Origin of the sequence: Microbacterium testaceum StLB037, from assembly GCF_008763945.1 — a bacterium.
Classification (GTDB): domain Bacteria; phylum Actinomycetota; class Actinomycetes; order Actinomycetales; family Microbacteriaceae; genus Microbacterium; species Microbacterium testaceum_G.
This window is the reverse complement of the sequence record NZ_VTQH01000003.1, coordinates 1-56,011: the sequence shown is the minus strand read 5'-3', so window position 1 is coordinate 56,011 and position 56,011 is coordinate 1. Positions and strand designations below refer to the sequence as shown.

The following is a 56,011-nucleotide window of genomic DNA, read 5'->3' as shown; positions in this document are numbered from 1 at the left end:
CCTCACGACCCCCGAGATCATCGAGCGCCTCGGCCACGCGTGGACCGTCTGGGACGGCACGCCCGCTGGCGAGACACCCGGTGAGAGCGTCGCCGAGGTCACGGCGCGGGCGGAGTCGCTGCTCGACGAGCTGCGCCCCCGCGTGCGCTCCGGCCAGCAGGTCCTGCTGTTCTCGCACGGTCATTTCCTGCGCGCGCTCGCGGGCACTTGGCTCGGCCTCACCGCCGCCGGCGGACGCTACTTCGTGCTCGGCACCTCCGCCGTCAGCGAGCTCGGCTTCGAGCACGGCGCCGAGGTCATCACGCAATGGAATCACGTGCGCGGTCGCTGACGAGGATCACCCCCGCACGCGTCCGTCGTGGATCTCGACCACCCGGTCCGCGCGTTCCGCGACGGTGACATCGTGCGAAGCGACGAGCGCGGCCATCCCGTCGCGGCGCACGTGCTCGACGATGAGCGAGATGACGGATGCCGCGGTGCCGCTGTCGAGTTGGGCCGTGGGTTCGTCGGCGAGCAGAACCCGCGGGCGATGGATGAGCGCCCGCGCCACCGCCACGCGCTGCTGCTGACCGCCGGACATCTCGTCGGGGCGCTGCGCCGCGTGATCGCCGAGGCCCACCGCGCCGATCATCTCGCTCACCCGCGACCGCCGCTCACGCGCCCCGGCGTCGAGCAGCCGGAGGGGTAGTTCGACGTTCTCTGCAGCGGTGAGGAACGGGACCAGCGCGAACTCCTGATCGACGTACCCCGCCACCTCACGGCGCAGACGCGCGGCGTCCGCCTCGGTCGCCCCCGTCACGCGTGTATCGCCGATCCACGCCTCCCCGCCGTCGGGTTCGCCGAGGCCCGCCACGAGCGTCAGAAGCGTGGTCTTGCCCGAGCCCGACGGCCCCCGCAGGACGACGAACTCCCCGGCCGCGGCCGAGAGCGAGGCGTCGGCGAGGGCGGTGGTGCGCGCCGCGCCCCGCCCGAACACGCGTGTGAGCCCCTGGGCACGGATCATGTCGAGCGCGCTCATCGTCGCCGCTCCCTTCGTGTCAGGGGCTTCGAGCCCGCGGCATCCGCCCGCTCCGCCGACGCGGCGGACGCCTCCGTCGTCTCCGCCGGCTGCACGCGGACGTGATCGCTCTCGAGCTGCAGCCGCACGCGATCGCGCATGCCGAGACGCTCGATGTGCTCGCGCGGGAGCTGCAGGCGGCCGGCGCGGTCGAGCACGGCGTACTCGCGCGCGTCCGCTCCCCGGCCCCCCTCATCGCGGAACACCTCGACCGAGGTCCGTCCATCCCGGATGCCGACGGTCCGGCGCACGTGATCGGCGACGCCCGGGTCGTGGGTCACGATCAGCACCGTGACTCCCGAGCGCTCGTTCACGGTGCGCATCGCCTCGAGCACCTGAGCCGAGCTGGCGTCATCGAGCTCGCCGGTGGGTTCGTCGGCGAAGAGCACACGGCATCCGTTGGCCAGCCCGAGGGCGATCGCGGCCCGCTGCCGCTCGCTCCCGGTGACCTGGCCCGGCCGGCGATCGGCGACGTCGGCGACATCGAGCATCGCCAGTACCTCCGTCGCGCGCGCCGCGCGCTCGCGCCGCGCGATGCGGCCCACCGACAGCGTCAGGTCGAGATTCTCGGCGATCGTCAGCCCCGGGAGGAAGTTGCGGGCTGTCTGCTGCCACACGAATCCGGCGACGGTGCGACGGTAGTCCGCCCGTTGACGTGGGGTCAGCGCGAGCAGATCGCGACCGGCCACGTGCGCGCGCCCGGCGCTGGCGACGTCGAGCGCCGAGAGGATCGACAGCAACGTCGACTTGCCCGACCCCGAGGCGCCGACGATCGCGGTCAGCTCGCCCCTCTCGACCCGCAGGTTCAGACCCTGCAGAGCCTGCACCTCGACACCTGCGCTTCGATAGATCCTCACCAGATCGACGCATTCGATCTCGACCGAGCTCTCCGTCATCATTGCCGCTCCTCGTCGTCTTTGCGGCGGGCGGCGCCCTGCCCGCCCGTCATCGCGGCCGTGATGGTCGCCGCCGCACCGATCACTGCGACGATCGCCGCCGCCGCACCCGCCGTCGCCGCGAAGCTCAGGGTCGACGGCTGCGCCGCGATCCCGAGTCCGTCTGCAAGCCCGCCCGCGCCCGCGACGGCCGCGACCCCCACCCACCCGACGCTCCATCCGACGAGCGCCGCGAGGATCGCCAAGGGCACCGCCTCGACCACCACCAGGCCGCGGACCCGCCCGGATCCCATCGCCCGTAGCACCGCACGCGTGCGACGTCGTTCGGGTGCCGCCCCGACCTCCGTGATGACCGAGAGGGCGAGCGCGGTGAGGACGGCGAGGGCGGCGGCGCCGGCCAAGAGCCCCAGGACCGTCGACACGGTCGGCGCGGCACATCGCCGGGCGGTCTCCGAGGCGACGTCGACGACCTCGACCCCGGTGCCCGCCTCGCCTACGCGTGACGCGACCGCTGCCGGCGTCGATTCGCCGGTCACAGCGATCACGAGGCACGACGCTCCCACGGGGGCCGCGAGCGGATCGGCCGCTCGATCGTCGAGCAGCACCCAGGCGTCGGCGACCGACGGCAGGGCGTCGTCATCGACGACGGCCACGTCCGCCACCTCCCGACCGCCGACGACCACGGGTCCCTCGAGCAGCTCCGCCGCGGACCGCGACATCACCGCGGAGACGGGCTCGGTGTCGACGAGTTCGGGAACGGCGGGCGTGACGCGGTGCAGATCCGCTGTCGAAGCCGAGACCACCTCGACCGGCCGCAGTCGCCCGTCACCGGTCACGGGGATGCCGTCGAGCCGGCGCACTCGCGCGGCGGCGGCGACGCCGTCCGCCCCTGCGACCGCTCCAGCCGTCGCGGCGACGGACCCGTCGTCGCCGCACGCACGCACGTCGGCGCCGACGCTTCGGGAAGCGGCGGCGGAGATTCCGTCGCCGGTCAGCTGCGCGAGCCCCAGGGCGAGGGTCGCGGTGGCGACCGCGATCGTCACTCCGGTGATCTGCAACGCCCTCCCCCCTCCTCGTGCCATCCGCGACAGCGCGAGAGAAGGCCCGAGGGAAGGAGTGCGCGCAAGCGTGCGCGCGAGAGGGCTCGACAGCGGGCCGAGTGCTCGCGCGAGCACCAGCCCCGCGGAAGCCGCCACCAGCAGCACGCTGAGGCTCAGAAGCGGATCGACGCCGGTCGACGGCACGCCGCGACCGAGCAGCAGGGCGAGCGCGACGACAGCGACGGCGACGACGACCGCGTCCATCGCGATGCGTACCACCGAGGGCACCCGCGCCGGCGCGACCGCCTGACGTGCGCAGATCGCGGCCAGCAGCGCCGCCCCCGCCGCGACGACGGCGACGAAGACGAGCCCGGTGACCGCGGCATCCGGGATCGTCGTCGTGCCGGGCGTCAGAGCGAACGCGACCGCGCACCCGAGCACTCCGCCCCCGATCGCCGCGAGCGACGCATCGACGGCGGCCCGCCCCATGACGCGACCGATCGATCCCCCGCGAGCCGACACGAGTCGACGCTCCCCGGCACGCCGGCGCTCGGCGGCGAGGACGGCCAGGGCGCAGACGAGACCCGCGGCTCCGAACGGTGCCGCGACGAGAAGGGCGGTGAGGGAGACCAGCGCATCCTGGGCGCCCTGCACGCGCTCGAGCACCGCGGAAAGCCGCGTCGAGACGGTCAGGGGATACCCGCTGGCAAGGGACGTCCCCTGCGCGGCGGTCTTGTTCGCCGCCTTGCCGAGGCCCGCGATGTCGCGCACCCGCAGATCCGCCGCGCGAACGGGCGACGTCGCGACGAGCTGCGCGCGCGCCAGTCGAGGGCCGAGGGTCGCGATCGACGCCGGATCGACGTACGCCCCGACGGTGACGAGGTCGACTGCCGCGCTCACCCGTTCCGACGTCGCTCGGTGGAAAACGCCCTGCGCCGACGGACCGCCGTCCGCGTCGGCGATCAGGCCGGTCACGACGAACGCTCCATCGGGGCCCTGCCAGACGGTGCCGACGCTCGCGCCCACGCGCATCGCGACGGACTGCTCGAGGGCGATCTCGACGGGGGCGTCGACATCGGCGGGCCCGGGCGGCGTGCCCTCGACGACCGTCCACTGCCGCTGGAAGACCGGCGCCGACCCCAGGCGGACGCGCACGAGCGAACCGTCCACTGCGGTCGCCGTGACGTCAGGGAACGTCAGGATCCACTCCGGTTCCCCCAGCGCCGACCGCAACGGCTCATCGACGGTCGCGGGGTATCGTGCGAGCGTCGTCGTCACGTCATCGACGGTGTCGGCGCCCAGGGCGAAGTCGTCGAGTTCGGCGCTCAGAACGACACTCGCCGCAGAGTCCGACCCGGCCTCGCCCTCGGAGTCGATCGCCGCCGCGAGTCGCGCCTCGGCGACCGCGGCCAGCACGCGGGGAACGACGATCCCGGATGCCACGAGCACGGCGACCGCGAGCGACACGAGCATCAGCGCCGGGCGGTGCGGGGCGACCGTGCGCCACCACCCCCTCATCGTTGATCTCCCTCGACGACCAGGTCGCCGCGCACGGCGAAGCCGACGGCGAGGCCGAGCGCGAGGACGACCGCGGCGACGATGACGCCTCCCAGCAGGACGGGCTCGACGACGATATGGACCTCGATCGTGCGCGGCAGGGCGCCGGTGATCACGGCGGGCAGGAGCATCGCCGCGGTCGCCGCCGACGCCACGACCCCGACCACCGCGCCCGCCCCCACCCCGGCGGCGCTCTCCCTCACCCGCAGGCGTCGTCGCACCGCTGCGCCGACTCCGATCGCGCGGAGAGAGACGGCCTCGGCGAGCCTCGCCCGGCGAGTGACGAGCGCGATCGCGGCGAGTCCCGCGAGGGCCAGGATTCCCAGACCGGCTGCTCCCGCCCACAACAACGTCGTCACCGTCGACAACACGACGTACCCGTCGTCGGCAGCGGCGCCTGCCAGTCGCGCGCCATCGGGCAGCACCGCGGCCACGGCGTCGGTTCCGGAGCCCGCCGAGAGCCACGCGCCGTCTGCTCCGGGAAGGGCTGTGGCCGTGCGCAGGCGCGAAGAGAGGGCCGCCGCGGCATCGACGAACACAGCGGAATCCCGCGGCGCGCCGGGGATCAGCGGAACGACCGCGGCGACGCGGACCGGCCGTGCTTCCGCCCCGGGGGCGAGCGCGAGGGGCAGGGTGTCGCCCTCGTCCACTCCCGCCGCGGCGGCGAACGCCCGCGACACGACAGCCGAGGCCGCCGATCCCACCGGCACGAAACGCACGCGGGTGATCTCGCGTCCGATCGGCACCTCGGCGGGTCCCGGCGTGGTCCGCATGTCGATCGCGTCGCCGCTGATGTCGACGGGCATGACAGCCGTTCCCAGCTCGAGCGCCGATCCGTCTGCGTTCACGCCGTCGATCCCCACGGACGCCGCGAATTCCTCCGACGTCTCCACCTCCACCTCGATGGCCGCAAGCCGCCACGCGCCTCCGGGGCCGTCCGCGACGGGGGGAACGGCGAACGCGCCCTCGGGGCCGATCTCGACCGACAGGACGCGTCCCCAGTCGTCCGCCAGCACGACCGCGGCGGGCGACGCCGTGGCATCCGTCGCCCTCACTTCCACGCGCAGCGAGGCGGTCCCCGTGGGCAGCACGGGGCCCGCGGCGTCCGACCGCGCCCCCTCTGCCAGACGATCGCGATCGGGGATCGCCGGGTCGGCGAGGGCGGCCACCGCTGCCGGGGATGCGATCACGAGCGAGGTCGAGCGCGCGGCGATTGAGGCGTTCGAGGTCCACACGGGTGCGACACCCGCGACCCCGTCGACGGCGGAAACGCGCTCGAGCACCGCAGGCGTCAGATCGTCGCCGTCGCCGACGATGCGCACAGCGGTGCCCTCTGCGGAGGCGAGCGCCGTGCGATAGGCGGCGTCCCAGGTCGACTGGTACATCGCGGCGAAACCCAGCTGACCGACCACCACCCCCACGACGGCGATCGTCGCGGCGAGGGCGAAGGGGCGACGGGCTGCACCGGTCCCGAAGAGGAACCGGGTGGCCCCTCCGGCGGACGCCCGGCGCTCACGGAGGCGTTTGGTCACCACCAGCGGTCCCGCCGTCGCGACGAGCACCACGGCGGGTAGCAGCGCCGCCGGGGCGGCCACCGCGACGGGATCGGGCTCGAGCCCGCCGCGTCCGTCCGCCACCGTCGAGCCGAGCGTGAGAGCGCGCCAGGTCGTGAATCCGGCGACGAGGAGGAGGACGGATGCCGCGACCCCGGCGCCCCATCGCCACGACGGTGACACCGCGCCTTCGGCACGGCCCAGTGCTCGCACGTCACGCACGGCGAAGGCGGCGACGAGCACCGCGGGAGTCACGGCGCCCGCCGCCACAGCGGCGACGATCCACGGGACATCGACGAACGACGAGGTGAGCGCGACGACCACCGCCGCGCCGGCGAGGGATCCGACGACACCGGCAGGGAGCGCGCGCCCCGCTTCGACGGCGACGATCCGAGTCAGCGGTTGCCCCCGCGCCCAGCGGATCCGCCGTTCCGCGGCTACGGAGCCCACCAACAGAGCGGCGAACAGCGCCGTGACGGCGAGCGAGGCGAGCACGACCGTCGCGAGTGCGACGGGAGCCGCCGCATCGAGCACGGCGGCGCGGGCGGAGGCGATCTGCGCCGTGGGGACGAGGGCTCCCGCGGTCTCGATCTCCGCGGCATCCACCCCCTGCGCAGACAACGCCTCCGGAAGGGAGCGCCACCCCGCGCTCACGTCCTGCAAGGACGACAGATCGAGGTGCGCGGCGTCGGGCTGCAGCGTCCAGTGCACCTCGCGCGCGAGAGCGTCGGTCGTCGCGACGGCGTCCACGACCTCCGCCGACACCGCGACGGGGCCCACTCCCCCACCCGTCGCGAAGGCGGCACGCACACCGAACCACCGATCGGTCGCGGCGCGGGACGCGGACCAGAGCCCGGCGACCTGCACCGCCCGCCCGCCGACGACGAGGGTGTCGCCGACCCCGACCCCCAGCGTCGCGGCGTCGGTCGATCCGAGGGCCGCCTCGGCCGCCCCGGTGGGCCACCGCCCCGCGTCGAGGGGCAGAGCGGGGCCGTCGATACTCGCGAGGTACGCACGCCCCGGCCCCACGTCGACAAGCCCCGTGGTCTCGGTGCGTTCGATCGACAGGCCGACTCGCGCGGGCATCACCTGCTCGATCGCGCGGCGCACGAGCGCGTCCTGAGCGGCGGGGTCGCCGGATGCCGGCAGGGCGAGGTCGAGGCCGACCTCGAGGCCCGACCGGGCGCCGACCACACTGCGAGCACCGGCATCACCGGCCTGGTGCGTCAGGGTCGGCACGAGCACGGCGAGCGCCGTCGTCACCGCCGCGACGAGGGCGACCATGCCCCCGAAGACGACGCGCGATGAGGAGGGCAGAAGGCGCACGGGTTCCCTAAGCGAAGAGGATGAGGTGAACCTACTCCGCGCCGGACGTTTCTTCTGCGCCGCCATCGGCGATGCGCCACCCGCGGGACGGAATACGCAGCGACGGCCCGGGCGGCACTCGCCGGAAGCGCTTCAGAAATCGATCACGAAAATATAACGGCAGCCTCTTCCCCTCCGTTACCTCACCGTTATAGAGTGCATGCACGGTAGATGTTTTGCTGTGGCAGCTACCGACATGTGATTGCAGGACACTCTTGGTGCAGGGACAAGGGCCGGTCGGAAGCCTCTCCGACCGGCCCTTACTCTTGCCCCGCGTGCGAGGCGGACAGGTCCTCGACGGCTCTACGCTGAACTCATGACCGATCGCCGTCTCGCCGTGCAGGCCTGGGAGAGCCTCTTCCGCGCCCAGCACGAGGTCTTCGAAGACATCCGGTCGGATTTCGACAGCACCGAGCTGACGCAGGCCGAGTACGACGTGCTCCTCACCGTCACGCGCGCCCCCCGAATGACGGCACGGCTGCGCGACGTCACCGGCAACATGCTCATCAGCCAGCCGAGCGTCTCGCGTCTGGTCGAGCGCATGGTCGCACGAGGTTTGCTGACCAAGTGCGCCGACCCCGAGGACGGACGCGGTTCGCTCGTCACGGCCACCGAGAGCGGCGCCGTCATCTTCCGCCGCATCGCCGCGGCGCACGGCCGATCGATCGCCGAGCGTATGGCCCGCCTCGACAACGACGAACTCGCCCAGCTGCACGCCCTCACCGCGAAGCTGCGCGGACAGGACTGACCGCCACGAGCACCCGCCTCAGCACTCGATGACGTTGACCGCGAGGCCGCCCTCGCTCGTCTCCTTGTACTTGGTCGACATGTCGATGCCGGTCTGGCGCATCGTCTCGACGACGGCGTCCAGCGACACGTAGTGCGACCCGTCCCCGCGCAGGGCGAGCCGCGCCGCCGTCACGGCCGTCGATGCCGCGATCGCGTTGCGCTCGATGCAGGGGATCTGCACGAGACCGCCGACCGGGTCGCATGTGAGGCCGAGGTGGTGCTCCATCGCGATCTCGGCGGCGTTCTCGATCTGCCGGTTGGTTCCGCCCATCACCGCGGTCAGGCCGCCGGCGGCCATCGCACACGCCGAGCCGACCTCCGCCTGGCATCCGCCCTCCGCACCCGAGATCGAGGCGTTCGCCTTGAACAGCGACCCCAGAGCGGTCGCGGTGAGGAGGAATCGGCGGATGCCGCGCCGCCGATTCGCCTCTGCGACATCGCCGTCGTCCCACTGCGCGACCTCGCCGCGCGTCACCGCGTGACCGTCGTACCCGAGCAGCGCGCTGCCGACGAGTTCGCCGTAGGGCGTGACGGCGTTGCCGGCGCCGAGACCCGAGTCGGCCAGGAAACGCCACCAGTACATCGCGACGGCGGGCAGAATCCCCGCCGCACCGTTCGTCGGCGCCGTGACCACGCGCCCGCCCGCGGCGTTCTCCTCATTGACCGCGAGGGCGAACGCCCCGAGCCACTCCCCCGGAAGCTCCCGGTGCCCCTCCGCCTCGATGGCATCCAGCTGACCTCGGATCACCGCGGCTCGCCTTTTCACCTTCAGGATGCCGGGCAGCACGCCGTCGTTCTCGAGTCCGGCGTTCACGCAGGCTGCCATGGCATCCCAGATGCGATCCAGGCCCGCCGCGATCTCCTCGTCGGAGCGGAGCGCGGCCTCGTTCAGCCGCGCGGCCTCGGCGATCGTGATGCCGCGCTCGTCGCAAAGTTCGATCAGGGTCGCCGCGTCGTCGAAGTCGAGCGGCATCGGTGCCGCGGCCACGCGAGCGGGCTCACCCTCACGGCGGATGAAGCCGCCACCGATGGAGTAGAACGTGTCCTCCGCGATCACAGCCCCCTCGCCGTCGCGCGCGACGAGCGTCATGGCGTTGGGGTGGCCGGGCAGGCGGGTGCGCGGTTCGAGCGCGATGTCGGCCTTCGCGAACGGGATCTCGTGCCGGCCGGCGAGCGCCAGCGGGCGCCCCTCCGGCCAATCCGACCACGCCCGCCGCACGGCATCCGGGTCCACGGTCTCGGGGTCGAGGCCCTGCAGACCCGCCACGACCGCGTCGGGGGTTCCGTGGCCGATACCGGTCGCACCGAGCGAGCCGTAGAGGGCGCACGAGAGGGATGCCACCCGCTCGAGGACGCCGTCGTCCTCGAGTCGCGCGACGAATTGGAGGGCGGCCTTCATGGGGCCGACGGTGTGGGAGCTCGAGGGTCCGATCCCGATGGAGAACAGCTCGAACGCGGAGGTGTATGCGCTCATGCGGCCAGCGTACGTCCCGCCCCGGCGAGACACCTGGTCGTCACCGTCGCGCCACGCCCGGGATGCACGCCGTTCCGGGCCGATTAGACGTCTCCGGTGGTCCCGGCTATGCTGGACCACGGCCTGCGCGCCGTTTCGCGCGGAGGCCCTGCGCCCGTAGCTCAATGGATAGAGCATCTGACTACGGATCAGAAGGTTAGGGGTTCGAGTCCCTTCGGGCGCACACTGTGTTGAGACAGTAAGAGAAAGCCCCGGCGTGAGGAAACTCCGCCGGGGCTTTTTCTGTGCCCGGATGCCGGGACCCCGGCCGGTCCGCACGCCCTCAGGCCGAGGCCGCCTCTTCCGCGTGCGCGGCGTCCATCGCCGTCGAGTGCACCTGCAGAATCGCGACGGCCTCGTGCAGCGAGCCGAGGGGCGTCTCGATCTCGTCGTAGTGATGAACGAAACCGTTCGCGTCGCGGGCGCTCACCGAAACCAGGGCGTACCCCGGGCGGGCGACGCGCCTCGTGCGTCCCGATGCTCGCTGTGCCATGGCATCCGCCTTCCGTTCGCGCCGAGGCTACTCCGGTCCGCCCGGAAACCGGGTCAGCGCGCGGCGGACTTCTTCTTCTTGACGCTTTTGCCCGACTCGGGGTCCGGTGCGTCATCCGCCGCTTCCGGCTCCTCGGCCGAAGCGCGTTCCTTCGCCCGACGCTTCGCCTGCGAGGCGAGGCGGGCGAGATCGACCATGCGCAGCGCGTCCATGCGTGCCTTGCGCATCTGGGCGTACTCGGGATCGGCATCCGCCGTCATGCCCTCGACGTCGAGCCTCTGGCTGAGGTTCGCCTCGACATCTCCCCAGGCGGCGATCCGCGCATCCCCGACCAGGGCCTTGACCCGCTCGGGATCGTCGGCGAGAGCGCGCAACTCCTTCGCGACGCCGCGGGACTGCTTCGCGCGACGGCGGAGGTTGCGCGTGTCGCGGTCGCGGTAGTCGTGGGTGCCGGACGAGTCCGAGAACCGCCCCCAGGCGCGTTTGCGCTGATGAGTCACGCGTTCGGCGGCCTGGTCCTGCTCGTCGGCAAGGGAACGCAGCGTCTCGCGCGCCAGTTCGGCGAAAACCTCGCCGTCGAACTGGCCCCCGCGGGCGATCGTGTCGACGAGGATGCGGTTGCGCACGGCGAGCCGCGCCGCGGCTGTCGCGATCGACAGTCCCTCGGCGATGGCCTCCTTCGTGCGCCCCACGTGACCTCCCCGTCCAGGCTATCGTCCGGGGCGCCTCGATCGCTCAGGTGAGCTTCGCCACCACGGCATCGATACGACGGGTGCGGGTGTCGGCGGCCTTGGCGGTCTCGACGTTCGTGACGTGGGCTTTGCGCGCACTGGGCGAGAGGGCGTCGAACGCCTCGCGTGCACCGGCCGCGCTCAGGGCCGCGGCCAGGTCGTCGGGCACCTCGATCGTGCGCGGCTCCGTGTCGAGGGTGAGCTCGACGGAGAGGGCATCCCCTCCCTCGAGTCCCGTCGCGGCACGTTTGTCGGAGGAGAAGGGGATGAGGGCCTTACCGGCCATCGACCCGATCGTGCTGCGGAAGGTGAAGCCGTTCACCTCGACGACGACCGCGGCGCGCTTGCCGCCGCCGAGGTCGCCCAGCACCTCGGGCGGCACCTCGATGCCCGTGTTGTTTCCCATCTGCAGGAGAGTGGTCTCGAAACGCATGGCCAGAGTGTGGCAGATGCCGGCGTAGGTGAACAGCGGAAGAATTGCAATCCCCTCCGGTCGAGAAGGGGCCCTCTCTATGGTCGACTCTGTTGCGGAGGGCCTCGGAGAGTACTCGGGGGCCTTCTGTCGTTTCCGGATGCATACCCGAGTCACCCCGGTGCGCGCAAAGCCCAATCCGAATCGAGCATTGTCTCCGAAGATGTGTGGAGGCGGCCGGACGGTCGCTGCCAACACTCTGGGAGGTTCATCATGAGCTCATCACCCAACCGTCTCGTGGCCACCGTCTTCGGCGCTGTCTACCTGCTCGTCGGTCTCCTCGGCTTCGCCGTCACCGGCGGGGTCGGTTTCATCGCGACCCAGGGCGGACTGCTCCTCGGCATCTTCGAGGTCAACCCGCTGCACAACATCGCCCACCTGCTGATCGGTGGGGCCCTGCTCGTCGCCGGCCTGGCGAACGCACGCGCCGCCAAGGGCGTCAACACGACCGTCGGCGCCGTATACCTGCTCCTCGGCATCGTCGGCTTCTTCCTGGTCGGCACCGCCGCGAACATCCTCGCGCTGAACGTGCCCGACCACTTCCTGCACCTCGCGAGCGCTGTCGTGCTGCTGGGTGTCGGCCTCGGCACCGAGCGCAACGTCCCGCGCACCGCGGCGGTCTGAGCATGACTGCCGCGACCTTCGTGCGGTCGTGGCCCTCCGTATCCGCGTGGGGGGCCGGCCTGATCGCCGCAGCCCTCGGCGCGGGTGCCATCATCCGTCCCGATTCCGGGGCCGTCGCAAGCGGCCTCGGAATCGGGATGGTGATCCTCGGTCTCGCCTCCCTCACGTGGGGCGCGGCCGCGCTCTCCGCCGGGCGTCTCGTGGTCCCACGAGCCGCCCTGGCCGGAGCCCTCGTCACTTTCGCCCTCACTGCGGCGCTGATGTTCGCCGCCCCGGCGCACACGAGCATCCTCGGCGTCGCCGCGGCATCCGCTCTGCTCGTCATCGTCGGCGCCACCTGCGCCGTGCACCTTCGCCGCCTCGGGCGGGACTCCACGTCGACGCGCACCGCGCAGCCGATGAGCGTGGTCGGCCTTCTCGTCGCCGCCGCCGTCATCGCCGTGGTCGTCACTCCGGCCCTCGGGGCCACGCAGAACGCCGTGCTCCTGCGCGACGATGGCACCGTCCCCGTCATCTCGCACGAGGGTCACTGAGCGCCTCCACGGAGCCCACCCGCTCAGACGGTGGCACGCTGGAACAGTGACGATCGACGCTCCGAAACCCGTGCCCGGCTGGATCCAGTCGCTGCGCGGCAAGATCCTCGTCGCCCTCGCGGGGGATCCCACCGGCATGGCACCGTACGTGCGCGCCATCGCCGACGGCGACGACACCGGCTACTTCGTCGAGAACGGCCCGGCGTGGACCGTGCACGCCGGCATGGGAACCCTGGTGGCCGGCATCCGGGCCCTTCTCCTCCAGGCACTGCACCCCGGAGCCCTCGCCGGCGTACACGACTGGTCGCGCTACCGCGAGGATCCGATCGGGCGACTCACCGGCACGGTCCGGTGGGTCATCACGCTGACGTACGGATCGAAGACGCAGGCGGATGCCGAGACCGCACGCGTCGGGAGGTTCCACCGCCGCGTGCAAGGCGAGTACATCGCCGGGGACGGGAGCGAACGCGCGTACACCGCCGAGGCGGCGGACCTCGTCCGGTGGGTGCATTTGGCGTTCACCGACGCCTTCCTCGCCGGTCACGAGGTGTCGCGCACGCCCATCCCCGGTGGCCCCGACGCGTACGTCGCGGACTGGGCGACGGCCGGCCGGCTCATGCGGGTCGTCGACCCTCCCCTCACGCGTGACGCCCTGCGCGCCGAGATCGACGGCTTCGCCGACCGCGGTGAACTGCGCGGGGACGAACGCGTGGCCGACGTCGTGCGGTTCCTGCGCAAACCGCCGTTCCCCGGGCTGATGGGCCTGTCGTATCGCGTGCTCTTCGCCGCGGCGGTGGCCACCATCCCCCGCCGGTACCGCACGATGCTCGGGGTGCGGCGCTGGCCGCTTCCCGTCCTGACGCTCACGCGCGTGATCCTGCGCGTGACCGAACGCGCTCTGGGCTCGGGCCCGCGCGCCCAGGACATGGCGCGGCAGCGGCTGGCGCGGTTGCAGCGGGAGGGACGGGAGGCCGCGTGAGCGACGACGCCCGCCAGGCCGCCGAGCGCTACCGCCTCGACCGTCAGCTTCGCGATGCCGGTCTCGAGACGGAGTCCGCGCAGCCCGAAGGCCCCGCGCGGGGCTCCACGGCGGCCGAGCGAGCCGCATTCGTCGAGACCTCGATCCAGCAGGCGATCCGCCGCGGCGAGTTCGACAACCTCCCGGGAGCCGGCAAGCCCCTCCCCGACCTGGGCACCTCGCACGACCCCGACTGGTGGATCCGCCGCAAGATCGAGACCGAGCAACTGACCGGCCTAGGCCCTCCCGCGCTGACCCTGCGCGTCGAGCACGCCGAGATGGCGGAGCGATTGGATGCCATCGCGCGCGAACCCGACGTCCGCGAAGCGGTCGAGGACTTCAACCGTCGCGTGATCGAAGCCCGACGGCAGCTGCAGGGCGGACCGCCGGTGGTGACGCCGACGGTGGACGTCGAGGCCGAGGTGACCGCGTGGCTGGAGAGGCGGCGGGCCCGTGTCGAGGCGGCCGCGGTGGCGGCAGCACCCCGCCGCCGGCGGTGGTTCCGGCGCAGCTGACGGGGCTCTGAACCGGCTGCTCCGTCAGAGCGCCGCCAGCGCCTCCGCGCGTTCGACGAGGGCTCGCGCACGAGCCAGGGTCGGCGCGTAGGAGCCGTCGACCGGACCGTCGGGCGTCGTCGAGAGCAGCGACCGAGCGGCCTCCACGTCGGCCGGCGCCGGCGTGAATCCGGAGTGCGCACCGGGGACGGCGGCATCCTGAAGCGCGAGCGTGCCGGTGAACCCCATCGCGACCGCGTGCAGGGCGGCTTCCCGCGCCTGGTCGACCGGACCGCACGGGCCGTCGATCGGTCCCGCGATGCCGGCCGCTGCCGAGGCGACGACGAGCTGCGCGCGGGGCCACGACAGCGCGATCCGGTCGGCGGCCATTCCGGTGTCGCGGCGGAAGTCGCCGGTGCCGAAGGCGAGGCGGCGGGTCGCGGGGTGGGCGGCGATGGCGGGGGCGGCCAGCAGCGCCGCGGCCGACTCGACCATCGCGACGATCGGAGAGCCGGAGGGGAGGGATGCCGCGACATGGGCCACATCGTCGGGTCCGGCGCACATGGCCAGCACGACGCCGGCGAGGCGGTCGCCGAGCTCGCGACCGAGGGCGAGGTCGTCTTCCCCGTCGCGCGTCCCGGCGGCGCTGATGCGCAGCCACACCGACTCTTCGGCGGCTGCCCGCCGGACGCGGTCGCGGCCCTCGGCTTTGCGGCCCGCGGGGAGGCCGTCCTCGAGGTCGAGGACGAGCACGTCGGCCGCGGTCTCGAGTCCTCCCGCGAGCGGGGAGCGGAGCATCCAGGTGCGCGCGAGGTCGACACGCGCCGGGGCGGAGGCGGCCGAAGCCGCCCCCGCCGAGGTGTGGTGCGTCAGGGTCACGAGCGACCCCGAGCGACTGCCTCCGCCTCCGCCTGAGCGCGGAACGCGTCGAGCGACTGCGTGTCGACCGTGGCCGCAGGTCCCGTGCCGGCCTCTGCCGACGCCTGCTCCTTGGCATCCGCCGCGGGAGTCGCCGAGTGGTCGTGGCCGGTCAGCAGCGTCTCGTCGAACGGGATGTTGCCGGCGAGCACCTCGCGGACGCGCTGTCCGTCGTACTGCTTGGTCCAGACGCCGATGAGCATCGTGGCCACGGCGTTGCCGGTGAAGTTCGTCACGGCACGGGCCTCGGACATGAAACGGTCGATGCCGACGATGACGCCGACGCCGTCGACCAGGTCGGGGCGGTAGGCCGACAGGCCACCGGCGAGGGTGGCGAGGCCGGCGCCGGTGACACCGGCGGCGCCCTTCGACGCGATGATCATGAAGATCATGAGGCCGATCTGCTCACCGATCGACATCGGCGAACCCATCGCGGTGGCGATGAAGAGCGACGCCATCGTGAGGTAGATGGCCGTGCCGTCGAGGTTGAACGAGTACCCGGTCGGAACGGTGATGCCGACGACCGGCTTCGAGACGCCGAGGTGCTCCATCTTGGCGATGAGGCGGGGCAGAGCGGCCTCGGACGACGAGGTGCCGACGATCAGCAGGTACTCGCGACCCAGGTACTTCATCAGCGTGAAGATGTTGACGCGCGTCACGACGTACAGGAGCGTGCCGAGCACCACGGCGATGAAGAGGAAGCAGGTGATGTAGAAGGCCCCCATCAGGATGCCGAGGCTGATCACGGCCTGGAAGCCGGTCTTACCGACGACCGCGGCGATGGCGCCGAAGGCGCCGATGGGCGCGAGCCACAGGATCATGCCCAGGATGCGGAAGACCAGCACCTGGAAGTTGCGGATGCCCTCGACCATGCGCGCTCCGCGCTCGCCCATGCCCTGCAGGGCGAAGCCGACGAGGAGGGCGATGAACAGCACCTGGAGGATGCTGCCGCCGGTGAAGGCGGAGAAGAACGTGGTGGGGATGATGCCGAGGATGAACTGCTGCGTCGAGGTCGCCTCGGAAGCAGGTGCGTCGTACTGAGCGCCCGCGATGTTCAGACCGTCGCCCGGGTGGATGATGTTGCCGACGACGAGGCCGATGATCAGGGCGAACGACGACATGACGAGGAAGTAGACCATCGCCAGGCCGCCGATCTTGCCGACCGTGGAGGCCTTGGCGATCGAGCCGATGCCCACGACGATCGTGCAGAAGATGACCGGGGCGATCATCATCTTGATGAGGTTGACGAAGCCCTTGCCGATGGGCTCGAGGGCCGTGGCGAACTGCGGGGCGACGAGGCCGACGATGACACCGGCGACGACCGCGACGATGACGGAGATGTAGAGCCAGTGATTGCGGTCGATCTTCTTGCGCGGCCGACCGTCTCGGGTGGTGCGGAGTGAGAGTGCCATGAGCGACTTCCCCTTTTCTAACGCCTTCGTTGAGTCCGGCGGGGGCGCCGGGTTGATGTGACGACTTTGATCGACGCGAGCCGTCCGGGCGATTTGTGGTCGTATTGTTCACGGCAGGCGCGCGGAAGGGCGGAGCGATGAGACTGAGCGTGGGCGGACGCCTGGCGTTGGTGTCGCTGGGCGTCGTCATCCTCGTCGCGGGCGTTCTGGCGGCGCTGCTGTCGCTGCAGTTAAGCGATTCGGGGCAGCGCGAGGCCGAGAAGGTGACGCGCTCGGTGGCCGAGACGCTCGCGCACGAACCCGATGTGGCCGCTCTCGTCGCGCAGCGCGATTCCGGCACCCTGCAGCCGATGGTCGAGCAGATCCTCTCCGACGCCGACCTGTCGTTCGTCACGATCATGACCCCCGACGGCATCCGCCTCACGCATCGCAACCGGTCGGAGATCGGCGAGCAGTACCTCGGCTCGCGCACCGAGGCGCTGGCCGGGCAGACCTACACGGAGGTCTACGAGGGCACCCTCGGCCCGTCGGTCCGCACCATCGCGCCGATCCGCGCCGGGGGCGAAGGAAACTCCGCCATCGTGGGCTTGGTGGCCGTCGGGGTGACCCTCGGCGCCGTGCAGCAGGACATCGCCGCTCGTGCGCCGCTGATCGTCCTGGCATCCGCCGTCATCGTGGGCCTGGGGGTGCTGGGCGCTCTGTACGTGAGACGGAGCGCCCGACGCGTCACCGGCTCGTATACGCCCGCCGAGCTGTCGCGTCTCGTCGAAAGCTACGAGACGGTTTTGCATTCGCTGCGCGAGGGGCTCGTCGTCACCGATCGCTCGGGGCGGATCGTGCTCTACAACGACGAGGCCGCCGACCTGCTGGGCCTGCCCCCGGCGACCAGCGGGCAGGTCTCGATCGACCCCCGCGAGATCGAGATGGATGCCGGCCTCGCCGAGGCCATCGCGACCGGTCGACGCATGGTCGAGGAGACCGTCGTCAACGGCGACCGCGTCCTGCTCGTCAATCAGGAGGAGGCACGCGACCTCTCGGGCCGTCGGGCACCCGAACGTGGCCGGGTCATGACCCTTCGCGACCGGTCGGAGCTGCAGGCGCTGCTCGGCGAGCTCGAGGGCGTCCGCACCCTCAGCGACACCCTTCGCTCGCAGACGCACGAGCACGGGAACCGCCTGCACGCCCTGCTGGCGCTGCTCGAGCTCGGGCGCGTCGACGAGGCCCGCCGACTGATCGTGGCCTCGACGGGCGACCGCCAGGAGCTCGCCGACCGCCTGGTATCGGACGACGAGGACGCCGTCGTGGTCGCTCTGCTGCTCGGCAAGCTCGACGAGGCCGCCGAGCGCGGGGTGCGCCTCGACCTCGACGTCGCCGAGCCGACGCCCGCGCTCCCCCTCGCCGTGGGCGAAGCGGTGACGGTGGTCGGGAACCTCGTCGACAACGCCCTGGATGCCGCGGCGGCCGGCGCCGACCCCCGCTGGGTGCGCGCGACGCTGCGCGAGGGCGGTGGCGATGTGGTGCTCGAGGTCTCGGACAGCGGAGCGGGCTTCGACCCCGCGCTCGTCGACCCCTTCGCGTTCGGCGCCTCCACCAAGCCCGCGCACTCCCCCGGCGGCCGGGGTGTCGGTCTCGCGCTCGTGCGCGACATCGTCGCCGCGCACGGCGGCACGCTGCAGGTGGTCGAGGGCCCCACCACCGTGCGCGTCTTCCTCCCCGCCGTCGCCGAGGCGGTGGTCCCGTGATCCGCGTGCTGGTCGTCGACGACGATGCGCTCGCCCTCGAACTGCACAGCGCGTACGTCGAGCGCGTGCCGGGGTTCGAGGTCGCGGGGCATGCATCCGGCGCACGCGCCGCCGTCACCGCCCTGGCCGACCCCGAGCGCCGGATCGATCTGGTGCTGCTCGACATGACCATGCCCGATGGTTCGGGCCTCGACGTCGCGCGACGGCTGCGAGCGACGGGCTCGCGCGTCGACATCATCGCGGTGACGGCGGTGCGCGATGCCGCCACCGTGCGCGCGGCCGTGTCGATCGGGGTGGTGCAGTACCTGATCAAGCCGTTCACGTTCGCGGCGTTCCGAGACCGCCTCGAGGCGTACCGCTCCTACGTCGAGGGGCTCGACCGCGCGGCCGGCGAAGCCACGCAGTCCGAGGTCGACGCCCTGTTCGGGTCGCTGCGCACGGTCAGCGCGCCGGACCTCCCCAAGGGCCTCAGTGACGAGACGCTGCACGCCGTCGCCGACCGCGTGCGCACCGCCGACGGGGCGGTGTCATCGACCGAGGTGGGCGAGAGCGAGGGCATGTCGCGCGTGACCGCCCGCCGCTACCTCGAGCACCTCGCCGACGTGGGACGCGTCCGCCGCGTCCCCCGCTACGGCGGCCAGGGCCGACCCGAGATCACCTACGCCTGGGTGCGCGGGTAGGGCCGGGCGTCGGCCGCCCGTTGAGTGTCCGAGACACCCGGACGTTTGGGAAAAGTGTCCGGGTGTTCCGGACACTCACGCGAGAGGTGGGCCGGGGGCACGGCATCCGGGATCGTGAACGGACTCAGAGGTCGAAGGCGGCGCGCACGCCCTCGTTCACGACGACGCCGGCGCGCACGTTCAGCCCCTTCGCCAGGGAGGGATCGGCGGATGCCGCGGCCTCCCAGCCCTGATCGGCGATGCGCGTGATGTACGGGAGGGTGGCGTTCGACAGCGCCCGGGTCGAGGTGTGCGGCACCGCGCCGGGCATGTTCGCGACGCAGTAGTACAGCGAGCCGTGCACGCGGAAGGTGGGCGCGTCGTGGGTGGTCGGGTGCGAGCCCTCGAAGCAGCCGCCCTGGTCGATCGCGATGTCGACGAGCACCGAGCCCGGCTTCATCGCGGCGACCATGTCGTCGGTGACGAGCTTCGGCGCTGCGGCGCCGGGGATGAGCACCGAGCCGATCACGAGGTCGGCGTCGGCGAGCTGCTCGGCGATCTCGAGACGGGTCGACGCGCGCGTCTCGATCGCACCGCCGAAGCGTTCCTCGAGCTGACGGAGCTTGGGCAGCGAGATGTCGACCACCGTCACGCGCGCGCCGAGTCCGAGGGCGTTGGCCGCGGCGTGCTCGCCCGCGACGCCGCCACCGATCACGACGACCTTCGCCCGCGGAGTGCCGGGGACGCCGCCGGGGAGCAGACCGCGACCGCCCGAGGCCCGGAGCAGGTGGTGGGCGCCCTCGATGATCGACAGGCGACCCGCGACCTCGCTCATCGGGGCCAGCAGGGGCAGCGCGCGGTCGGGCGTCTGGACGGTCTCGTAGGCCACGGCCGTGGTGCCCGCTGCCATCAGGGCATCGGTCAGCGGTCGGTCGGCGGCGAGGTGCAGGTAGGTGAAGAGGGTGAGGTCGCGGCGGAGGAAGCCGTACTCGGGGGCGATGGGTTCCTTCACCTTGACCAGCAGCTCGGCACGCGCCCAGGTCTCTTCGGCGGTGTCGACGATCTCCGCACCGGCCGCGCGGTACTGCTCGTCGGAGAAGCCGCTGCCCTCGCCCGCGCCCGCCTGCACGAAGACCTCGTGACCACGGTGGACGAGCGCATCGACGCCCGCGGGTGTCATGGCGACGCGGTTCTCGTTGTTCTTGATCTCGGTGGGCACGGAGACGCGCATGGGTTCCTCCTCGAGCGGATGAGCGTTGTCGAGAGGATCGCAGGAAAGATCATTTCCGTGGTGTTTCTCCGCAGATTCTTCGGCAAAATGCCCAACGAGAGCGATATCCTTGGATGCCGCGGGCGTCACGCCCCGTCCGACGCGAAGGATCTACGGTGCCCGACGACGACCTGCATCCCCTCGACCAGCGCATCATCGAGCTGCTGTCGGCCGACGCGCGGATGACGAACGCCGCCCTCGCCGAGGAGCTCGGGGTGGCGGCATCCACCGCTCATTCCCGCCTGCGGGGCCTTGTCGACCGCGGGCTGATCACCGGGTTCCACGCCGCCGTCGACCAGAGCCGTCTGGGACGGGGACTGCAGGCGATCGTCGGGGTGACCCTCCGCCCGGGGCAGCGGCAGGAGAGCATCCGCGCGTTCGCGCACGAGATCCGCCGTCACCCCGACGTGATCCAGTTGTTCTTCCTCGGCGGTGCCGACGACTTCCTCGTGCACATCGCCGTCGACGACTCCTCCGCCGTGCGCCGCTTCGTCGTCGATCACCTCTCGGCTCGGCACAGCGTCGCCTCGACGCGCACGAGCATCATCTTCGAATACCACCGCAATGCCCTGGCGGCGGACTTCGATTGAGCCGGGCTTCTCCTCATCGCGCGTGAGGTGCCAAGAATTGTCGCTTCGGCGCCCCCGGAAGCGACACTTCTTGGCGCCCCACGCGGGTCGGGCGGGGGCGGGGCGGGCGGATGGGGCGGGGCGCGCTGTCAGCGCACGGCGGCGGCGATCGCCGCGATGTCGGTGGGCGTCGACCGGCAGCAGCCGCCCACCAGGCGCGCGCCCGCGGCGACCCAACCGGGCGCGTCATCGGCGAGCGGGGCGGCGCCGCCGTGCCACGTGCGGGTCGCGGCATGCCACGTCTCGCCCGTGTTCGGGTAGACCACCAGCGGCAGGCCCGGGGCGGCAGCCAGGGCAGGCAGCACCGACGCGGGGGCGCAGCAGTTCACCCCCACGGCGACGACACCGGGAGCGGATGCCGCTGCACGCAGCGCCGCGGCGAGCGCCCCGGGCTCCGCGAAACCGGTGCTGTCGGCCGAAAGGCTGACGAACGCGGGCATCTCGAGCGCCGCGAGCTCGAGCGTGAGGGCCTCCACCTCCAGCGGAGAGGGGATCGTCTCGACCGCGAGCACGTCGGCTCCGGCACCCGCGAGCAGATCGAGGCGCCGGCGGTGGGCCTCGCGCAGCTCGGCGAGCGAGAGCCCGTATGCGCCGGTGTACTCGCTCCCGTCGGCGCGGAGCGCTCCGATCGGACCGACGGATGCCGCGACCACCACGTCGCCGGCGTCTCGCGCGACGGACACCGAACGGCGCAGGAGCGCCTCGACCTCGGCATCCGGGATCTCTCCCCCGAAGCCGATCTGGTACGACGCCGTGATCACGACCTCGGCGCCCGCGGCGACGAACTCGGCGTGTGCGGCGCGCACCTCGTCGGGGTCGTCGCGCAGCACCCGCGCCGACCACAGGGCGGAGGTGACGTCGTTGCCGCGCGCTTCGAGCAGCGTGCCGAGGCCGCCGTCGAGGACGACGGGGCGCTCGGTCAGAGCGGTGGCGAGGTCGATCACGCCTCGTGCGTCTCGCCCGCGGCGAGCACGCGCAGGGCGCTCGCGAGGAGGGCCTGATCTTGGCGGCTCACGTCGCGCAGGGCCTCGGCCTCGAGGCGGACGAGCTCGGTCATCGCGGCATCGACCCGCTCGATCCCCTCGGGGGTGATGGCGACGAGGATCGCGCGTCCGTCGGAGGGGTTGGGGCGGCGGTTGACGAGCCCGCGCTCGGCGAGCTTGTCGAGGCGGTTGGTCATGGCGGCGCTGCCGATCATCGTGGCGGTGATCAGGCGCGTCGCGCTGAGCTCGGTGCCGGCGCGGCGGAGCACGGCGAGCACGTCGAATTCCCACACGGCGATGTCGGCGCTCGCGAAGGCCTTGGCACGGAGCTTCGACAGGTGGAAGGCCGCGCGGCGCAGGCGCGACATCACATCGAGGGGCGTCAGATCGATGTCGGGCAGCAACTGCGACCAGGCGTCGATGAGGAGGTCGACCTCGTCGTCTTTACTGCTGGCGGTGGGCACACCTCGACGGTACCGGAGTGCGAGGGCGGTGCGGCCCGCGACGGGCGGTGCGGGCGTTTCGCGCGACGGCAGGCGTTGGCCCTGCGAACCTCAGCGACGGACGGCGGGCACCGGCTCGTCGCGGCGGGCCGCCTCGGCGATGCGCTCACGACGCGCATGACGGGCATGCTGCAGCACGCTCACCGTGACGATGACGGCCAGCAGGGCGTACAGCGCGATCGTCAGCGGCGAGGCGACGAGGATCGACGGGTCGCCCTCCGACACGGCGAGCGCGCGGCGCAGCTGCGTCTCGGCCATCGGCCCGAGGATCGCGGCGATGAGCACCGGAGCCAGGGGCAGAGAGAACCGGCGCATCACGAAGCCGACCACGCCGATCGCGACGGCCAGCCACAGGTCGACCACTCGGGAGGCGATGGCGTAGACGCCGAGCATCGCGACCACCGTGATGCCCGCGTACAGGTAGTGGCGCGGGATGAGCAGCAGCTTCGCCCAGACGGCGGCGAAGGGCAGGTTGATGATCAGCAGGATGATGAGCCCGAGGAACAGGCTCGCCAGCAGCGGCCACACGAGATCGCCGGAGCGCTCGAACAGCAGCGGACCCGGCTGCATGCCGTACTGCTGGAAGGCGGCGATCATCATCGCGGCCGTCGCCGAGGTGGGCAGGCCGAGCCCCAGCAGGGCGCCCATGGCCGAGCCCGCGGTCGCGTTGCCCGCGGCCTCGGGGGCGGCGACGCCCTGGATCGCTCCGCGCGAGCCGAAGTCCGTGTCGCCGCGGCGGCGGGCCAGACGCTTCTCGGTGCCGTAGGCGAGGAAGGTGGGAACCTCGGAGCCACCGACGGGGATCGCCCCGAAGGGCACGCCGAACGCGGTGCCGCGCAGGAACGCGGGGAGGGCCTGACGCCACTCACGCTTCGACAGCAGCGGCGAGCCGCTGGGGGCGACGAGTTCGCCGGGGCCGCCGGCACGACGGATGTGCGACGAGACGTGCAGCACCTCGCCGATCGCGAGCAGACCCACGGTGATGACGATGATGGAGATGCCGTCGAAGAACACCGGGCTGCCGCCGGTGAAGCGCTCGGCGCCCGTCATCCCGTCGATGCCGACGAGGGCGAGGGCGAAACCGAGGCCCAGTGCCACGAGTCCGCGGACGATCGAGTCGGCGACGACGGCCGAGATCGCGACGAACGCGAAGACGGCGAGGGCGAAGTACTCGGCCGGGCCGAAGACCTTGGCGAGCTCGACGATGTAGGGCGCGAAGAACACCACCAGCACGCACGCGATGGTTCCGCCGATGAACGCGCCGATCGCCGAGGTGCCCAGGGCCTTGGCCGCCCGGCCGCTCTTGGCCATCCGATGCCCCTCGAAGGTCGTCGCGATCGCCGAGGAATTGCCGGGGGTGTTGAGCAGGATGCCGGCCGTGGAGTCGCCGAAGAGCCCGCCGAAGTAGATGCTCGCGAACATGATGAACGCGCCGGTGGGGTCGAGGCTGAAGGTGACCGGCAGCAGCAGAGCGACGGCCATCGCCGACCCCAGGCCGGGCAGCACGCCCACGGCCGTGCCGAGGACGGCGCCGATGACGAGGAACAGCAGGTTCTGCGGCGTGAAGGCGACCGCGAACCCGTCGGCGAGGTTGATCAATTGATCCACGGCGAGAGTCCTTCCAGGATGCCGGCGGGAAGCGACAGGCCCAGGCCCGCGCCGAAGGCGAGTTGCACGAGCGAGGACACGATGACCGAGACGCCGATGTCGAGCAGGGGTCGGCGGCTGCCGAACGCCCACGACAGCACCCAGAACAGCGCGGCGGCCGAGATGAGCCAGCCGAGCACGGGCAGCGCGACGATGAAGACGGCGAGGGCCGCCACCGTGATGCCGAGCGTGCGCCAGTCGATCGCCGCGGGCTTTGCCGAGGACGCGACGTCTTCGGGAGAGACGACGCGGATCTCTCCGGTCGCATCGATCGCGCCGAGGTCTTCGAGCATCTCGTTCGAGATCTCGACGGGGTCGTCGGCGACGTGCGAGCGGCGTGTCGTGCGCAGCACCTCGACCAGCAGTCCGACTCCCGCGAGCCACAGGAAGCCGCTCACGAGCATCGGGAAGAACTGCGGACCGGGGAAGGCGACGTCGGCGGGGACGCGCATCGTCACGGTGCCGTAGGTCATGAACGCCGCGAGCACGAACACGCCCGCGACGACCACCAGCTCGCTTCGACCGGTGTACCAACGCGGCGTGCGCTGGACGCGCAACGACCCCGTGGTGAGGGTGGACGGTTCGGTCACAGACCCAGCTCCTTCATGATCGCGGTCGTGCGTTCGGTCTCGGCCGAGAGGTAGGCGGCGAACTCCTCGCCGGCCAAGAAGCTGTCCTGCCAGCTGTTGCGGGCGAGCACTTCCTTCCACGCGTCGGTCTCGCGCATCTCGGATGCCATGGCCACCAGCTCCGCGTGCACCTCGTCGTCGATGCCCGGAGGCGCCACGAGCCCGCGCCAGTTCGACATCGCGACCTCGACGCCCTGCTCGCGGAAGGTGGGCACGGCGACGTCGTCGAGCGGCTCTTCGGACGACAGGGCGAGGGCACGGAGGTTGCCCGACTCGATCTGGTCGCGGAAGTCGTTGTAGCCCGAGAGACCCGCCTGGGTGGTGTGGGACAGGAGCGAAGTGACGACCTCGCCGCCGCCCGGGTAGGCGAGGTAGTTCACGCGCTGCGGGTCGATCCCTCCCTGCTGGGCGAGCATGCCCGCGAGCAGGTGGTCGATGCCGCCGAGCGAGCCGCCCGCGATCGCGGTGCCCTCGGGGTTGGCGAGGAACGCCTGCATGAAGTCGTCGAGGGTCTGGAACGGCGAATCGCCCGGGACGACGAGGACGTTGTAGTCGTCGGCGAGACGCACGATGGGTCGGACGTCCTCCAGGCTCACGGGCGAGCGGTTGACGATGACCCCTCCGACCATCACGCCCCCGGTGACGAGCATGATGTCGTGCCGATCGCCCATCTCGGCGACCGCGCCGAGGCCGATCGTGCCGGCGGCGCCCGGGATGTTCATCACCTGAACGGCTCCCGCGATCCCCTCCTCGCGCATCACCTGCTGCGCCTCGCGTCCGAAGGTGTCCCACCCGCCGCCCGGTGCGGCCGGGGCGACGATCGTGAGCTTCGTGCGGGGGTTGGCCACGCCGCCCGTCGCCGCGGCGCTCACGCCCGCCGTCACGAACAGGGCCGCGGCGACGACACCGACGATCGCGCCCGCGATGCGGCGGCGTCGAGGTGAGCGCGCGGGCTGTGCCGCCTCTGCTGGCGTCGGATCGTGCATCAAGCCCTCCCGGGACATCGTCGTTGCCGGATGAGAAGCTAGGTTGTCAGCGCCTCTCCCCCGGGGGCGCGTTCGGAGGGCTTTGCGCTCTTTGATGCTCACGACGTTCCGCTCCCGGCGAGCAGCCGAGACGAACCACCCGGCACGAGGAGGTGCCCATGTCGACCGTCCGCCCCGAGCGCGCTCCGGTGCGCGTGCGCCTGGCCGTGCTGCTGGCCCTGCAGTGCGCCGTCGTGCTGGTGTGCGTGCTGGCCACCACCCTCGTCGCGGTCCGGGTGCAGGAGCGCAGCATCCGCGCCGCGACCGAGGAGCGCGTGCTCGATGTCGCCCGGAGCCTCGTCGAGCTCGATCAGGTGCAGCGCGCCGTGCTGCTCGACGCCGACGCCGCCACCGCGGAGCTGCAACCCCTCGCCGACGTCGTGGCCGCGGCATCCGGGGTCGACTACGTCGTCGTGACGGACGCGCGCGGCATCCGGCTCACCCACCCCAACCCCGCCGAGCGCGGGCGGAGCGTCTCGACCGATGCCACGGCCGTGCTGGCGGGCGAGACGTTCCTCGGCACCGAGACCGGCACGATCGGTCCAAGCCTTCGCGCGAAGGTCCCGGTGCGCGCGGGCGACGCGTCGGTCATCGGCACGGCGTCGGTCGGCGTCCTCGAATCCGAGATCTCGGGCAGCTACGAAGAGGCCCTCGGCGGGTTGCTGCCGTGGGTGGCCGGATCGATCGTGCTCGGCGTCGTGCTGAGCGGTGCTCTGACCGCAGCCCTGCGGCGACGCGTCCGGCGGCTCGAGGCCGACGCGCGCGAACTCGAGACGCAGCGGCGCATCTCCGGCGCCCTCCGCGACCAGACGCACGAGTTCCACACGCGGCTGCACGTGATCCGGGGGCTGGTCGCCGAGGGCGAGACCGGCGAGGCGCTGACCTATATCGGGGGCCTGGCGCCCGTGGCATCCGGCCTGTCGATCGACGACCCGGCGCTGCGCGCCCTCCTCGAGGGGCTGTCGAGCGAGCACCCGGGGCTGCGCGTCGACCCGGCGAGCCTCGTGCCCCGCGGCGCGATCGACGACGACGTGCTCACGGTCGTCGGCAACCTCGTGCGCAACGCCGCCGAAGCCGCGGGGGCCGGGGGACGCATCGACGTGCTCGTGCTCGCGGGAGACGAGCGCCTCACGATCGACGTCGCCGATGACGGACCGGGGGTCGCGCCCGCCGACCTCGCGCGGATCTTCGACCGCGGCTTCAGCTCGAAGGGCTCCGCGGGCCGAGGCGTCGGGCTCGACCTCGTGCGGCGCGTCATCGGGGCGCGCGACGGCTCGATCACCGTCGGAACGTCCCCCCTCGGCGGGGCGCGCTTCACCGTCGACCTGCCGAATGCGGGGGTGCCGGCGTGATCCCGGATGCCGTGATCCGCACGATCATCGTCGACGACGACCCCGCGGTGGTGCGGCTGCACACCGCCTACCTCGAGTCGCTGCCCGGGTTCCGGCTCGTCGGAACGGCGCGGTCGGGGGCTGCGGGAGCGGCGCTGGCGACGGGGACCGACGTCGACCTCGTGCTGCTGGACATGAACCTGCCGGACTTCAGCGGCGTCGAGGTGCTGCACCGGCTGCGGCTCGTGCGGGAGTGGGCCGTCGACGTGCTCGTCATCAGCTCCGCGCGCGACACCCTCACCATCCGGCAGGCGGCTGCCGCTCACGTGGTCGGCTACCTCGCCAAGCCCTTCACCCGCGAGGCGTTCGTGCGTCGCCTCGAGGAGTACCGCATCGGCCGCGCCTCCCGCCCCGCCGAAGTGCCCGTGAGCATGGGCCAGGGCGATATCGACCGACTCGTCGGGCCCGTGACCGCTCCGGTTCGCGCGGTGCCGGCATCCACCGCTCTCCTGCCCAAGGGCCTCGCCGAGTCGACCATGCACACCATCCGCGCCGCTCTCCACCCCGTGACCCCGGCGAGCGCCCGCGACATCGCCGCCGCGTCGGGGGCTTCGCGCGCCACCGTGCGGCGGTACCTCGACGTGCTCGTGGCGCGCGGCGAGGTCGACGTGTCGCACCGCTTCGGGGCTCGGGGACGGCCCGAGGTGCTCTACCGGCTCGCCACGCGCTGAGCGGGCGCTCGCCCGAGGTCAGCGCGAGCGCGGCGGCGCGGTCGTCCCGCGCGCGACGAGGCGCGTCGGCAGTTCGATGTGCGTCTCGGTCAGGGTCTCGCCCGCGAGCAGCGCCAGCACCATCCGCACGGCCTCCGCGCCGAGGCGCTTCATGGGCTGACGGATGGTGGTCAGGGCGGGCTGCGCGCGAGCGGCCTCGGGAACGTCGTCGAAGCCGACCACGGACAGGTCGTCGGGCACGCGCAGCCCGCGCGCTGCGGCGACCTCGATGATCGACAGCGCCGAGAGGTCGTTGGCGGCGAACACCGCGGTGGGCGGGTCGTCGAGCGCGAGCATGGCCTCGGCGGCCTCGCGGGCGACGTCCTGCTCGTAGCGACCGACGCCGACCAGCGCCGGGTCGAACGCGATGTCGGCGGCCGCGAGGCCGGCGCGGTATCCCGAGGCCCGCGCGACGGCGGAACGCAGATCCGGCCGCCCCGCGATGAACCCGATCCGCCGATGACCGAGCTGCACGAGGTAGTGCACCGCCTGCTGCGCGCCGGTGTAGCTGTCGGATTCGACGGTCGGCAGGTCTCCCCGGCCCGTGTGCGGATCGATCGCCACGATGGGCACCTCGCCCGAGACGCCGACGACCGTGGGGGTGACGATGATCGCGGCGTCGATGAGCGTGCCGCTCAGCCGACTGAGCGAGCGGCGCTCCCACCCCTCGCCGTCTCGGCGCGCGCCGGTATAGGCGAGAAGGTCGTATCCGGTGTCGGAGAGCGCTCCCCCGACCCCCTTGAGGATCTCGGCCGAGAACGGCTCGATGTCGGCGACGAGCACCCCGATGACGCCGGTCCGGCGCGAGCGCATGCTGCTGGCGACGAGGCTCGACTCGTACCCGAGGGTCTTCACGGCGTCCAGTACCCGACCCACCGTCTCGGGCGACACCCCGTAGCGCCCGTTCACCGCTTTCGACACCGTGGCCACCGAGACCCCGGCCGCCGCGGCGACGTCGTGGATTGTCGCGCGTCTGGTCATGGCATCCGACCCTAGCGTGGAAATCATTTTCGAAAACGTTTGACGACCTCTTCACCCCCGGGTGACACTGCTCACACCTCGGCGGGCAGCAGACCCCGAGAAGCGCACGAAGGAACGACCGGCAGAGCAGCCGAACAACCGACGCGCCCCGCGGCGCACCTCGACGAAGAGAAACGGGCATCACATGAACACGCGCAAGATCCTCGCCGGAGCGGCCCTCGCCGTCGCCGGGACCCTCGCCCTCGGCGGTTGCGCCGCGGGCGGCGGCGGGCAGAACGCCGACGGCTCGGTCACACTGACGCTGTGGCACAACTCGACCACCGGTGACGGCAAGAAGTACTGGGAGGACACCGCGGCGGCGTTCGAGGCGGCCAACCCCGGCGTCACGATCGACATCCAGTCCCTGCAGAACGAGGAGATGGACGGCAAGCTCCAGACCGCCCTCAACGCCGGCGACGCCCCCGACCTGTTCATGGCCCGCGGCGGCGGCAAGCTCGCCGACATCGTCGCAGCCGGCCAGGCGATGGATCTCACCGACAAGATCTCCGCGGATGCCAAGACCGCCCTCGGCACCTCGCTCGGGGCCTTCGAGGTCGACGGCAAGAACTACGGCATGCCCGTGGCCGTGCTCCCCTCGGGCATCTTCACCTCGCAGGACCTGTTGACCGCGGCCGGCGTCACCGCCGCCCCCGCCACGATCGACGAACTCCAGGCGGCCGACGCGAAGATCCGCGCCACCGGCGTCGCCCCGATCGCGGTCGGCGCCAAGGACGCCTGGCCGGCCGCGCACTGGTACTACAACTTCGCGCTCCGCGCCTGCTCGAAGGACGTCCTCGACGAGGCGGCCCAGAGCCGCAGCTTCGACGACCCGTGCTGGCTGCAGGCGGGAGAGAACCTCGAGTCGTTCCTGCAGACGCAGCCCTTCAACGACGGCTTCCTCACCACCGCCGCCCAGCAGGGCGCCGGCTCGTCGGCGGGTCTGCTCGCCAACCACCAGGCCGCCATGGAGCTCATGGGCGCGTGGAACCCCGGTGTGATTGCCTCGCTCACCCCCGACGAGCAGCCGCTCGCCGACCTCGGCTGGTTCCCCTTCCCCGAGGTGCCGGGCGGCAAGGGAGAGAAGGGCGCCATCATGGGCGGCGTCGACGGCTACTCGTGCTGGGTCAACGCCCCCGCGCAGTGCACCGACTTCCTGAACTTCCTCGTGACCAAGGAGAACCAGGAAGCGTACGCCGCGGCCTTCCAGACCATCCCCGCCTCCAGCGAGGCGACGGATGCCGTGACCACGCCCGCCCTGCAGTCCGCGCTGAAGGCGTACACCGACGCCCCCTACGTCTCGGTCTGGCTCGACACCCTGTACGGGCAGAACGTCGGCAACGCCCTGAACGTCGCCGTGGTGGATCTGTTCGCCGGCAAGGGCAGCCCGCAGGGCATCGTCGACGCCGTCAACGCCGCCGCCTCCCGCTGAGGCCGACTCCCATGACCACCCACCTGGCCGCTTCGGCGACCGACACCGGGTCTCGCCGCCCGGCCGAGGAGGGCGCCACGCGCACCCCCTCGGCCGGGCGGCCGCCCGCTCGGCGTCGGCTCGAGAACTGGCGCATCCGCGGCGAACTCGCGATCCTCCTGGGCCCCGCGCTCGTGGTGTTCGTCTCGTTCGTCATCCTCCCCGTCGCCCTGGCCGCCTATTACGGCTTCTACAAGTGGTCGGGCTTCGGCACCCCCGTCGATTTCGTCGGCCTCCGCAACTACGTCACGATCCTCACCGACCCCGCCTTCCACGAGGCCCTCGGGCACAACGCGTTCATCGTCATCGGCTCGCTCGTGCTGCAGGGACCGCTCGCGCTCGGCCTCTCGCTCCTGCTGAACCGCAAGATGCGGGCGCAATCGCTCATCCGCGTGCTGATCTTCGTGCCCTACGTCATCTCCGAGGTCGTCGTCGGTCTGGGCTGGGGCCTCATGCTCCAGTCGGGTGGCGCGGTCAACGGGGCTCTGGAGAAGATCGGGCTCGGCGCCCTCCGCGCCGACTGGATCTCCGACCCCGCGTTGGCGATCTGGACGCTGCTGATCATCATCACCTGGAAGTACATCGGCTTCGCGGTGATCCTCTTCCTCGCAGGTCTCCAGGGCATCCCCGAGGAGCTCAGTGAGGCCGCGGCCATCGACGGCGCCTCCTACTGGCAGATTCAACGGCACATCGTGCTGCCGCTCATGGGCCCGACGATCCGCATCTGGGCGTTCCTGTCGATCATCGGCTCGCTGCAGTTGTTCGACCTCGTCTGGATCATCTGGGGCCAGTACGTCGCCTCGACCGCCGGCACCTCGACGATGGCCACCTACATGGTCGCCAACGGCCGCAACGCCGGCAGCTTCGGCTACGGCAGCGCCGTGGCCGTGGTGATGTTCCTCATCTCGCTCGCCGTGGCCCTCGTCTATCAGCGCTTCGTGCTGCGGCGCGACACCGACGGCGCCCTCACGGGAGGTTCGAAATGACCGCCACCGCCACCCTCATCGCCCCGAAGGCCCCGCGCTCGGTGCGGCGCGCCCCCGCGGGCTCCAAGCGCTCGACCGGCGTCGTCGTCGGCTTCGTCGCCCTGCTGCTGATCGGCATGATGCTGGCGCCGGTCGTCTTCATCATCCTGGGCGGCTTCCGCTCCAACGCCGAGATCACCGTCGATCCCTCGGGCTTTCCGACCACCTGGAACTGGCAGAACTACGCCGACGTGCTGGCGAGCCCCGTCTTCTGGGGCCAGGTCGGCAACTCCGCGATCGCGGCGATCGCCACCACGGTGTTCGTCGTCGCCCTCGGCCTCATGGCCGCCTACGCTCTGGCGCGCTACCGCTTCCGCGGCCGCGGTGCGGTGTTCGCGCTTTTCACCGCGGGGCTGATGTTCCCGATGACGGTGGCCATCACGCCGCTGTACATCCTCGTCCGGGGCCTCGGCCTGATGAACTCGCTCGCCGGCGTCATCGTCCCGCAGATCGCCTTCGCCCTTCCGCTGACGATCATCATCCTGTCGCCGTTCCTCGCCGCCATCCCGAAAGAGCTGCAGGAGGCCGCCTCCATCGACGGCCTCGGCCGCCTCGGGTTCTTCTGGCGCATGGTGCTGCCCCTCGCGGTCCCCGCGGTCGTGACGGTCGGCATCCTGGCCTTCGTGAACAGCTGGAACTCGTACATGCTGCCGCTGTTCATCCTCAACAACGAGGCCGCCTTCACGCTGCCGCTGGGCACCCAGGCGTTCGCCTCGCAGTACTCCGTCGACACCGCGCGAGTGCTCGCTTTCACCTCGCTGTCGATGATCCCCGCTCTGCTGTTCTTCAGCGTCTTCGAGCGCCGGATCGTCGGTGGCCTCACCGGTGCCGTGAAGGGCTGATCCGACCATGACCATCCAGAACACCGACGTCGGTGCTGCCCGCACGCCGGGGGTCTCGCCCCGCGTGAGCGCCCTCGTGGCCGACATGACCCTGGACGAGAAGCTCGCGCAGCTCGTCGGCTACTGGGTCGACCAGGGCGACGAGGTCGTCGCCCCGCTCTCGGGCGAGAAGGTCACCTCGACCGCCTACGCCGAGGCCACCGCGCACGGTCTCGGCCACCTCACGCGCGTCTACGGCACGCGGCCCGTCGACCCCGTCGAGCGCGCCGCCTGGCTCTGGGGCGAGCAGCGTCGCCTGCAGACCGAGACGCGCCTCGGCATCCCGGCCCTCGTCCACGAGGAGTGCCTGACCGGCTTCGCGGCGTGGAAGGCCGCGACCTTCCCCACGCCTCTGGCCTGGGGCGCCTCTTTCGATCCGGATGCCGTGAAGCTCATGGCATCCGCGATCGGTCGCTCGATGCGCGAGGTCGGCGTGCACCAGGGGCTCGCTCCGGTGCTGGACGTCGTGCGCGATGCGCGGTGGGGGCGCGTCGACGAGTGCATCGCCGAGGACCCCTACGTCGTGGGGACCATCGGCACGGCCTACGTCCGTGGACTGCAGGAGGCCGGCGTGCATGCCACGCTCAAGCACTTCGTCGGCTACTCCGCCTCGCGGGCCGGACGCAACCACGCCCCCGTCTCGGCGGGTCAGCGCGAGCTGCAGGACGTCTTCCTGCCCCCGTTCGAGATGGCCGTGCGCGACGGCGGCGTGCGCAGCGTCATGAACTCGTACACCGAGATCGACGGGGTGCCCGTGGCCTCGAATCCGGAGCTGCTGACCGACCTGCTCCGCCGGCGCTGGGGCTTCGACGGAACGGTCGTCTCCGACTACTTCGCCGTCGAGTTCCTACGGTCCATGCACGGGGTCGCCGCCGACCGCGGCGAGGCCGCCCAGCTCGCTCTCGAGGCGGGGATCGACGTCGAGCTTCCGGGGCCCGACGCCTACCCGCAGCTGGCCGAGCGGGTGGCATCCGGGGCCCTCCCCGAAGCCGTCGTCGACCGCGCCGTCGCACGCGTGCTCGCCGAGAAAGAAGACCTCGGGCTGCTGGATGCCGATTTCTCCGACGCCCCGACCGCGGTCGACCTCGATGACACCGAGCACCGGGCACTGGCCCGCCGCCTCGCCGAGAAGTCGGTCGTGCTGCTGCGCAACGACGGGGTGCTGCCGCTCACCGCCCCCGGCCGCATCGCGGTGATCGGTCCCAACGCCGACAGCACCGACGCCCTCATGGGGTGCTATTCGTTCGCGAACCACGTACTCGCGCACCACCCGAGCTTCCCGCTCGGCTTCTCACTGCCGACCGTCCGCGAGGCGCTCGTCGAGAAGTTCGGCGAGGTCTCGTACGCTGTCGGCTGCGCGGTGGAGGGCACGGATGTATCGGGCCTGGATGCCGCGGCCGCCACCGCCCGAGACGCCGACGTCGCGATCGTCGTCGTCGGAGACCGCGCCGGTCTCTTCGGACGCGGAACCGTCGGCGAGGGCAACGACGCCGACTCCCTCGACCTGCCGGGAGTCCAGCGCCAACTCGTCGAGGCGGTCGTGTCGACGGGGACACCGGTGGTGCTCGTGCTCCTGACCGGACGGCCCTACGCACTGGACTGGGCGCTCGACACCGCGAGTGGTCCCGCGGCCGTGCTGCAGGCGTTCTTCCCCGGGGAAGAGGGCGCTCCCGCCCTCGCCGCGCTTCTGGCGGGGGATGCCACCCCCTCGGGGCGCCTGCCCGTCTCGCTCCCCCGCTCCGCCGGGGCGCAGCCGTACTCGTACCTGCACCCCCTGCTCGGCGGCCCCTCGGGGGTCACGAGCACCGACCCGACTCCGGTGCGGCCCTTCGGGTTCGGGTTGTCGTACACCTCGTTCGCGCGCGGCGGGCTGACGGTCGACGGGGTCACGGGGACCGGAACCGCCGTCGGCGCCGGTGTGCCGGCCTCCGGAACCTCCGCCGAGGTGCGCGCCGGCGACGCGTTCACCGTGTCACTGCGGGTGGAGAACACCGGAGCCCGGCGCGGCGCCGACGTCGTGCAGATCTACGCGCACCGGCCGGTCGCGAGCGTCACGCGCCCCGTCGCGCAGCTCGTGGCGTACGCGCGCGTCGAGCTCGGGCCCGGAGAGAGCGCCCACGTGCGCTTCACCGTGCCGGCCTCGCGGCTCGCCTACAGCGACCGGGCCATGCGCCGCGTCGTCGAGCCCGGAGAAGTCGAGCTGCGGCTCGGGCCCTCGTGCACCGAGGTCGACGAGACGGTCGCGCTGCGGATCACCGGCCCGACGTACGAGCTGGGCGGCGACGACGCGCGGGTGGTCGAGGTCGAGGTGCGGCGGGGCTGAGCGGGCCCGGCCCGCGGCGCTGATCTTCCACGTTGGCGTTAGCGTGGATCCACGCCATCGACGCCGCGGAAGGACCCGATGACACTGCACGACGAGACCGCTCCCCCAGCCACCGAGGCGCGCGCCACAGCGCCCGGTGGCCCGGCGCCCGACGCCGAGCCGACGCGTCCCCACCACGACGGGGTCGTGGGCAACCCAGCATCCCGGATCCATCCCGATCACGACGACGCTCGCGCCGACCCGTGGTCGATCGATCTCGAGCGCATCCAGTTCTCGCCGTATTTCTCGCGGCTCTCGGCCGTGACGCAGGTCGTCTCGCCCTCCATCGGCGGGGCGCCGGTCCACAACCGCCTGACGCACACGCTCAAGGTCAGCGCGATCGCGCGCGTGGTCGCCTTGCAGTTGAACACCCGCTCGCGGCAAGCCAGCGAGGGCGACGTCTGCAATGCCACGGTCGTCGAGGCCGCCGCGTACGCGCACGACCTCGGCCACCCACCCTTCGGGCACCTCGGCGAGTCCACCCTCGACCGCCTCGCCCGCGAAGAGCTGGGTCTGCCCGACGGCTTCGAGGGCAACGCGCAGACGTATCGCATCCTGACCGCGCTCGACGTCGTCGAGAACGCTCCGCGCGGGCTCAACTTGACCGCCGCCGTCCGGGCGGCCTCGGCGAAGTACCCCTGGGCGCCTTCGGTCGACGCGGCCGACGTCGAGCAGATCGGGCCGCCCCGCGGCATCCGTCGCTCCTCCGACGGCGCGTATCGGGTGCACAAGTACTCGGCCTACGACATCGACCTCGCCGATCTCGTCGAGGCCCGACAGGGGGTGGATGCCGAGCCCCTGCGCCAGAGCATCGAAGGCGCCGTCATGGACCTCGCCGACGACATCGCGTACTCGGTGCACGACGTCGACGACTTCTACCGCGCGGGAATTCTCGATCACGCGCCCATCGCCGCGGAGTTCCGCGGGTGGCTCGACGACGTGCTCGAGTGGCGCGACCGCGACGACGCCGAGGTCCGCGCCGAGCTCATGCCCGGGGCCGGCCTCGAGCGACTGCGCCGCAAGATGCGGCGCGACGACCCGTGGATCGCCGACGACGAGGCCTTCCTCGCCGCCGTCAGCGACGTGGATGCCGAGATGGTCACCGATCTGCTCGCGCGCCCGTTCGACGGGTCGCTGACGGCCGAACGGCGGCTCGCGGCGTTCACCGATCGCTGGATCCGCCGGTTCCAGGAGTCGGCGCGCCTGCGTCCCCTCGACACCCCGCGGGCCGGCCCCGTGGTGCTCTCGCCCTGGGCCTGGCACCACGTCGAGGTGCTGAAATTCGTGCACAAGCGGTTCGTGCTCAGCCGCCCCGACCTCGCGATCCAGCAGCGGGGCATGAGCCGCATCCTCGCGCGATCGGTGCGCGCGCTCGGCGAGTGGCTCGACGACGACCTCGATCGCGCCCGCACCCCGCGGCGCCTGCGCGAGCTCATCGCCCTGGCCCGCGAGCAGTACGCGTCCCTGCCCGCCGAGCGTCGCCCCTCGGACGCCGAGGCCGAGACGCTCGCGCGCTCCCGCGGAATCGTGGACTACGTGGCATCCCTCACCGACTCGCAGGCGTTCGCGCTGTCGGAGGCGATCTCGGGGCGCGCCGATCGGCTGTGGGCGCTGGGGCAGCGACTGTAGTCCGGTCTGGGGCGCGGGTTTCCGTTCGGGGCGGGACATTCTGCGCCGCGAGCGGACGAACGCGCCCCGAACCCGCGAATCCTTGCCCCCGGCGGGCCGCTTCCCTACCGTGGGGTGATGAGACGCCGCACCGTCGCCGCCCTTCTCGCCGTCACGGCATCGCTACTCGCGGGGTGCACGAGCGGCGGGCCCACCCTCGGGGGATCCGCCGAACACGATGCGATCTTCTCTCGCGAGCAGACGCCGAAGGATCGCCTGCCCGACGACGTCATGCCGCTCTGGGACGCGAGCACCAGCCGGTACGTCGGCGAGGACTCGGGCGGCGACCACTACTGGGCGGCCCAAGACGGCGCGCGGCACGTCTGCATCGTCGCTCGGGCGGCTGATTCCGTGGCCTCATACACGGCCAGCTGTGGGGGCGGCAGCATCTCGCTGACCATCGGCAACGTGAAGGTCGAGTTCGCGTCGGCGCCGCAGGACCTCACGGCAGAGAACGCGGAGCTCATCGGAGACACCCTGCTCGTGCGGCGCCCCTGAGCCGCCGCCGCTCCTTCGCCTTCCGGCCAGCGCGGTGACACCCGCCGACGACTCCGTCACCATGGAGGCATGCAGTCCGCCCACCCCGTTCCCGGTGATCCCTGGCCGCACGAGATGCTCCTGTCGATCCAGGACAGCCCGCATGAGGCGTTCGAGATGCTATGGGTGCGCGAAGCCTACGGACTCGAGGTCTCGGGGGACGTTCCGCCGCCCGTGCTCGACACCCCCGCGCCGGCAGCGCGGACCCTCGACCGGAGCGAACGCGCCCGGTGGGAAACAGCCTGGACCGCTCTGTGGGCACCGGTCATCGCACACGCGGGGCGCCCGACCGACTCTGCCGCGATGGACCGCCTCATGCGGTCGGATCTCGACGCGGAGGAGCGCGCGACCCTGCTCGCCGAGGTGAGCGGCCCGTCGTGGCGCGACGAGTTCGGCGACGACGTGTTCGACGACCCCTCGTACCGCGACGCTCAGGAGCGCGCCTTTGCCGCCCGGCGTACGGCTCGTCCCCACGCGTTCGCCGAGATACCCGAGCGGCGCGACGTCGAGGCCCTCGTCCCCGCGTGGCGCAGGGGCCTGGTCCAGATCGTCGTCCTCCCGTGCCGCGGGGCGTACGTCCGCACCCTCGGGGCGGCGGGCCTGCTCGTCACCCCTGAGATCCGCGCCGACTCCGCCGCTTACCGCGCGGCCCTGGCCTCATTCGCGCCGACGCCGCCGTCCTGAGCGGCCGCCGCGTGCCGGGGCGCCGGCGCCCTGGCATCCATGTCCCGAGAAGTGCGGGCTCAACCCGGCCCAGGCCGCACAACGTGGGACACGCCTCCACCGAAACCCGGACACAGCACTCAGCACCGGATGCCACAACGCCCACGTGCCGACAAGTGCGGCCGAGCACACCGTGAACGAAGAAGTGCCCCGGATCCGGGCAGCCCACCGCCACCACGGATCCGGGGCACGGTCCGCTCGCCGAGGCGGTAAGGGGCACCTCGGCGACCCGGGGCGCGTTCCGAGCGAACAGAACGCGCACGTGCCGCATCGCCCCGGGGCCTCCCGCGACGAACGCGAGGGCGGCCCGGGACGACGGGTCTTACAGGCCCTGGGCCAGGCGGTAGTACGCCTGGTTCCAGCGCAGCTCGCTCTGGAAGCCGCGGACCGTGGTGTCGTCGTCGATGACGACGAGCTCGGTCTTGGCGATCTCGGCGAAGTCGCGGAACACCTCGATGCCCACGGCCGTCGTCATGACGGTGTGGTGGGCGGCGCCGGCGGCGAGCCAGCAGCCGGCCGAGGTCGCGAAGTCGGGGGCGGGCTTCCACACGGCGCGGCCGACGGGCAGCTTCGGCAGGTCGGGGGCGTCGACGTTCTCGACGACGTTGGCCACGAGGCGGAAGCGGTCGCGCATGTCGCTCATCGCAACGACGAGCGCGGGGCCCGCGTCGGCGGTGAAGACCAGGCGCACCGGGTCGTCCTTGCCGCCGATGCCGAGTTCGTGGATCTCCAGGCGCGGCTTCTTCGTGGTCAGCGAGGGCGAGACCTCGAGCATGTGGGCACCGAGGATGCGCTCGGAGCCGGGCACGAGGTCGTAGGTGTAGTCCTCCATGAGCGAGGCACCACCGGGCAGGCCCGCACCCATGACGTTCGCGACGCGCACGAGGATCGCCGTCTTCCAGTCACCCTCGGCACCGAAGCCGTAGCCCTCGGCCATGAGCCGCTGCACCGCGAGACCGGGCAGCTGCTTGAGCGCGCCGAGGTCTTCGAACGAGGTGGTGAAGGCGCCGAAGCCGCCCTCCTCGAGAAACGAGCGCAGGCCCAGCTCGATCGCCGCGCCGTCGCGGAGCGACTGGTGGCGCGCGCCGCCGGGGAGCAGCTCCTCGACGACGTCGTAGCTGTCGACGTACTCCTGCACGAGGGCGTCGATGTCGGCATCCGATGCCGCTTCCACGGCCTCGACGAGCTCGTTGACGCCCCACGTGTTGACCTGAACGCCGAAGCGCAGCTCGGCCTCGGTCTTGTCGCCCTCGGTGACGGCGACGAAGCGCATGTTGTCACCGAAACGCGCGAGCTTGAGGGTGCGGGCGGCGGTCCAGCCGGCGGCGGCGCGCTCCCAGTCCTCGACCTGCTGGCGCACGGCGGGGTTCGACACGTGGCCGACGACCGTCTTGCGTGCGACGCCCAGACGCGTCTGGATGTACCCGAACTCGCGGTCGCCGTGGGCGGCCTGGTTCAGGTTCATGAAGTCGAAGTCGATGTCGTTCCACGGCAGCTCGACGTTGGCCTGCGTGTGCAGGTGCAGCAGCGGCTTCTGCAGGGCGTCGAGCCCCGAGATCCACATCTTCGCGGGGCTGAAGGTGTGCATCCAGGCGATGACGCCGATGACGTCGTCGCGGCCGTTGATCTCGAGCGCCATGCGGCGGATGCTGTCGGAGTCCTTCAGCACGGGCTTCCAGACGACCTTCACCGGCAGGCCGTTCAGGCCCTCGACGACGGCCTGCGACTGCTCGGCGACCTGCTTCAGCGTCTCTTCGCCGTAAAGGTTCTGGCTGCCGGTGACGAACCAGACCTCGTAGCCGTCGAGGTCGTTCTTGAGGGGGGTGCGGGTCATTTCTTTTCCTTCGTGAGGGATCTTCAGAGGGATGCCACGGCGGCGGCCTCGACGGCGAGGCCTGCGCGGTAACGGTCGAGGTAGGACGAGAAGCCGGCCACGTCGGCCGCTTCGGGATCGGCGGTGACGATGGGGGCGGTGGCGAACACCGTCTCGCGCAGCCACGTGTCGAGGTCGCGGCCGGAGTCGTCGGCGACGTACGCGGCGAGTACGGCCATGCCCCACGCCCCACCCTCGGACGCCGTCTCGGCGACCGCGACGGGTGCGTCGAGGGCAGCGGCGAGGAAGCGCTGGGCGACGCCGGCCGTGCGGAACATGCCGCCGTGGGCGTACATCTTGTCGAGCTGCACGCCCTCGCCGTGGAGCACGTCCATGCCGAGTGCGAGGGTGCCGAACACGCCGTAGAGCTGCGCGCGCATGAAGTTCGGCAGCGTCAGGCGGCTGTCAGGGGTGCGCACGACCAGCGGTCGGCCCTCGTCGAGACCCGCGATGGGCTCACCCGCGAGGTGGTTGTAGGCCAGCAGTCCGCCGGCGTCGGCCTCGCCGTTCAGTGCCGCCTCGAACAGTGCCGCATAGGTGGCATCCGGGGTCACCGGGGTGCCGGCAGCGGCGGCGAACGCGGTGAACATGTTGGCCCACGCGGCCAGCTCGCTCGCACCGTTGTTGCAGTGCACCATCGCGACCGCGTCTCCCGCGGGCGTCGTGACCAGGTCGAGCTCGTGGTGCACCTGGCTCAGCGGACGCTCGAGCACGACCATCGCGAAGATGCTCGTGCCGGCGCTGACGTTCCCGGTGCGAGGAGCCACGGCGCACGTCGCGACCATGCCGGTGCCCGCGTCGCCCTCGGGAGGAGCGAACGGGATGCCGGGGCGCAGGGTTCCGCTCGGATCGAGGAGCCGCGCCCCCTCATCGGTCAGGTTTCCGGCGGACGTGCCGGCGACGAGCGACTGGGGCAGCAGGTCTTTCAGCGCCGGGACGCGGCCCGCGGCGAGCTGGTCATAGCGCGCGACGAGCTCGGCGTCGTAGTCGCGGGTGGCGGAGTCGATGGGGAACATGCCCGAGGCATCCCCCACGCCGAGCACCTTCTCGCCGGTGAGCTTCCAGTGCACGTAGCCCGCGAGGGTGGTGAGGAAGCGGATCTCGGGCACGTGGGGCTCGGCGTCGACGACGGCCTGGTGCAGGTGCGCGATCGACCAGCGGAGCGGAATGTTCACTCCCAGCAGCTCGGTGAGCTCGGCAGCGGCGACACCGGTGTTCGTGTTGCGCCACGTGCGGAAGGGGGCGAGCAGCTCACCCTCGGCGTCGAAGGCGAGATAGCCGTGCATCATCGCCGACACGCCCATCGCGGCGTAGCGCTCGGGGGTGACGCCGTACTGCTGCTGCACGTTCTGGACCAGCTCGGCGTAGGCGGCCTGGAGGCCCGACCACACGGCATCCAGCGAATAGGTCCACAGCTTGTCGGCGTAGACGTTCTCCCACTCGTGGGAACCGGTGGCGAGCACCTCGGCGTCGGGGCCGATGAGGCACGCCTTGATGCGGGTCGAGCCGAGCTCGATGCCGAGGCTCGCCCGGCCTTCGGTGATGTGCGCGTTCATCGGCGGTCGTCCGTGCTCTGTCCGTAGACGTTCTGGTAGCGGTTGTAGAGGGCGTCGATCTTGTCCTGCGGGATCGGGATGAGCGGCCCCGCCTCGCGCGCGATGTGCACGGTACGGGCGACGTCCTCGAGCATGACGGCGGCCTTCACCGCGTCTTTGGCGTTCGTGCCGATCGTGAAGGGTCCATGGTTCTGCATGATCACGCCGCGCGAGCGGTGGCCGCGCAGCGTCTCGACGATGCCGCGGCCGATCGAGTCGTCGCCGATGATCGCGAAGGGACCGACCGGGATGGGTCCGCCGAACTCGTCGGCCATCGCCGTGATGACGCAGGGGATCTCCTCGCCCCGGGCCGCCCACGCGACGCCGTAGGTGGAGTGCGTGTGCACGACCCCGCCGACCTCGGGCATGTTCCGGTACACGTAGGCGTGCGCCGCGGTGTCGCTCGAGGGGCTGCGCTCGGAGCCGGGGGTGCCGGGAACGGCGTTGCCGTCGAGGTCGCAGAGGATCATGTTCTCGGGGGCCAGGTCGTCGTACGAGACACCGGAGGGCTTGATGACGAACAGGTCGGCACCGGGCACGCGGCCCGAGACATTGCCGCCGGTCCAGACGATGAGGTTGTAGCGCACGAGCTCGGCGTGCAGTTTCGCGACGTCGGCGCGTACGGCGTCGATCGCCTGCTGCACCTCGGGCGTGAACGGGGCGGCGTCGGACACGCAGTCTCCTTCGACGGGGTTCGGGTGGTGGGGCGCGGCGCCCTCGTGTCGCAATGTTACCGGTAACATCCCGATTCCGCGAGAGGCCGTCGGGTGTCAGCGCGGTGGGGCCGTCGAGTCCCGAATCACGAGCACCGGGGCCGCCGGCGGCGGGGCGTCGTCGCCGAGCACGGCGGCCACGGCGTACTCCGCCTCGCCCTCGACATCCAGACGCACCGTCGTGAGCGCGGGCGTGTAGAACGCGGCATCCGGGTTGTCGTCGAACCCTGTCACCGAGACGTCGGCGGGCACCCGCAGGCCCCGAGCGGCCAGGCCCGCGACGAGGCCGAGCGCCATCTGATCGTTGGCGACCGCGACGGCCGTGGCCCCCGCGGAGACGCGGGCGGCGACGGCGTCGACGACGGCGGACCCCGAGGCGGCGCTCCAGTCCCCCTCGACGCGTTCGACGATGTCCAGACCCCGGCGGGCCACGGCGTCGGCGACCCCGTCCGTGCGGGCGAGGGCCTCGCGCCAGTCGGAGGGGCCCGCGAGCTCGACGATCGAGCGATGTCCGAGGTCGGCGAGATGATCCACGACGAGGGCGGCCGCGTCGCGTTGGCGGATTCCCGACTCGCCGTACAGCGGCACGATCGGCACGTCGTACCCCTCGAGAGGAGTGGCTCCGTGCGCCGCGACCAGCACGATCCCGTCGACGCCCTGCGCGAGCAAGTGCCGCACCGCGGCGTCGATGTCGGCGGGGTCATCGGAGTCGGTGTAGGCGGTCGAGATCCACCGCCCGCGCGTCCGCGCCGCGCGCTCGAGAGCGGCGATGCCCGCCGAGGGCCCGTGGAGCACGGCATCGGATGCCACGACCCCGACCGTCCGCGTCAGGCTCGTGCCGAGCGCCCGCGCGGCGTTGTTGACGCGGTAGTCGAGGTCCGCCACCGCAGCCAAGACGCGTTCGCGCGTACTCTCCCGGATGCCCGCATAGCCGTTGAGCACCCGCGAGACGGTCTGCGTCGAGACGCCCGCGGCGGCGGCGACCTCGCGCACGCCGATGCGCTTGCCCCCGACCTCGCCGCTCATGGTCCCTCACAGTAGCGGCGCGCAACCCCCTCGGCCGACCGGGCCGGCGTGGGGTGCGATGGCGCGATGACCTCGGGCACCGGCATCCCCCGCCTCTCGCACGCCCCCGTCGCGCGTGCGATCGGCGCGGTTCTGAGCGGAGCGTTCGCCCTCGGGCAACGCCTGCGCCACCCCCGCCCGATCCATCCGCGCGGGGTGGTGTTGAGCGGGCAGGTGCGATGGATCCCGGATGCCGAGCCCTCGGGGATCGCGTGGATCGATCGGGGTCCCGGCGGGCCCGTGCCGGTCGTCGCCCGCGTGTCCCGGTCGATCGGCCTGCCCGCGCCCTTGCCCGACATCTTCGGGCTCGCGCTGCGCGTCGAGGCGAGCGGGGCGCCCGCGGACATCGAACTCGCCTCGACGGGGTGGACGGTCCCCGCGCGCTTCGCGCTGCTGCTGCACCGCCGCGCCGAATCCGCGCGCTTCGGTTCGCTCTTCCCCTACCGCGGAACGCGTGGGCCGGTGCTCGTGGGCGCGCGGACGCGGTCGGGTCGCCCCGCCGCCACCGATCCCCGGGAGCTCGGCGCTGAGGACGACCGCACCTGGTCGCTCACCCTGGGGCACGCCACGGCGCTCGGGGCGTGGCATCCGTTCGCCGTCGTCGATCTGCGCGCGGATGGCGACCAAGACGACACCGGGCTGCGGTTCGACGCGGTGCGACGATCGCTCCCGGGCTCGGGGGCCTACGCGTGGGTGCGCGCGGCGCGCCAGCCGTCGTACGCGCGCGTGCAACCGACGGACGCCGACGTGCGCATGCCGCGCTGAGTGCGGCGGCGAGGCCCTCAACCCGCCGCGGCCGGGATGTATCGCGGCATCCCGTCGACGTCCCCGTCGCGCACCCAGGTCATCCCCTCGGCCTCTATGAGGTCGTCGCGGACGGAGTCGCCGGAGGGATGGATGTCGACGTCGATCTCTCGGTCGAAAGACGGGGCGTGGAGGTGGATGCGCGTCATGCGAGGACGGTAGAGCGCACCGGCCGCGGCCGGAAGACGGTTGACGCGGGAGCGCTCCCGCGCGGAAGAGTCCGCCGACGCCCCCCTTACAAGACGTCGACGGACCCGGTCCTACTCTGGCCTATGAGCGCGCTGTGCTACCACCCCGTCGCGCGCGGGTGATCCCCCTCAGGGGCGTGCCGCATCGTCGGCGCGGCCCGCGCGACGTCGACGCGCCGCGAGCTGCTCCCGCAGGTCGTTGGCCAGGATCTGGACCGGCTGCACCTGGAAGGCGACGAGGCTGCCGTCGGGGGCGGGAACGGTGATCGTGCGCTCGGCCGAGGCCGCCCGCAGTCCCGTCGCCTTCGCGACCAGCGTGCGGGGGCGAGGAGAGAGCTCATCCCGGACAGGTCGAGGTCGAAGGACTCGAACCGGGTGGGCGAGGGGGTGAGGGCGGACGCGTCGACGTCGTGCGCGGGCGTCCACAGGTCGTCGGAGGCGTCCGAGGTGGCGATGGCCGCCGAGGGGAGCGAGATCGATGCGGCGATGAGCAGGGCGGCACCGACGGCCGCTATTCGTGAACGAGCAGACAAGCGGAAACTCCCAGAGCTCCGGCGGCGAGCGACCATCGCTCACCGGCAGGCCGAGACCCTCCGTCGGGGATCCTGACAGGGTTCGACCGGCCGCGTCAGAATAGAGGGGGCCGTGTTACACCAACGGGTCCACGCGATGTCGATGAGCGGTCGCGACGGATCGCCGCGAGTACCGTCCACAATTCGCCCCGCCTCGGTGCCCTTTCGCCCGCCTCCGCATCGAGTTCGCGCACGCAGGCGCGGTGCTCTCACGCGTGCGGTGACCGCAGGCCCCGACCCGAGAGGGATGGGGTTTCCGTTCCCCTCCCGGGACCCGTCCCCCTCCCGGGATCACTCGACCGCGCGCAGCGCCGCCACGACGTCGTATCGCTCGCGGATCTCGGGCCGGTGGTCGGGCTCGACCGTCCGGGTCGTCGACACCGCCCAGTCGACGGGTCCACCCGCCCACACCCCGGCCGCCTGACGGGCCGCCCCGAGCGCGACGTACTCCCCTGCGGCCGGCACGACGATCTCGGCGTCGAACACCTGTGCGGCGATGCGCGCCACGCCCTCGTTCGCCGCCGCCCCGCCGATGAGTAGCACGCGCTGCACGTCGACCCCCTGGGCCTGGATCGCCTCGAGCCCGACGGCGAGGCCGCTCAGCATCCCCTCGATGGCGGCGCGCGCGAAGTTCGGACGATTCGTGGATGCCAGGGTCAGACCGGTCAGCGACGCCTGCGCGTGCGGCAGGTTGGGCGTGCGCTCGCCCTCGAACCACGGCACGAGCACCACGCCGCCGGCGCCGGGCTCGGCCTCGAGCGCGAGGGCACCCAGCTCGTCGTGCGTGACGCCCAGCAGACCCGCGAAGGCGTCGAGCACGCGCGCGGCATTGAGGGTCGCCACCAGCGGGAGGAACCGACCGGTCGCGTCGGCGAAGCCGGCGACCGCGCCCGTCGTGTCGCGGGTCGGCTCGTCGGCGACGGCGAACACCGTACCCGAGGTGCCGAGAGAGACGACGACGTCGCCCACGCCCGCGCCGAGGCCGAGCGCCGCTCCGGCGTTGTCGCCCGCACCGGGGCCGACGAGGGCACCGCCGGGCAGCGTGCCCGCGCTCTCCCAGGGGCCGAGCACGCGCGGCAGCACGGCATCGTGACCGAGGGCGCGACGGAACAGGTCGAGGTCGTACCCGTCGGCGCCCCAGTACGCGGTGCCCGAGGCGTCGGAGCGGTCGGTCACGAGCTCATCGAGCACGGCGTTGCCCGGACCGAAACCGCGCAGGCGCCACGTGAGCCAGTCGTGGGGCAGGGCGACGGCCGCGACGAGCGCGGCGTTCTCGGGCTCGGCGTCGCGCAGCCAGCGCAGCTTCGTGCCGGTGAACGACGCCACCGGCACCGCACCGGTCCGCTCGGCGTAGGCCTCGGCACCGACCTCGGCGATGAGGTCGCGCGCGGCCTGGGCCGAACGGGTGTCGTTCCACAGCAGAGCGTCGCGGATCACCGCGCCCTCGGCGTCGAGCACGACCATGCCGTGCTGTTGGCCCGCGATCGACACCGCGGCGATGTCGTCGAGACCGCCGGCCTGGGAGATGGCATCCTGAAGCGCTCTCCACCAGGCCTCCGGGTCGACCGACGTTCCCGCGGGGTGCGACGCGCGCCCCTCGCGCACGACCCTCCCGGTCTCGGCGTCGACGACGACGACCTTGCACGACTGCGTCGACGAGTCGACTCCCATGACGAGCGTCATGCTCACTCCTCTTGTTCCCGCCGCCACAGCGCGGCATCCCGTTCAGTGTCCGCGAAACGCCGTTTCGCACAATGGCGATGCGGCGTGTCGTGGACGCTCAACGGAAGAAAGGGGGCCCGGATGCCGTGGCATCCGGGCCCCGTCCCGATTCAGCGAGCGCCGAGCAGGTGCTCGGTGGCGAGCTGCTGCAGGCGGACGAAGCCGAAGCCCTTGCCTCCGAGGTAGGCGTCGGCGTCGAAGTCCTCGTATGCCGAGCGGTCGGCGAGGAAGTCGTCGTAGGTCTCGCCCTCGTTCAGCGTGGGCTGAGCGAGCTCGGCGACCTTGGCGGCCTCGAGTGCCTCCTGCACCTCGGGGTCGGCGCGGAAGGCCGCGGCGCGCTCCTTGAGCAGCAGGTAGGTGTTCATGTTGGCCGAGACGGAGTCCCAGACGCCGGTCTCGTCCTCGGTGCGCGAGGGCTTGTAGTCGAAGTGGCGGGGGCCGTCGTAGGCGGGCACGCCGCCGGGGCCGCCGTTCTCGAGCAGGTCGACGAGGGCGAAGGCGTTGTGCAGGTCGCCGTGGCCGAACACGAGGTCCTGGTCGTACTTGATGCCGCGCTGACCGTTGAGGTCGATGTGGAAGAGCTTGCCGTGGTACAGCGCCTGGGCGATGCCGGCGGCGAAGTTCAAGCCCGCCATCTGCTCGTGGCCGACCTCGGGGTTCAGGCCCACCAGCTCGGGGCGCTCGAGCGAGTCGATGAACGCGATCGCGTGGCCGAGCGTGGGCAGCAGGATGTCGCCGCGGGGCTCGTTGGGCTTGGGCTCGATGGCGAAGCGGATGTCGTAACCCTTGTCGGTGACGTAGTCGCCGAGCAGGTTGACGGCCTCGCGGTAGCGCTCGAGCGCCTGGCGGATGTCCTTCGCGGAGTCGTACTCGGCGCCCTCGCGACCACCCCACATGACGAAGGTCTTCGCGCCGAGCTCGGCGGCGAGGTCGAGGTTGCGCAGCACCTTGCGGAGGGCGAAACGACGCACCTGGCGGTCGTTGGAGGTGAAGCCGCCGTCCTTGAAGACGGGGGCCGAGAAGAGGTTGGTGGTCACCATCGGCGTGACGATGCCGGTGGCCTCCATCGCGCCCTTGAGGCGGTCGATCTGCGTCTGACGCTCGGCGTCGGTGGAGCCGAAGGCGAAGAGGTCGTCGTCGTGGAAGGTCAGGCCGTACGCGCCGAGCTCGGCGAGCTTCTCCACGACGTGGACGACGTCGAGGGGCTTACGCGTCGGGCCACCGAAGGGGTCGGTGCCGTTGTAGCCGACGGTCCAGAGTCCGAACGAGAACTTGTCATCGCGGGTGGGGGTGGGCATTCCTGCTCCTTCGCATGGACGCACGAGCGCGCGGTGACGCGCATCGGGTTTTGTTGGTGCTCACAACATATATCCCGGATGCCGCGGAGTCCAGCGTTCCCCTCAGATTTCCCGCGCGGCGTCGACCACGTCGAAGACCCGCGGATCCCACGTGAGCGCGCGCTCCCACGGCAGACCGAAGGCGTCCGCGAAGAAGATGCTGTGCACGTGGTCGGGGAACGAGCGCCGATCGATGCGGGGAACGACCGCCGCCGGCACGTCGTCGGCGCGACCGCTGCGCAGCGACACGAGCCCGTCGTGCGGCCAGAGCTGTATCGGCTCGGTCGCGGCGGCGAAGAACCCCGCCCCGATCGCCGTGACCGCAACGTCGTCGAGCACGCCCTCCTGCGCGTCGTTCCAGGCGCGCAGGAACCGCCGCGACACCTGCTCGGCCGCTCCCTGGGAGTTCGCCGCGGCGTAGGCCCGCGCCTGGTCGAGGATCGTCGTGGTGGCCGGGTCGCCGTGCGCGTCGGCATCCGTGATGTCGCCCGCGACGGCGTCGCCGAGCACCGCGCCGTCCCACGGTGTTCCGAGGGTGACGAGGCGGTCCACCCGCGGGCCCGCCCCGGCTAGCTCGCGGATCGCCGCGCGCGAGAACAGGCCGCCCATGGAGTGCGCGACGAGGTCCAAGCGCGTCACGTCGTACTCCGCACTGAGCCACCGCAAAAAGGCGGCCAGCGCGACGCCGGCGTCGTCGACCCCGCCGACGGCGTTGATGGTCAGCTCGGCGGGCAGCACGACCGGGACGTCGCCGAAGCCCTGCCACCCGGCATCCGCCTCGACGATCCCCGCGCCGATGCGGGCGGGCGCGGTGAAGACCGGCAGCCCGGCCGCACGGTAGTGCTCGCGGAGCGCGGTGAGGGTGTTGCCCGCCGCGAGCCCCGACCGGGCACCGCGGTCGGTGTCGGTGAACGGGGTGACGGCAGCGCCACCCGAGACGAGCACGACGGCATCGGTCACGGCAACTCCTCAGAGGGTCGGATGCCGCTCAGATTAGGGCACAGCTCCGACATCGCCGCGAACCACGATGAGTGTCCAGAACACGCCGCAACCGCGAAAGGAAAGCGGCGTGTCGTGGACTCTCGAAAGAGCTGCGCGCGAGCCGATCAGGCCGGCAGCGCGTCCTCGATCGCCGCGACGACCTCGGGGGCATCCGGGAGCGTGCGCGGGCTGAAACGCGTCACCCGGCCGTCGGGCGCGACGACGAACTTCTCGAAGTTCCACGAGATGCGGCCGGTCCTGCCCTCGACGTCCGGGGTCGATGTCAGCTCCTGGTAGAGCGGGTGGGCGTGGCGGCCGTTGATCTTCACCTTCTCCGACATGGGGAAAGTCACGCCCCATGTGGCGGAGCAGTACTCGGCGATCTTGTCTTCGTCGCTGAGCTCCTGCAGGAACTGGTTGCTGGGGAAGCCGATCACCGTGAACCCGCGGTCGGCGTACTTCTTGTGCAGCGCCTCGAGCGCCTCGTACTGCGGCGCGAGGCCGCACCGCGAGGCGACGTTCACCACGAGGGCGGCCTTTCCGTCGGTCAGCTCGCCGAAGGTCGTCTGCTCGCCGCGGATGGTCGTGATCGGGATGCCGGAGAGGTTCATGCTCCGATCCTGGCACCGCCCGCTTGTGGTCGGGGTGGGAATCGGCCCGGCCCGTGGCACAGTGGTCGGATGGTCACCGCGGGCAGCCGAGGCGACGGCATGCGCCGCGCCAATCTGTCGCTCGTGCTGCGCACCGTGCACCGCGAGGGTCCCCGCTCCCGCGCCGCCCTCACCGAAGCGACGGGGCTGAACCGCTCGACGATCGCGGATCTCGTGGGCGAGCTGCAGCGGGCGGGGCTCGTGATCGAGCGCGCCTCCGACGCCCAGGGCCGCGTCGGCCGCCCCTCCCCGATCGTGGGCCCCGACCCCCGCGTCGTCGCCATCGCGGTCAACCCCGAGGTCGACGCCCTCGACATCGGCGCCGTGGCACTCGACGGAACGATCGTCGCGCGCGAGCGCCTCGATCAGCGGGAGCTGCTCACCCCCGAGTGCACGGCCGAGCTCGTCGGCATCCATCTCGATCGCTGGCGCGAGGGCGTCCTGTCCGGCGCACGCCTGGTGGGCGTGGGGGCCGCCGTGCCGGGCCCCGTACGGGCGTCCGACGGACTCGTGCGAGAGGCGCCCCACCTCGGGTGGAAAGACGCTCCGCTGGCGGATCTGATGACGGATGCCACGGGCCTCGCGACCCACGTCGCCAACGACGCCGCCCTCGGCGCGGTGGCCGAGCACCTCTTCGGCGCCGCGCGCGGCGCGCACGACGTCGTCTACCTCAACGGAGGTGCGAGCGGCATCGGCGGCGCGGTGATCGTGGGCGGGATGCCGCTGGGCGGCGCGGGCGGCTACGCCGGGGAGTTCGGCCAGAACCGGCCCGGCATCGTCGACCCGAGCGACCGCCGCGCCGTGGACGGCGTCCTCGAGGACGAGGTGAGCCGGGCGCTGCTCGTGGACGTCGTGCGCCAGGACGCCCGTGACGACACCGCCCTGGCCGCGGCGCTCTCGCACAGCACCGACACCGCGGTCCGCGCCGAGACCGACCGCCAGAGGCGGATCCTCGCCACGGCCCTCGCCAATGCCGCGAACGTCATGAACCCCGCGGTGATCGTGCTGGGCGGCTTCCTCGCCGCCCTCGCCGAGCTCGACCTCGCGGGCCTCGACCGGGCCGTGCGGGCGCAGACGATCCCCGCGTGCGCCGAGGGGCTGCGCCTGGCGGTGGCCGAGCTCGGGGAGGACCGCCTTCTCGTCGGGGCCGCCGAGGCGGTCTTCGAGGCGGCGCTGTTCCCGCCGCGCTGAACGAACCCCGACGTCGGTGGGGCGGGGCAGGATGGAGGCGTCCGCCCCGAGCCGTACAGGAGACCCGATGACCGAGACCCGTTCCCCCGGAGCCACCTGGTCGGGCAACCACCGCTACCGCGCCACCGAGGTGCTGCTGCCCGCCGATCTCGACGAACTCGCCGAGGTCGTGGCATCCGCCGACTCCCTCCGCGTGCAGGCGACCCGCCACACCTTCAACGACATCGCCGACTCCGCAGCTGCACTCGTCTCGCTCGAGCGTCTGCCCGTGCGCGTCGAGGTCGACGGTGACCGCGCCCGCGTCGAGGGCCTGGTCACCTTCGCCGAGCTCGCCCCGGTGCTCGAGGCCGAGGGTCGCGCGCTGCACAATCTCGGCTCGCTCCCCCACATCTCGGTCACGGGCGCCACCGCGACCGGGACGCACGGTTCGGGCCTGCGCAACGGCAACCTCTCCAGCGCCGTGCGTGCCGTCGAGATCATGGATGCCGAGGGCCGCATGCACCGCATCGATGACACGCACGAGTGGTTCGGCGCCGCCGCCCTCAGCCTCGGCGCCCTCGGCGTCGTCACCGCCGTGGAGCTGCAGACCGAGCCGACCTACGAGGTCACGCAGCAGGCGTACACCGGGGTCGCGTGGGACGACATCACCGGCGACATCGAGCGTGTCTTCGGCGGTTCGCGCAGCGTGAGCGTCTTCACGACCTGGGGCGATCCCGACCACGACCTCGTGTGGGCCAAGAGCGACGCCGGGGCACCGTCGTGGGTGGAGGAGCTCGGCGGCCGGCCCGTCGGCGACGACATCCATCTGGGCCGCATCCGCACGGTCGACAACACCACGCCGCGCGGTACCGCAGGTCCGTGGCACACGCGTCTTCCGCACTTCCGCGCCGACGCCCTGCCGAGCGACGGCGACGAGATCCAGAGCGAGTACTTCGTGCCCCTCGCCTCGGCGCGCGAGGCCCTCGCCGCGGTACGGGCCCTTGCCCCGGCCTTCGACGACCAGCTGCTGGTCACCGAGCTGCGCACCGTCGCCGCCGACGAGCTGTGGTTGAGCCCGGCCTATCGGCGCGACGTCATGGTCATCCACTTCACGTGGCGCAACGACACCGACGGCGTCCTCGCGGTGCTGCCCGCGATCGAGCAAGCCCTCGCGCCCTTCGAGGCGCGCCCGCACTGGGGCAAGGCGTTCACCATGCCCCGGGAGCGGATCCTCTCGACACTCCCCCGCTCGGGCGATTTCCTCGCCGTGGCCCGCGAGATCGACCCGCGGGGCGTCTTCCGCAACGACTACCTGCGGCGCACGCTCGGCCTGTAGCCCCGGGGGCGACGCCGCACAGCCTCAGCGATCCGCGCAATGTCAGGCCCGGAAGCCGGATTCCGACTGAGCCTGCGCGAATCCCAGAGCAAACGCGACGCGCCCGCGCCGCCCACCCACCCGCGCCGCACAGCCTCAGCGATCCGCGCAACCTCAGGCCCGAGAGCCGAATCCCGACCGAGCCTGCGCGAATCCCGGAGCAAACGCGACGCGCCCGCGCCGCCGGCCCCGCCCCGCGTCGCACACCCTCAGCGATCCGCGCAACCTCAGGCCCGAGAGCCGAATTTCGACTGAGCCTGCGCGGATCCCAGACCCAGCGCGACCCGCCAGCACAGCCCGCGGAGACGGCGCCGCCCACCGCGGCGCCGCCTCCGCGGCATCCGGGATCAGCGGCTGGAGTAGCCGCCGTCGATGGGGAGCGATACGCCCGAGATCATGCCGGCGCCGTCGCCGAGGAGGAACACGATGGGGGCGGCGATGTCGTCCTCGGTGGCCCACTTGTGCAGCGGCATCGCTTCGAGGAAGGGGCCCTCGATGTCGGGGCGGCCCCAGTACCAGGCCGACATCGGCGTCATGACGACCGTGGGGTTCACGCTGTTCACACGGATGCCGTAGCCGCCGAGCTCGAGGGCCGAGACGCGCGTGATGTTGTCCAGCGCGGCCTTCGACGAGCCGTACGAGATGTGACCGGTGAGGGCGACGAGGCTCGCCTGGCTCGAGACGTTGACGATCGACCCGCCCTTGCCGACGCGGATCATCTCGCGCGAGGCGTACTTGGTGACCAGGAGCGAGCCGCGGGCGTTGATGCTCATGACCTTGTCGAAGACGTCGATGTCGGTGTCCATGGGCGTGGCGATCTCGCCACCCCAGCCGCCGCAGTTCACGACGCCGTAGAGGTCGCGGCCCTCGATGGCGGTGCGAATCTGCTCTTCCGACTCGAGGTCGAAGACGACGGGTTCGGCTCCGGTCTCGTCGCAGATGGCGGCGACGCTGTCGGCGTCGCGACCGGCGGCGAGGACCGTCGCGCCGGCGGCGACGAGGTGGCGGACGGTCGCTCCGCCGATACCGCCACCGGCTCCGGTGACGAGGACGATGCGGTCGGTGAGTGCGGTCATGGTGGGCTCTTTCACGGGTCCGGGCGGCGAGGACGACGGCGGTGTCGTCGCGGCCCATGATAACCACAGAATCACGCGGATGACTTCGGTGTCATGACGAATTGATCTCGGGTGTTGACACCGGTGTCACGGTGGGCTTACCGTAACCGGAGTTCGACCGGTGGACACCCCCACCGGACCCGCTTCACCGACGCAGCACTCCGATGTGCGGCGTCCTCGGAAGGACCACACCGCTGTGACCCCCACCTCGGAGAACGCCGCCCCGGCCACCGCCGCGACCGTGCACCTCGACGACCTCGTCGACCGTGCCCGGCAGCTGGTCGCGGCCGGCGAGCGTCGCGTGCTGGGGCTGTGCGGAACACCCGGCGCGGGCAAGTCGACCGTGAGCGACGCCCTCCTCAGCGCCCTGGGCGACGACGCGGTCCTGGTCGGCATGGACGGCTTCCACCTCGCGAACGAAGAGCTCGTGCGCCTCGGCCGGCGCGACCGCAAGGGCGCCCCCGACACCTTCGACGTCGACGGTTACGTCGCCCTGCTCGACCGCATCCGCGCCGGTCACACCGTCTACGCCCCGCGCTTCGACCGCGGCCTCGAGGAGTCGATCGGTTCGGCGGTGCTCGTTCCCGCCGACGTCCCGCTCGTCATCACCGAGGGCAACTACCTGCTCCACGACGAGTTCGGGTGGGATGCCGTGGCCTCGCGCCTCGACGAGGTGTGGTTCCTCGACATCGAGGCGCACACCCGTCGCGAGCGGCTCATCGCCCGTCGCGTCTCCCATGACCACCCCCACGACGAGGCCGTCGCCTGGGTCCGCGAGGTCGACGAGCGCAATGCGCTCATCGTCGAGCGCGGACGCGACCGCGCCGATCTCGTCGTCACCGTCTCCGATGCCCCCGTCGGCCCCCACGAAGGAGCTTTCTCATGAGCACCACTACGACCGTGCCCGTGCTGCAGGCGCGCGGCCTGTCGCGCCAATTCGGATCCGTCCGCGCCCTCCACAACGTCGACTTCGAGGTGTACCCCGGCGAGGTCACCGCCCTCATCGGCGACAACGGCGCCGGGAAGTCGACCCTGGTGAAGGCGCTTTCGGGCAACCTCGCGGTCGACGAGGGCGAGATCCTCTTCGACGGCAAGCCCATCGACATGAGCAACCCGCAGGTCGCCTCGTCGCTGGGAATCGAGACGGTCTACCAGGACCTCGCCCTCGCTCCGCACCTCGACCCCGTGCAGAACATGTACCTCGGGCGCGAGATCCGCCGCCCGGGCCTCGCCGGCGCCCTCGGGTTCATGAAGACCAAAGACATGGCGAAGGCCTCGCGCGCCGCGTTCGACGAGCTCGGCGCCACGGTCCGCTCGCTCACCTCGCCCGTCGGCGAGATGTCGGGCGGACAGCGCCAGGCCATCGCGATCGCCCGCGCCGTGCACTGGGCCTCGCGGGTGGTGTTCCTCGACGAGCCCACGGCGGCCCTGGGCGTGCGGCAGACCAAGAACGTGCTCGAGACGATCCGCCGTGTGCGGGACAAGGGCATCGCCGTGGTCTTCATCTCGCACTCGATGCCCCACGTCATCGACGTCAGCGACCGCATCCAGGTGCTGCGCCTGGGCACCCGCGTCGCCAACATCGACGCCAAAGACACCTCCATGGAAGAGCTCGTCGGACTCATGACCGGCGCCGTCACGAAGGACGACCAGAAGTGAGCACCCAGACCCCTCCCACCGAGACCGTCGCGATCGGCACCTTCGACGACAACACGAAGACGAACCCCCTCGTCGCGGTCCTGCGCACCCAGGCGTTCCAGATCCTCCTGGTGCTGCTGGCGATCATCATCGTGTTCAGCATCATCGCGCCCGAGTCGTTCGCCCAGTGGTCGAACTTCCGCCTCATCATCCAGAACGCCTCGATCCTCGCCGTCCTCGCGGTCGGCATGACCTACGTGATCATCACCGCGGGTATCGACCTCTCGGTCGGCTCGGTCCTGGTGTTCTCGGGCGTCGTCTCCGCTCTCGCGATGCGGGCCCTGGGCGGCGAAGGCTGGGGCGTCGCGATCGTCGGCATCCTCGTCGCCGTGCTCAGCGGTGTGTGCTGGGGTCTGCTCAACGGCTTCCTCATCGCGAAGGCGAAGATCCCGCCGCTCATCGTCACCCTCGGATCCCTCGGCATGGCCCTCGGCCTCGCGCAGATCCTCACCGGCGGCGTCGACATCCGCGACGTCCCCACCGTGCTGACCGTCTCGATCGGCTACGGCAACGTGTTCGGGTCCGTCCCCATCATCAGCGTGATCGCGCTCGTGGTGGTCGTGATCGGCGCGATCGTGCTGCACTTCACCAAGTTCGGCCTCTACACGCTGGCGGTCGGCTCGAGCGAGATCGCCGCCCGCCGGGTCGGCGTGAAGGTCGACGCGCAGCTGATCAAGATCTACACGATCTCCGGCGCCCTGGCCGGGCTCGGCGGCATCCTGTCGCTCTCGCAGTTCTCCACGACCGCCATCGCCGGCCAGTCGCAGACCAACCTGAACGTCATCGCCGCCGTCGTCATCGGTGGGACGTCGCTCTTCGGCGGAGTCGGCACGATCATGGGCACCGTCGTAGGCCTGTTCATCCCCGCGGTGCTGCAGAACGGCTTCGTCATCACCGGGGTGCAGCCCTTCTGGCAGCAGGTCGCCGTTGGTGCCGTCCTCATCGCGGCGGTCTACGTCGACCAGGTCCGTCGAACCGCCGCGACCCGCGGCAACTCGCAGGGCCTCTGGCGCAAGTTCCTCAGCGGAGGTCGGCGCGGCTGAGCCGCGGCGGCATCCCTTCCCTCTCCATCCCTTACCAACCCGACAGCAGTACTCGACACAGAACGGTGATCACAATGAAGTGGAACAAGAAGGCGACCGCCCTGACGGTCTTCGGCATGGCGGCGACGCTGACCCTCGCGGGCTGCTCGGGCGGCTCCGCTGCCGGCGGCGCGTCCGGCGGCAGCGACGGCGGATACAAGATCGCGTTCGTCCAGGGCGTCGCGGGCGACGAGTTCTACATCTCCATGCAGTGCGGCATCCAGGCCGAAGCCGCCAAGGAGGGCGCCACCGTCACGACCCAGGGTCCGGAGAAGTTCGACCCGACCCTCCAGAAGCCGATCGTCGACGCCGTCGTGGCGTCGAAGCCCGATGCCCTGCTGATCGCCCCGACCGACGTGTCGGCCATGCAGGCGCCGATCGCAGCGGCTGAGGCTGCGGGCATCAAGGTCGTCCTCGTCGACACCACGCTGGAAGACCCCTCGGGCGCCGTCTCGCAGATCTCCTCCGACAACGAAGGCGGCGGAGCCGCAGCGTTCGAGGCGATCCAGAAGGCCAACCCCAACGGCGGCAAGGTGCTCGTCGTCTCCACCGACCCGGGCGTCTCCACCACCGACGCCCGCGCCCAGGGCTTCGAAGACGCCGTCGCCAAGGACAGCAAGTTCGAATCCGTCGGCGTGCAGTACTCGCACAACGAGCCCTCCACCGCCGCCGAGATCGTGACCGCGGCGCTGCAGAAGGACCCCGACATCGTCGGCATCTTCGCCGCCAACCTG

Annotated in this window: 53 protein-coding genes and 1 tRNA gene (1 of these 54 cut by a window edge); 26 read left to right on the top strand and 28 right to left on the bottom strand. The window is 71.7% G+C overall.

The genetic code is table 11. The annotated features are described in order from the left end of the window. A protein-coding gene (locus F9B98_RS12530; protein WP_150957980.1) for a histidine phosphatase family protein crosses the window boundary here: on the top strand, positions 1 to 331 show its 3' portion. The gene continues 287 nt to the left of window position 1, outside the view; only the last 331 of its 618 coding nucleotides appear in the window; its start codon lies off the left edge, out of view; its stop codon occupies positions 329 to 331. Between the two features lie 6 nt (positions 332 to 337). Here the strand turns inward: F9B98_RS12530 and F9B98_RS12525 are convergent, their stop codons facing one another. The 4 genes from F9B98_RS12525 to F9B98_RS12510 are packed head-to-tail and all read right to left on the bottom strand — an operon-like array spanning position 338 to position 7,429. Continuing rightward, positions 338 to 1,018 carry an ABC transporter ATP-binding protein gene (locus tag F9B98_RS12525; protein WP_150957978.1) on the bottom strand — a complete coding sequence of 227 codons (681 nt, stop codon included), beginning with the start codon at positions 1,016 to 1,018 and terminating at the stop codon, positions 338 to 340. After that, a complete protein-coding gene (locus F9B98_RS12520; RefSeq protein ID WP_150957976.1) occupies positions 1,015 to 1,956 on the bottom strand; it encodes an ABC transporter ATP-binding protein in 942 nt (313 codons plus the stop codon). Before F9B98_RS12520 ends, F9B98_RS12525 begins: the two co-directional genes overlap by 4 nt. Next, positions 1,953 to 4,511: a hypothetical protein gene (locus tag F9B98_RS12515; protein ID WP_150957974.1), complete on the bottom strand. Its 2,559-nt coding sequence runs from the start codon at positions 4,509 to 4,511 to the stop codon at positions 1,953 to 1,955. Before F9B98_RS12515 ends, F9B98_RS12520 begins: the two co-directional genes overlap by 4 nt. Continuing rightward, positions 4,508 to 7,429 (bottom strand): hypothetical protein, encoded by a 2,922-nt coding sequence (locus tag F9B98_RS12510; protein ID WP_150957971.1) that lies wholly within the window; start codon positions 7,427 to 7,429, stop codon positions 4,508 to 4,510. The genes F9B98_RS12515 and F9B98_RS12510 overlap by 4 nt, the downstream gene beginning before the upstream one ends. A 355-nt stretch (positions 7,430 to 7,784) precedes the next feature. Here F9B98_RS12510 and F9B98_RS12505 point away from each other — a divergent pair, with 355 nt between their 5' ends. Further along, a complete protein-coding gene (locus F9B98_RS12505) occupies positions 7,785 to 8,216 on the top strand; it encodes a MarR family winged helix-turn-helix transcriptional regulator (protein ID WP_150957969.1) in 432 nt (143 codons plus the stop codon). A gap of 18 nt (positions 8,217 to 8,234) precedes the next feature. Here F9B98_RS12505 and F9B98_RS12500 read toward each other — a convergent pair whose 3' ends face one another. Continuing rightward, on the bottom strand, positions 8,235 to 9,731 hold the full coding sequence (locus F9B98_RS12500; protein WP_191966829.1) for an L-serine ammonia-lyase, iron-sulfur-dependent, subunit alpha: 1,497 nt from the start codon (positions 9,729 to 9,731) through the stop codon (positions 8,235 to 8,237). A 150-nt stretch (positions 9,732 to 9,881) separates the two neighbouring features. On the opposite strand from F9B98_RS12500, the gene F9B98_RS12495 reads away from it, so the two are divergent. Continuing rightward, positions 9,882 to 9,954, top strand: a tRNA-Arg gene (locus F9B98_RS12495). A 99-nt stretch (positions 9,955 to 10,053) separates the two neighbouring features. Here F9B98_RS12495 and F9B98_RS12490 read toward each other — a convergent pair. From F9B98_RS12490 to F9B98_RS12480, 3 genes are read right to left on the bottom strand one after another with little or no spacing between them, the layout of a single operon-like run. Then, a complete protein-coding gene (locus tag F9B98_RS12490) occupies positions 10,054 to 10,263 on the bottom strand; it encodes a hypothetical protein (protein WP_150957965.1) in 210 nt (69 codons plus the stop codon). A gap of 53 nt (positions 10,264 to 10,316) precedes the next feature. Next, a complete protein-coding gene (locus tag F9B98_RS12485; RefSeq protein WP_150957963.1) occupies positions 10,317 to 10,955 on the bottom strand; it encodes an asparagine synthase in 639 nt (212 codons plus the stop codon). A 43-nt stretch (positions 10,956 to 10,998) separates the two neighbouring features. After that, positions 10,999 to 11,427 carry a YdeI/OmpD-associated family protein gene (locus F9B98_RS12480; RefSeq protein ID WP_150957961.1) on the bottom strand — a complete coding sequence of 143 codons (429 nt, stop codon included), beginning with the start codon at positions 11,425 to 11,427 and terminating at the stop codon, positions 10,999 to 11,001. A 252-nt stretch (positions 11,428 to 11,679) separates the two neighbouring features. Here F9B98_RS12480 and F9B98_RS12475 point away from each other — a divergent pair, with 252 nt between their 5' ends. The 4 genes from F9B98_RS12475 (at position 11,680) to F9B98_RS12460 (ending at position 14,156) form a co-directional block, all read left to right on the top strand. Next, entirely contained in the window at positions 11,680 to 12,090 is a 411-nt protein-coding gene (locus tag F9B98_RS12475; protein WP_150957959.1) for a DUF4383 domain-containing protein, read from the top strand. Positions 12,091 to 12,092: 2 nt separating this feature from the next. Further along, complete coding sequence (locus F9B98_RS12470; protein ID WP_150957956.1) at positions 12,093 to 12,623, top strand: hypothetical protein; 531 nt, start codon at positions 12,093 to 12,095, stop codon at positions 12,621 to 12,623. A gap of 136 nt (positions 12,624 to 12,759) precedes the next feature. Beyond that, positions 12,760 to 13,602, top strand: a complete 843-nt coding sequence (locus tag F9B98_RS12465; RefSeq protein ID WP_412177048.1) for an oxygenase MpaB family protein — start codon at positions 12,760 to 12,762, stop codon at positions 13,600 to 13,602. Further along, complete coding sequence (locus F9B98_RS12460) at positions 13,599 to 14,156, top strand: DUF1992 domain-containing protein (protein ID WP_150957952.1); 558 nt, start codon at positions 13,599 to 13,601, stop codon at positions 14,154 to 14,156. The genes F9B98_RS12465 and F9B98_RS12460 overlap by 4 nt, the downstream gene beginning before the upstream one ends. A 24-nt stretch (positions 14,157 to 14,180) precedes the next feature. Here F9B98_RS12460 and F9B98_RS12455 read toward each other — a convergent pair whose 3' ends face one another. Together F9B98_RS12455 and F9B98_RS12450 are read right to left on the bottom strand one after the other, a co-directional pair. Beyond that, entirely contained in the window at positions 14,181 to 15,014 is an 834-nt protein-coding gene (locus F9B98_RS12455; protein WP_150957949.1) for an HpcH/HpaI aldolase/citrate lyase family protein, read from the bottom strand. After that, on the bottom strand, positions 15,011 to 16,465 hold the full coding sequence (locus F9B98_RS12450) for a cation:dicarboxylate symporter family transporter (protein ID WP_150957947.1): 1,455 nt from the start codon (positions 16,463 to 16,465) through the stop codon (positions 15,011 to 15,013). Before F9B98_RS12450 ends, F9B98_RS12455 begins: the two co-directional genes overlap by 4 nt. Positions 16,466 to 16,602: 137 nt before the next feature. Here F9B98_RS12450 and F9B98_RS12445 point away from each other — a divergent pair, with 137 nt between their 5' ends. Continuing rightward, positions 16,603 to 18,207, top strand: coding sequence for an ATP-binding protein (locus F9B98_RS12445; RefSeq protein ID WP_150957945.1), 1,605 nt, complete (start codon positions 16,603 to 16,605; stop codon positions 18,205 to 18,207). Continuing rightward, positions 18,204 to 18,887 (top strand): response regulator, encoded by a 684-nt coding sequence (locus tag F9B98_RS12440; RefSeq protein ID WP_150957943.1) that lies wholly within the window; start codon positions 18,204 to 18,206, stop codon positions 18,885 to 18,887. The genes F9B98_RS12445 and F9B98_RS12440 overlap by 4 nt, the downstream gene beginning before the upstream one ends. A 124-nt stretch (positions 18,888 to 19,011) precedes the next feature. Here F9B98_RS12440 and ald read toward each other — a convergent pair whose 3' ends face one another. Continuing rightward, positions 19,012 to 20,097, bottom strand: a complete 1,086-nt coding sequence (ald, locus tag F9B98_RS12435; protein ID WP_150957941.1) for an alanine dehydrogenase — start codon at positions 20,095 to 20,097, stop codon at positions 19,012 to 19,014. A 155-nt stretch (positions 20,098 to 20,252) separates the two neighbouring features. Between ald and F9B98_RS12430 the strand changes: the two genes are divergently transcribed. Further along, entirely contained in the window at positions 20,253 to 20,726 is a 474-nt protein-coding gene (locus F9B98_RS12430) for an Lrp/AsnC family transcriptional regulator (RefSeq protein ID WP_191966828.1), read from the top strand. A gap of 128 nt (positions 20,727 to 20,854) precedes the next feature. Here the strand turns inward: F9B98_RS12430 and mmuM are convergent, their stop codons facing one another. The 5 genes from mmuM to F9B98_RS12405 form a co-directional block, all read right to left on the bottom strand. Then, a complete protein-coding gene (gene mmuM / locus F9B98_RS12425) occupies positions 20,855 to 21,709 on the bottom strand; it encodes a homocysteine S-methyltransferase (protein ID WP_150957937.1) in 855 nt (284 codons plus the stop codon). Continuing rightward, entirely contained in the window at positions 21,706 to 22,212 is a 507-nt protein-coding gene (locus tag F9B98_RS12420) for a MarR family winged helix-turn-helix transcriptional regulator (protein WP_150957935.1), read from the bottom strand. Before F9B98_RS12420 ends, mmuM begins: the two co-directional genes overlap by 4 nt. A 90-nt stretch (positions 22,213 to 22,302) precedes the next feature. Next, entirely contained in the window at positions 22,303 to 23,859 is a 1,557-nt protein-coding gene (locus F9B98_RS12415; protein ID WP_150957933.1) for a tripartite tricarboxylate transporter permease, read from the bottom strand. After that, positions 23,847 to 24,488, bottom strand: a complete 642-nt coding sequence (locus F9B98_RS12410) for a tripartite tricarboxylate transporter TctB family protein (RefSeq protein ID WP_225310338.1) — start codon at positions 24,486 to 24,488, stop codon at positions 23,847 to 23,849. Before F9B98_RS12410 ends, F9B98_RS12415 begins: the two co-directional genes overlap by 13 nt. Then, positions 24,485 to 25,513: a Bug family tripartite tricarboxylate transporter substrate binding protein gene (locus F9B98_RS12405; protein WP_150957931.1), complete on the bottom strand. Its 1,029-nt coding sequence runs from the start codon at positions 25,511 to 25,513 to the stop codon at positions 24,485 to 24,487. The genes F9B98_RS12410 and F9B98_RS12405 overlap by 4 nt, the downstream gene beginning before the upstream one ends. 158 nt (positions 25,514 to 25,671) lie before the next feature. Between F9B98_RS12405 and F9B98_RS12400 the strand changes: the two genes are divergently transcribed. Together F9B98_RS12400 and F9B98_RS12395 are read left to right on the top strand one after the other, a co-directional pair. After that, a complete protein-coding gene (locus F9B98_RS12400) occupies positions 25,672 to 26,904 on the top strand; it encodes an ATP-binding protein (RefSeq protein WP_150957930.1) in 1,233 nt (410 codons plus the stop codon). Continuing rightward, complete coding sequence (locus F9B98_RS12395) at positions 26,901 to 27,614, top strand: response regulator (RefSeq protein WP_225310337.1); 714 nt, start codon at positions 26,901 to 26,903, stop codon at positions 27,612 to 27,614. Before F9B98_RS12400 ends, F9B98_RS12395 begins: the two co-directional genes overlap by 4 nt. Positions 27,615 to 27,632: 18 nt before the next feature. Here the strand turns inward: F9B98_RS12395 and F9B98_RS12390 are convergent, their stop codons facing one another. After that, positions 27,633 to 28,634, bottom strand: a complete 1,002-nt coding sequence (locus tag F9B98_RS12390) for a LacI family DNA-binding transcriptional regulator (protein ID WP_150957928.1) — start codon at positions 28,632 to 28,634, stop codon at positions 27,633 to 27,635. A gap of 184 nt (positions 28,635 to 28,818) precedes the next feature. Between F9B98_RS12390 and F9B98_RS12385 the strand changes: the two genes are divergently transcribed. From F9B98_RS12385 to F9B98_RS12355, 7 genes are all read left to right on the top strand, one after another. Further along, positions 28,819 to 30,102 carry an extracellular solute-binding protein gene (locus F9B98_RS12385; RefSeq protein ID WP_150957926.1) on the top strand — a complete coding sequence of 428 codons (1,284 nt, stop codon included), beginning with the start codon at positions 28,819 to 28,821 and terminating at the stop codon, positions 30,100 to 30,102. 11 nt (positions 30,103 to 30,113) lie between these two features. Beyond that, a complete protein-coding gene (locus tag F9B98_RS12380) occupies positions 30,114 to 31,127 on the top strand; it encodes a carbohydrate ABC transporter permease (protein WP_150957924.1) in 1,014 nt (337 codons plus the stop codon). Then, positions 31,124 to 32,008 (top strand): carbohydrate ABC transporter permease, encoded by an 885-nt coding sequence (locus tag F9B98_RS12375; RefSeq protein ID WP_150957922.1) that lies wholly within the window; start codon positions 31,124 to 31,126, stop codon positions 32,006 to 32,008. The genes F9B98_RS12380 and F9B98_RS12375 overlap by 4 nt, the downstream gene beginning before the upstream one ends. A 7-nt stretch (positions 32,009 to 32,015) precedes the next feature. Beyond that, complete coding sequence (locus tag F9B98_RS12370; RefSeq protein ID WP_150957920.1) at positions 32,016 to 34,370, top strand: beta-glucosidase; 2,355 nt, start codon at positions 32,016 to 32,018, stop codon at positions 34,368 to 34,370. 78 nt (positions 34,371 to 34,448) lie between these two features. After that, positions 34,449 to 36,038 carry a deoxyguanosinetriphosphate triphosphohydrolase family protein gene (locus tag F9B98_RS12365; protein WP_150957917.1) on the top strand — a complete coding sequence of 530 codons (1,590 nt, stop codon included), beginning with the start codon at positions 34,449 to 34,451 and terminating at the stop codon, positions 36,036 to 36,038. Between the two features lie 117 nt (positions 36,039 to 36,155). Then, entirely contained in the window at positions 36,156 to 36,575 is a 420-nt protein-coding gene (locus tag F9B98_RS12360) for a hypothetical protein (protein ID WP_150957915.1), read from the top strand. Positions 36,576 to 36,644: 69 nt separating this feature from the next. After that, positions 36,645 to 37,298, top strand: a complete 654-nt coding sequence (locus F9B98_RS12355) for a hypothetical protein (RefSeq protein WP_150957914.1) — start codon at positions 36,645 to 36,647, stop codon at positions 37,296 to 37,298. A 361-nt stretch (positions 37,299 to 37,659) separates the two neighbouring features. Here the strand turns inward: F9B98_RS12355 and araA are convergent, their stop codons facing one another. The 4 genes from araA to F9B98_RS12335 all read right to left on the bottom strand — a co-directional run bounded on the left by araA (position 37,660) and on the right by F9B98_RS12335 (position 42,544). Continuing rightward, positions 37,660 to 39,171, bottom strand: a complete 1,512-nt coding sequence (gene araA, locus F9B98_RS12350) for an L-arabinose isomerase (RefSeq protein ID WP_150957911.1) — start codon at positions 39,169 to 39,171, stop codon at positions 37,660 to 37,662. Positions 39,172 to 39,194: 23 nt separating this feature from the next. Beyond that, positions 39,195 to 40,766 carry a xylulokinase gene (locus F9B98_RS12345; protein ID WP_150957909.1) on the bottom strand — a complete coding sequence of 524 codons (1,572 nt, stop codon included), beginning with the start codon at positions 40,764 to 40,766 and terminating at the stop codon, positions 39,195 to 39,197. Next, positions 40,763 to 41,479 carry an L-ribulose-5-phosphate 4-epimerase gene (locus F9B98_RS12340; RefSeq protein ID WP_150957907.1) on the bottom strand — a complete coding sequence of 239 codons (717 nt, stop codon included), beginning with the start codon at positions 41,477 to 41,479 and terminating at the stop codon, positions 40,763 to 40,765. Before F9B98_RS12340 ends, F9B98_RS12345 begins: the two co-directional genes overlap by 4 nt. Before the next feature lie 96 nt (positions 41,480 to 41,575). Beyond that, on the bottom strand, positions 41,576 to 42,544 hold the full coding sequence (locus F9B98_RS12335) for a LacI family DNA-binding transcriptional regulator (RefSeq protein WP_150957905.1): 969 nt from the start codon (positions 42,542 to 42,544) through the stop codon (positions 41,576 to 41,578). A gap of 66 nt (positions 42,545 to 42,610) precedes the next feature. On the opposite strand from F9B98_RS12335, the gene F9B98_RS12330 reads away from it, so the two are divergent. Further along, a complete protein-coding gene (locus F9B98_RS12330) occupies positions 42,611 to 43,348 on the top strand; it encodes a hypothetical protein (RefSeq protein ID WP_150957903.1) in 738 nt (245 codons plus the stop codon). Positions 43,349 to 43,365: 17 nt separating this feature from the next. On the opposite strand, the gene F9B98_RS15965 is transcribed toward F9B98_RS12330, so the two are convergent. The 6 genes from F9B98_RS15965 to F9B98_RS12305 all read right to left on the bottom strand — a co-directional run bounded on the left by F9B98_RS15965 (position 43,366) and on the right by F9B98_RS12305 (position 48,798). After that, positions 43,366 to 43,536: a hypothetical protein gene (locus F9B98_RS15965; RefSeq protein WP_191966827.1), complete on the bottom strand. Its 171-nt coding sequence runs from the start codon at positions 43,534 to 43,536 to the stop codon at positions 43,366 to 43,368. Between the two features lie 168 nt (positions 43,537 to 43,704). Next, positions 43,705 to 44,001, bottom strand: a complete 297-nt coding sequence (locus F9B98_RS12325; protein ID WP_150957901.1) for a hypothetical protein — start codon at positions 43,999 to 44,001, stop codon at positions 43,705 to 43,707. A 437-nt stretch (positions 44,002 to 44,438) separates the two neighbouring features. Beyond that, entirely contained in the window at positions 44,439 to 45,830 is a 1,392-nt protein-coding gene (xylB, locus tag F9B98_RS12320) for a xylulokinase (protein ID WP_150957899.1), read from the bottom strand. Between the two features lie 149 nt (positions 45,831 to 45,979). After that, positions 45,980 to 47,167, bottom strand: a complete 1,188-nt coding sequence (xylA, locus tag F9B98_RS12315) for a xylose isomerase (RefSeq protein WP_150957897.1) — start codon at positions 47,165 to 47,167, stop codon at positions 45,980 to 45,982. 102 nt (positions 47,168 to 47,269) lie between these two features. After that, a complete protein-coding gene (locus F9B98_RS12310) occupies positions 47,270 to 48,166 on the bottom strand; it encodes a lipase family alpha/beta hydrolase (protein ID WP_150957894.1) in 897 nt (298 codons plus the stop codon). Positions 48,167 to 48,312: 146 nt separating this feature from the next. Beyond that, on the bottom strand, positions 48,313 to 48,798 hold the full coding sequence (locus tag F9B98_RS12305; protein WP_150957892.1) for a glutathione peroxidase: 486 nt from the start codon (positions 48,796 to 48,798) through the stop codon (positions 48,313 to 48,315). Positions 48,799 to 48,897: 99 nt separating this feature from the next. Between F9B98_RS12305 and F9B98_RS12300 the strand changes: the two genes are divergently transcribed. Both F9B98_RS12300 and F9B98_RS12295 read left to right on the top strand, forming a co-directional pair. Further along, on the top strand, positions 48,898 to 50,028 hold the full coding sequence (locus F9B98_RS12300; RefSeq protein WP_225310336.1) for an ROK family transcriptional regulator: 1,131 nt from the start codon (positions 48,898 to 48,900) through the stop codon (positions 50,026 to 50,028). A gap of 67 nt (positions 50,029 to 50,095) precedes the next feature. Beyond that, the gene (locus tag F9B98_RS12295; protein WP_191966826.1) at positions 50,096 to 51,343 is read left to right on the top strand and encodes a D-arabinono-1,4-lactone oxidase; all 1,248 of its coding nucleotides are present in this window, start codon (positions 50,096 to 50,098) and stop codon (positions 51,341 to 51,343) included. Between the two features lie 386 nt (positions 51,344 to 51,729). On the opposite strand, the gene F9B98_RS12290 is transcribed toward F9B98_RS12295, so the two are convergent. Beyond that, on the bottom strand, positions 51,730 to 52,458 hold the full coding sequence (locus F9B98_RS12290; RefSeq protein ID WP_150957885.1) for an SDR family oxidoreductase: 729 nt from the start codon (positions 52,456 to 52,458) through the stop codon (positions 51,730 to 51,732). A gap of 235 nt (positions 52,459 to 52,693) precedes the next feature. Between F9B98_RS12290 and F9B98_RS12285 the strand changes: the two genes are divergently transcribed. The 4 genes from F9B98_RS12285 to F9B98_RS12270 form a co-directional block, all read left to right on the top strand. Beyond that, positions 52,694 to 53,383: a nucleoside/nucleotide kinase family protein gene (locus F9B98_RS12285; protein WP_225310335.1), complete on the top strand. Its 690-nt coding sequence runs from the start codon at positions 52,694 to 52,696 to the stop codon at positions 53,381 to 53,383. Then, on the top strand, positions 53,380 to 54,156 hold the full coding sequence (locus F9B98_RS12280; protein WP_150957883.1) for an ATP-binding cassette domain-containing protein: 777 nt from the start codon (positions 53,380 to 53,382) through the stop codon (positions 54,154 to 54,156). Before F9B98_RS12285 ends, F9B98_RS12280 begins: the two co-directional genes overlap by 4 nt. Further along, complete coding sequence (locus F9B98_RS12275; RefSeq protein WP_150957881.1) at positions 54,153 to 55,238, top strand: ABC transporter permease; 1,086 nt, start codon at positions 54,153 to 54,155, stop codon at positions 55,236 to 55,238. The genes F9B98_RS12280 and F9B98_RS12275 overlap by 4 nt, the downstream gene beginning before the upstream one ends. Positions 55,239 to 55,312: 74 nt before the next feature. After that, positions 55,313 to 56,011: substrate-binding domain-containing protein (locus tag F9B98_RS12270; RefSeq protein WP_150957879.1), on the top strand; the 699-nt coding region annotated here is incomplete at its 3' end.

Bases quoted from the DNA above. Each gene is read 5' to 3' on its own strand.
- F9B98_RS12480 (WP_150957961.1), bottom strand. From the start codon at position 11,427: ATGCGTTTCGAGACCACTCTCCTGCAGATGGGAAACAACACGGGCATC.
- F9B98_RS12405 (WP_150957931.1), bottom strand. From the start codon at position 25,513: ATGCACGATCCGACGCCAGCAGAGGCGGCACAGCCCGCGCGCTCACCT.
- F9B98_RS12470 (WP_150957956.1), top strand. From the start codon at position 12,093: ATGACTGCCGCGACCTTCGTGCGGTCGTGGCCCTCCGTATCCGCGTGG.
- F9B98_RS12330 (WP_150957903.1), top strand. From the start codon at position 42,611: ATGACCTCGGGCACCGGCATCCCCCGCCTCTCGCACGCCCCCGTCGCG.
- F9B98_RS12505 (WP_150957969.1), top strand. From the start codon at position 7,785: ATGACCGATCGCCGTCTCGCCGTGCAGGCCTGGGAGAGCCTCTTCCGC.
- F9B98_RS12300 (WP_225310336.1), top strand. From the start codon at position 48,898: ATGCGCCGCGCCAATCTGTCGCTCGTGCTGCGCACCGTGCACCGCGAG.
- F9B98_RS12360 (WP_150957915.1), top strand. From the start codon at position 36,156: ATGAGACGCCGCACCGTCGCCGCCCTTCTCGCCGTCACGGCATCGCTA.
- xylB (WP_150957899.1), bottom strand. From the start codon at position 45,830: ATGACGCTCGTCATGGGAGTCGACTCGTCGACGCAGTCGTGCAAGGTC.
- F9B98_RS12280 (WP_150957883.1), top strand. From the start codon at position 53,380: ATGAGCACCACTACGACCGTGCCCGTGCTGCAGGCGCGCGGCCTGTCG.
- F9B98_RS12465 (WP_412177048.1), top strand. From the start codon at position 12,760: ATGGCACCGTACGTGCGCGCCATCGCCGACGGCGACGACACCGGCTAC.
- F9B98_RS15965 (WP_191966827.1), bottom strand. From the start codon at position 43,536: ATGACGCGCATCCACCTCCACGCCCCGTCTTTCGACCGAGAGATCGAC.
- xylA (WP_150957897.1), bottom strand. From the start codon at position 47,167: ATGCCCACCCCCACCCGCGATGACAAGTTCTCGTTCGGACTCTGGACC.
- F9B98_RS12365 (WP_150957917.1), top strand. From the start codon at position 34,449: ATGACACTGCACGACGAGACCGCTCCCCCAGCCACCGAGGCGCGCGCC.
- araA (WP_150957911.1), bottom strand. From the start codon at position 39,171: ATGACCCGCACCCCCCTCAAGAACGACCTCGACGGCTACGAGGTCTGG.
- F9B98_RS12380 (WP_150957924.1), top strand. From the start codon at position 30,114: ATGACCACCCACCTGGCCGCTTCGGCGACCGACACCGGGTCTCGCCGC.
- F9B98_RS12400 (WP_150957930.1), top strand. From the start codon at position 25,672: ATGTCGACCGTCCGCCCCGAGCGCGCTCCGGTGCGCGTGCGCCTGGCC.
- F9B98_RS12385 (WP_150957926.1), top strand. From the start codon at position 28,819: ATGAACACGCGCAAGATCCTCGCCGGAGCGGCCCTCGCCGTCGCCGGG.
- F9B98_RS12355 (WP_150957914.1), top strand. From the start codon at position 36,645: ATGCAGTCCGCCCACCCCGTTCCCGGTGATCCCTGGCCGCACGAGATG.
- F9B98_RS12500 (WP_191966829.1), bottom strand. From the start codon at position 9,731: ATGAGCGCATACACCTCCGCGTTCGAGCTGTTCTCCATCGGGATCGGA.
- F9B98_RS12475 (WP_150957959.1), top strand. From the start codon at position 11,680: ATGAGCTCATCACCCAACCGTCTCGTGGCCACCGTCTTCGGCGCTGTC.
- F9B98_RS12445 (WP_150957945.1), top strand. From the start codon at position 16,603: ATGAGACTGAGCGTGGGCGGACGCCTGGCGTTGGTGTCGCTGGGCGTC.
- F9B98_RS12305 (WP_150957892.1), bottom strand. From the start codon at position 48,798: ATGAACCTCTCCGGCATCCCGATCACGACCATCCGCGGCGAGCAGACG.
- F9B98_RS12450 (WP_150957947.1), bottom strand. From the start codon at position 16,465: ATGGCACTCTCACTCCGCACCACCCGAGACGGTCGGCCGCGCAAGAAG.
- F9B98_RS12370 (WP_150957920.1), top strand. From the start codon at position 32,016: ATGACCATCCAGAACACCGACGTCGGTGCTGCCCGCACGCCGGGGGTC.
- F9B98_RS12335 (WP_150957905.1), bottom strand. From the start codon at position 42,544: ATGAGCGGCGAGGTCGGGGGCAAGCGCATCGGCGTGCGCGAGGTCGCC.
- F9B98_RS12290 (WP_150957885.1), bottom strand. From the start codon at position 52,458: ATGACCGCACTCACCGACCGCATCGTCCTCGTCACCGGAGCCGGTGGC.
- F9B98_RS12390 (WP_150957928.1), bottom strand. From the start codon at position 28,634: ATGACCAGACGCGCGACAATCCACGACGTCGCCGCGGCGGCCGGGGTC.
- F9B98_RS12490 (WP_150957965.1), bottom strand. From the start codon at position 10,263: ATGGCACAGCGAGCATCGGGACGCACGAGGCGCGTCGCCCGCCCGGGG.
- F9B98_RS12345 (WP_150957909.1), bottom strand. From the start codon at position 40,766: ATGAACGCGCACATCACCGAAGGCCGGGCGAGCCTCGGCATCGAGCTC.
- F9B98_RS12520 (WP_150957976.1), bottom strand. From the start codon at position 1,956: ATGATGACGGAGAGCTCGGTCGAGATCGAATGCGTCGATCTGGTGAGG.
- F9B98_RS12525 (WP_150957978.1), bottom strand. From the start codon at position 1,018: ATGAGCGCGCTCGACATGATCCGTGCCCAGGGGCTCACACGCGTGTTC.
- F9B98_RS12375 (WP_150957922.1), top strand. From the start codon at position 31,124: ATGACCGCCACCGCCACCCTCATCGCCCCGAAGGCCCCGCGCTCGGTG.
- ald (WP_150957941.1), bottom strand. From the start codon at position 20,097: ATGCGCGTCTCCGTGCCCACCGAGATCAAGAACAACGAGAACCGCGTC.
- F9B98_RS12515 (WP_150957974.1), bottom strand. From the start codon at position 4,511: ATGAGGGGGTGGTGGCGCACGGTCGCCCCGCACCGCCCGGCGCTGATG.
- F9B98_RS12295 (WP_191966826.1), top strand. From the start codon at position 50,096: ATGACCGAGACCCGTTCCCCCGGAGCCACCTGGTCGGGCAACCACCGC.